This is a genomic window from Burkholderia sp. SRS-W-2-2016, assembly GCF_001931485.1.
Lineage (GTDB): Bacteria > Pseudomonadota > Gammaproteobacteria > Burkholderiales > Burkholderiaceae > Paraburkholderia.
Genome location: NZ_MSDV01000019.1, coordinates 114,326 through 170,701, shown reverse-complemented (window position 1 = coordinate 170,701; position 56,376 = coordinate 114,326). Strand labels below are relative to the sequence as shown.

53 protein-coding genes (2 of these 53 only partly in view) are annotated in these 56,376 nt (G+C 65.7%); 17 read left to right on the top strand and 36 right to left on the bottom strand.

Annotated features, from left to right (window positions below):
- The 4 genes from BTH42_RS07215 to BTH42_RS07200 all read right to left on the bottom strand — a co-directional run.
- Positions 1-43: the beginning of a hypothetical protein gene (locus tag BTH42_RS07215; protein ID WP_075297858.1), read on the bottom strand. The gene continues 215 nt to the left of window position 1, outside the view; only the first 43 of its 258 coding nucleotides appear in the window; it begins with the start codon at positions 41-43; its stop codon lies beyond the left edge, outside the window.
- Positions 44-152: 109 nt separating this feature from the next.
- Positions 153-1,043, bottom strand: a complete 891-nt coding sequence (locus BTH42_RS07210; protein WP_075297332.1) for a transglutaminase family protein — start codon at positions 1,041-1,043, stop codon at positions 153-155.
- Complete coding sequence (locus BTH42_RS07205) at positions 1,040-3,706, bottom strand: circularly permuted type 2 ATP-grasp protein (RefSeq protein ID WP_075297330.1); 2,667 nt, start codon at positions 3,704-3,706, stop codon at positions 1,040-1,042. The genes BTH42_RS07210 and BTH42_RS07205 overlap by 4 nt, the downstream gene beginning before the upstream one ends.
- Positions 3,707-3,735: 29 nt before the next feature.
- Positions 3,736-7,260 carry a DUF2126 domain-containing protein gene (locus BTH42_RS07200; protein ID WP_075297328.1) on the bottom strand — a complete coding sequence of 1,175 codons (3,525 nt, stop codon included), beginning with the start codon at positions 7,258-7,260 and terminating at the stop codon, positions 3,736-3,738.
- Between the two features lie 403 nt (positions 7,261-7,663).
- Here BTH42_RS07200 and BTH42_RS07195 point away from each other — a divergent pair, with 403 nt between their 5' ends.
- The 3 genes from BTH42_RS07195 (at position 7,664) to BTH42_RS07185 (ending at position 9,979) form a co-directional block, all read left to right on the top strand.
- Positions 7,664-8,848, top strand: a complete 1,185-nt coding sequence (locus BTH42_RS07195) for a putative zinc-binding metallopeptidase (RefSeq protein WP_083654687.1) — start codon at positions 7,664-7,666, stop codon at positions 8,846-8,848.
- A gap of 116 nt (positions 8,849-8,964) precedes the next feature.
- The gene (locus tag BTH42_RS07190; RefSeq protein ID WP_075297326.1) at positions 8,965-9,336 is read left to right on the top strand and encodes a BON domain-containing protein; all 372 of its coding nucleotides are present in this window, start codon (positions 8,965-8,967) and stop codon (positions 9,334-9,336) included.
- 169 nt (positions 9,337-9,505) lie between these two features.
- Positions 9,506-9,979, top strand: coding sequence for a bacterioferritin (locus BTH42_RS07185; RefSeq protein WP_075297324.1), 474 nt, complete (start codon positions 9,506-9,508; stop codon positions 9,977-9,979).
- 163 nt (positions 9,980-10,142) lie between these two features.
- Here the strand turns inward: BTH42_RS07185 and BTH42_RS07180 are convergent, their stop codons facing one another.
- Positions 10,143-11,435, bottom strand: a complete 1,293-nt coding sequence (locus BTH42_RS07180; RefSeq protein ID WP_075297322.1) for a DUF3443 domain-containing protein — start codon at positions 11,433-11,435, stop codon at positions 10,143-10,145.
- An 11-nt stretch (positions 11,436-11,446) separates the two neighbouring features.
- Positions 11,447-11,896 carry a DUF2844 domain-containing protein gene (locus BTH42_RS07175; RefSeq protein ID WP_178392136.1) on the bottom strand — a complete coding sequence of 150 codons (450 nt, stop codon included), beginning with the start codon at positions 11,894-11,896 and terminating at the stop codon, positions 11,447-11,449.
- Positions 11,897-12,215: 319 nt separating this feature from the next.
- On the opposite strand from BTH42_RS07175, the gene BTH42_RS34710 reads away from it, so the two are divergent.
- The gene (locus BTH42_RS34710) at positions 12,216-12,431 is read left to right on the top strand and encodes a hypothetical protein (RefSeq protein ID WP_143751989.1); all 216 of its coding nucleotides are present in this window, start codon (positions 12,216-12,218) and stop codon (positions 12,429-12,431) included.
- Between the two features lie 34 nt (positions 12,432-12,465).
- On the opposite strand, the gene phaP is transcribed toward BTH42_RS34710, so the two are convergent.
- On the bottom strand, positions 12,466-12,891 hold the full coding sequence (gene phaP / locus BTH42_RS07170) for a phasin family protein (protein ID WP_075297318.1): 426 nt from the start codon (positions 12,889-12,891) through the stop codon (positions 12,466-12,468).
- A 209-nt stretch (positions 12,892-13,100) separates the two neighbouring features.
- Between phaP and BTH42_RS07165 the strand changes: the two genes are divergently transcribed.
- Together BTH42_RS07165 and BTH42_RS07160 are read left to right on the top strand one after the other, a co-directional pair.
- Positions 13,101-13,565 carry a hypothetical protein gene (locus tag BTH42_RS07165; protein ID WP_075297316.1) on the top strand — a complete coding sequence of 155 codons (465 nt, stop codon included), beginning with the start codon at positions 13,101-13,103 and terminating at the stop codon, positions 13,563-13,565.
- 572 nt (positions 13,566-14,137) lie between these two features.
- The gene (locus BTH42_RS07160) at positions 14,138-14,941 is read left to right on the top strand and encodes a DUF4410 domain-containing protein (protein WP_075297314.1); all 804 of its coding nucleotides are present in this window, start codon (positions 14,138-14,140) and stop codon (positions 14,939-14,941) included.
- A gap of 90 nt (positions 14,942-15,031) precedes the next feature.
- Here the strand turns inward: BTH42_RS07160 and BTH42_RS07155 are convergent, their stop codons facing one another.
- Complete coding sequence (locus BTH42_RS07155) at positions 15,032-15,463, bottom strand: response regulator (RefSeq protein ID WP_178392128.1); 432 nt, start codon at positions 15,461-15,463, stop codon at positions 15,032-15,034.
- 315 nt (positions 15,464-15,778) lie between these two features.
- On the opposite strand from BTH42_RS07155, the gene BTH42_RS07150 reads away from it, so the two are divergent.
- Positions 15,779-17,977, top strand: a complete 2,199-nt coding sequence (locus BTH42_RS07150; RefSeq protein ID WP_075297310.1) for a TonB-dependent siderophore receptor — start codon at positions 15,779-15,781, stop codon at positions 17,975-17,977.
- A 404-nt stretch (positions 17,978-18,381) separates the two neighbouring features.
- Here the strand turns inward: BTH42_RS07150 and BTH42_RS07145 are convergent, their stop codons facing one another.
- The 3 genes from BTH42_RS07145 to BTH42_RS07135 form a co-directional block, all read right to left on the bottom strand.
- Positions 18,382-20,076: a PepSY domain-containing protein gene (locus BTH42_RS07145; RefSeq protein WP_075297309.1), complete on the bottom strand. Its 1,695-nt coding sequence runs from the start codon at positions 20,074-20,076 to the stop codon at positions 18,382-18,384.
- A gap of 106 nt (positions 20,077-20,182) precedes the next feature.
- Positions 20,183-20,500, bottom strand: a complete 318-nt coding sequence (locus BTH42_RS07140; RefSeq protein WP_075297308.1) for a hypothetical protein — start codon at positions 20,498-20,500, stop codon at positions 20,183-20,185.
- Positions 20,497-20,775 (bottom strand): hypothetical protein, encoded by a 279-nt coding sequence (locus BTH42_RS07135; protein WP_075297306.1) that lies wholly within the window; start codon positions 20,773-20,775, stop codon positions 20,497-20,499. Before BTH42_RS07135 ends, BTH42_RS07140 begins: the two co-directional genes overlap by 4 nt.
- A gap of 334 nt (positions 20,776-21,109) precedes the next feature.
- Between BTH42_RS07135 and fabI the strand changes: the two genes are divergently transcribed.
- Entirely contained in the window at positions 21,110-21,901 is a 792-nt protein-coding gene (fabI, locus tag BTH42_RS07130; RefSeq protein ID WP_075297304.1) for an enoyl-ACP reductase FabI, read from the top strand.
- Positions 21,902-22,090: 189 nt separating this feature from the next.
- Here the strand turns inward: fabI and BTH42_RS07125 are convergent, their stop codons facing one another.
- A complete protein-coding gene (locus tag BTH42_RS07125) occupies positions 22,091-22,600 on the bottom strand; it encodes a universal stress protein (protein ID WP_075297302.1) in 510 nt (169 codons plus the stop codon).
- Positions 22,601-22,733: 133 nt separating this feature from the next.
- Complete coding sequence (locus tag BTH42_RS07120) at positions 22,734-24,515, bottom strand: chloride channel protein (protein WP_075297856.1); 1,782 nt, start codon at positions 24,513-24,515, stop codon at positions 22,734-22,736.
- 130 nt (positions 24,516-24,645) lie between these two features.
- On the opposite strand from BTH42_RS07120, the gene BTH42_RS07115 reads away from it, so the two are divergent.
- On the top strand, positions 24,646-24,831 hold the full coding sequence (locus BTH42_RS07115; RefSeq protein ID WP_075297300.1) for a hypothetical protein: 186 nt from the start codon (positions 24,646-24,648) through the stop codon (positions 24,829-24,831).
- Between the two features lie 34 nt (positions 24,832-24,865).
- Here BTH42_RS07115 and BTH42_RS07110 read toward each other — a convergent pair whose 3' ends face one another.
- Both BTH42_RS07110 and BTH42_RS07105 read right to left on the bottom strand, forming a co-directional pair.
- Complete coding sequence (locus BTH42_RS07110) at positions 24,866-25,243, bottom strand: hypothetical protein (RefSeq protein ID WP_075297298.1); 378 nt, start codon at positions 25,241-25,243, stop codon at positions 24,866-24,868.
- Positions 25,244-25,263: 20 nt separating this feature from the next.
- Positions 25,264-25,581, bottom strand: a complete 318-nt coding sequence (locus BTH42_RS07105) for a DUF1840 domain-containing protein (protein WP_075297296.1) — start codon at positions 25,579-25,581, stop codon at positions 25,264-25,266.
- Between the two features lie 326 nt (positions 25,582-25,907).
- Here BTH42_RS07105 and BTH42_RS07100 point away from each other — a divergent pair, with 326 nt between their 5' ends.
- From BTH42_RS07100 to BTH42_RS07090, 3 genes are all read left to right on the top strand, one after another.
- Positions 25,908-27,074, top strand: coding sequence for an HPP family protein (locus tag BTH42_RS07100; RefSeq protein WP_075297294.1), 1,167 nt, complete (start codon positions 25,908-25,910; stop codon positions 27,072-27,074).
- Between the two features lie 115 nt (positions 27,075-27,189).
- Entirely contained in the window at positions 27,190-27,606 is a 417-nt protein-coding gene (locus BTH42_RS07095; protein ID WP_075297292.1) for a MarR family winged helix-turn-helix transcriptional regulator, read from the top strand.
- Positions 27,607-27,608: 2 nt separating this feature from the next.
- Positions 27,609-29,408, top strand: a complete 1,800-nt coding sequence (locus tag BTH42_RS07090) for a chloride channel protein (RefSeq protein WP_075297290.1) — start codon at positions 27,609-27,611, stop codon at positions 29,406-29,408.
- A 105-nt stretch (positions 29,409-29,513) separates the two neighbouring features.
- On the opposite strand, the gene BTH42_RS07085 is transcribed toward BTH42_RS07090, so the two are convergent.
- The gene (locus tag BTH42_RS07085) at positions 29,514-29,912 is read right to left on the bottom strand and encodes a hypothetical protein (protein ID WP_075297288.1); all 399 of its coding nucleotides are present in this window, start codon (positions 29,910-29,912) and stop codon (positions 29,514-29,516) included.
- A 175-nt stretch (positions 29,913-30,087) separates the two neighbouring features.
- On the bottom strand, positions 30,088-30,990 hold the full coding sequence (locus BTH42_RS07080) for a glutamate/aspartate ABC transporter substrate-binding protein (RefSeq protein ID WP_083654686.1): 903 nt from the start codon (positions 30,988-30,990) through the stop codon (positions 30,088-30,090).
- Between the two features lie 262 nt (positions 30,991-31,252).
- Here BTH42_RS07080 and BTH42_RS07075 point away from each other — a divergent pair, with 262 nt between their 5' ends.
- A complete protein-coding gene (locus BTH42_RS07075) occupies positions 31,253-31,876 on the top strand; it encodes a LysE family translocator (RefSeq protein ID WP_075297287.1) in 624 nt (207 codons plus the stop codon).
- Positions 31,877-31,931: 55 nt separating this feature from the next.
- Here the strand turns inward: BTH42_RS07075 and BTH42_RS07070 are convergent, their stop codons facing one another.
- The 3 genes from BTH42_RS07070 to BTH42_RS07060 all read right to left on the bottom strand — a co-directional run bounded on the left by BTH42_RS07070 (position 31,932) and on the right by BTH42_RS07060 (position 35,137).
- Complete coding sequence (locus BTH42_RS07070) at positions 31,932-33,050, bottom strand: TadG family pilus assembly protein (protein ID WP_075297285.1); 1,119 nt, start codon at positions 33,048-33,050, stop codon at positions 31,932-31,934.
- A 9-nt stretch (positions 33,051-33,059) separates the two neighbouring features.
- On the bottom strand, positions 33,060-33,521 hold the full coding sequence (locus tag BTH42_RS07065) for a TadE/TadG family type IV pilus assembly protein (protein ID WP_075297283.1): 462 nt from the start codon (positions 33,519-33,521) through the stop codon (positions 33,060-33,062).
- Positions 33,522-33,712: 191 nt separating this feature from the next.
- A complete protein-coding gene (locus tag BTH42_RS07060; RefSeq protein ID WP_075297281.1) occupies positions 33,713-35,137 on the bottom strand; it encodes a PLP-dependent aminotransferase family protein in 1,425 nt (474 codons plus the stop codon).
- Positions 35,138-35,400: 263 nt separating this feature from the next.
- On the opposite strand from BTH42_RS07060, the gene BTH42_RS07055 reads away from it, so the two are divergent.
- On the top strand, positions 35,401-36,729 hold the full coding sequence (locus BTH42_RS07055; protein WP_075297279.1) for an aspartate aminotransferase family protein: 1,329 nt from the start codon (positions 35,401-35,403) through the stop codon (positions 36,727-36,729).
- Between the two features lie 102 nt (positions 36,730-36,831).
- Here BTH42_RS07055 and BTH42_RS07050 read toward each other — a convergent pair whose 3' ends face one another.
- Positions 36,832-37,356 carry a DUF6496 domain-containing protein gene (locus BTH42_RS07050; RefSeq protein ID WP_075297277.1) on the bottom strand — a complete coding sequence of 175 codons (525 nt, stop codon included), beginning with the start codon at positions 37,354-37,356 and terminating at the stop codon, positions 36,832-36,834.
- A gap of 196 nt (positions 37,357-37,552) precedes the next feature.
- Between BTH42_RS07050 and BTH42_RS07045 the strand changes: the two genes are divergently transcribed.
- Positions 37,553-37,804 (top strand): hypothetical protein, encoded by a 252-nt coding sequence (locus BTH42_RS07045; protein ID WP_075297275.1) that lies wholly within the window; start codon positions 37,553-37,555, stop codon positions 37,802-37,804.
- 65 nt (positions 37,805-37,869) lie between these two features.
- On the opposite strand, the gene BTH42_RS07040 is transcribed toward BTH42_RS07045, so the two are convergent.
- The 11 genes from BTH42_RS07040 to BTH42_RS06990 all read right to left on the bottom strand — a co-directional run bounded on the left by BTH42_RS07040 (position 37,870) and on the right by BTH42_RS06990 (position 52,086).
- A complete protein-coding gene (locus tag BTH42_RS07040; RefSeq protein ID WP_075297273.1) occupies positions 37,870-39,078 on the bottom strand; it encodes an ABC transporter substrate-binding protein in 1,209 nt (402 codons plus the stop codon).
- Between the two features lie 71 nt (positions 39,079-39,149).
- The gene (locus BTH42_RS07035; RefSeq protein WP_075297271.1) at positions 39,150-42,854 is read right to left on the bottom strand and encodes a molybdopterin cofactor-binding domain-containing protein; all 3,705 of its coding nucleotides are present in this window, start codon (positions 42,852-42,854) and stop codon (positions 39,150-39,152) included.
- Positions 42,851-43,363, bottom strand: coding sequence for a (2Fe-2S)-binding protein (locus tag BTH42_RS07030; RefSeq protein WP_143751999.1), 513 nt, complete (start codon positions 43,361-43,363; stop codon positions 42,851-42,853). Before BTH42_RS07030 ends, BTH42_RS07035 begins: the two co-directional genes overlap by 4 nt.
- Before the next feature lie 31 nt (positions 43,364-43,394).
- On the bottom strand, positions 43,395-44,594 hold the full coding sequence (locus BTH42_RS07025) for an amidohydrolase family protein (RefSeq protein ID WP_075297267.1): 1,200 nt from the start codon (positions 44,592-44,594) through the stop codon (positions 43,395-43,397).
- A gap of 37 nt (positions 44,595-44,631) precedes the next feature.
- Positions 44,632-45,345: an ABC transporter ATP-binding protein gene (locus tag BTH42_RS07020; RefSeq protein ID WP_075297265.1), complete on the bottom strand. Its 714-nt coding sequence runs from the start codon at positions 45,343-45,345 to the stop codon at positions 44,632-44,634.
- On the bottom strand, positions 45,342-46,169 hold the full coding sequence (locus BTH42_RS07015) for an ABC transporter ATP-binding protein (RefSeq protein WP_075297263.1): 828 nt from the start codon (positions 46,167-46,169) through the stop codon (positions 45,342-45,344). The genes BTH42_RS07020 and BTH42_RS07015 overlap by 4 nt, the downstream gene beginning before the upstream one ends.
- Positions 46,166-48,115: an ABC transporter permease gene (locus tag BTH42_RS07010; RefSeq protein ID WP_075297852.1), complete on the bottom strand. Its 1,950-nt coding sequence runs from the start codon at positions 48,113-48,115 to the stop codon at positions 46,166-46,168. The genes BTH42_RS07015 and BTH42_RS07010 overlap by 4 nt, the downstream gene beginning before the upstream one ends.
- Positions 48,116-48,288: 173 nt before the next feature.
- Positions 48,289-48,873, bottom strand: a complete 585-nt coding sequence (locus BTH42_RS07005) for an amino acid synthesis family protein (RefSeq protein WP_075297261.1) — start codon at positions 48,871-48,873, stop codon at positions 48,289-48,291.
- A 66-nt stretch (positions 48,874-48,939) separates the two neighbouring features.
- Entirely contained in the window at positions 48,940-49,530 is a 591-nt protein-coding gene (locus tag BTH42_RS07000; RefSeq protein ID WP_075297259.1) for an amino acid synthesis family protein, read from the bottom strand.
- Positions 49,506-50,450 carry a UPF0280 family protein gene (locus tag BTH42_RS06995; protein WP_075297257.1) on the bottom strand — a complete coding sequence of 315 codons (945 nt, stop codon included), beginning with the start codon at positions 50,448-50,450 and terminating at the stop codon, positions 49,506-49,508. The genes BTH42_RS07000 and BTH42_RS06995 overlap by 25 nt, the downstream gene beginning before the upstream one ends.
- Before the next feature lie 43 nt (positions 50,451-50,493).
- Positions 50,494-52,086 carry a 6-hydroxynicotinate reductase gene (locus BTH42_RS06990; RefSeq protein WP_075297255.1) on the bottom strand — a complete coding sequence of 531 codons (1,593 nt, stop codon included), beginning with the start codon at positions 52,084-52,086 and terminating at the stop codon, positions 50,494-50,496.
- Between the two features lie 317 nt (positions 52,087-52,403).
- On the opposite strand from BTH42_RS06990, the gene BTH42_RS06985 reads away from it, so the two are divergent.
- Entirely contained in the window at positions 52,404-53,087 is a 684-nt protein-coding gene (locus BTH42_RS06985; protein ID WP_075297253.1) for a TetR/AcrR family transcriptional regulator, read from the top strand.
- 73 nt (positions 53,088-53,160) lie between these two features.
- Here the strand turns inward: BTH42_RS06985 and pcaC are convergent, their stop codons facing one another.
- The 3 genes from pcaC to BTH42_RS06970 are packed head-to-tail and all read right to left on the bottom strand — an operon-like array spanning position 53,161 to position 55,744.
- Positions 53,161-53,568, bottom strand: coding sequence for a 4-carboxymuconolactone decarboxylase (gene pcaC / locus BTH42_RS06980; protein ID WP_075297251.1), 408 nt, complete (start codon positions 53,566-53,568; stop codon positions 53,161-53,163).
- Positions 53,568-54,359 carry a 3-oxoadipate enol-lactonase gene (gene pcaD, locus BTH42_RS06975; protein ID WP_075297249.1) on the bottom strand — a complete coding sequence of 264 codons (792 nt, stop codon included), beginning with the start codon at positions 54,357-54,359 and terminating at the stop codon, positions 53,568-53,570. Before pcaD ends, pcaC begins: the two co-directional genes overlap by 1 nt.
- Before the next feature lie 5 nt (positions 54,360-54,364).
- The gene (locus tag BTH42_RS06970; protein ID WP_075297247.1) at positions 54,365-55,744 is read right to left on the bottom strand and encodes a 3-carboxy-cis,cis-muconate cycloisomerase; all 1,380 of its coding nucleotides are present in this window, start codon (positions 55,742-55,744) and stop codon (positions 54,365-54,367) included.
- Here BTH42_RS06970 and BTH42_RS06965 point away from each other — a divergent pair.
- Positions 55,743-55,949 carry a hypothetical protein gene (locus BTH42_RS06965; protein ID WP_075297245.1) on the top strand — a complete coding sequence of 69 codons (207 nt, stop codon included), beginning with the start codon at positions 55,743-55,745 and terminating at the stop codon, positions 55,947-55,949. The two genes, BTH42_RS06970 and BTH42_RS06965, sit on opposite strands and share 2 nt — an antisense overlap.
- 101 nt (positions 55,950-56,050) lie before the next feature.
- On the opposite strand, the gene BTH42_RS06960 is transcribed toward BTH42_RS06965, so the two are convergent.
- Positions 56,051-56,376: the final stretch of a 3-oxoacid CoA-transferase subunit B gene (locus tag BTH42_RS06960; RefSeq protein WP_075297243.1), read on the bottom strand. The gene runs 334 nt beyond the window's last position; only the last 326 of its 660 coding nucleotides appear in the window; its start codon lies beyond the right edge, outside the window; its stop codon occupies positions 56,051-56,053.

Sequence of the window (56,376 nt, the reverse complement as noted above, 5' to 3'; positions counted from 1 at the left end):
TAACGAGTACGACGAGTGCTGCTGCGAAGCAAAGAGACTTCATGAGGGTGTGAACTCCGGCAACGTGACTGGCAGCCATTATGGCCGAAGAACGCGAGGTTTCGATACGCGTGTCGCTTACCGCACTGCCACCGCCTTCTCACGGCACGCCCTCACAACGCCAGCACCGTCACCCCCACTTCCATTCGGTGCGCGCCGCCGCCGAGTATTGTCCCGCGCAGCAACGACACATCGCTGTAATCCCGCCCGATCGCGAGCGTCACATGATCGAGATCGGCGAGCACGTCGTTGGTCGGATCGAGGTCGATCCAGCCGCTGCCCGGACAATGCACCGACACCCACGCATGCGACGCATCCGCGCCGATCAGCCGTGGCTGCCCCGGCGGCGGATCGTTGCGCAGATAGCCGCTCACATAGCGCGCGGGCAACCCGAGCGAGCGCAGACAGCCGATCATCACCTGCGCGAAATCCTGGCACACGCCGCTCTTCAGTTCGAACGCGCGCTCGGCCGGCGTATCGAACAGCGTCGCCGACGGCTTGTACGCGAAGTCTTCGTGAATCCTATGCATCAGATCGATCGCGCCGGCGACCAGCGGCCGGCCCGGCGTGAAACTCGGCAACGCATAGTCGCGCAGCGCCGGGCGCAGCGCGATATTCGGCGACGCGAAGCAGAACTGCGTTTCGGCCTGAAACTCGCCGCCCACCCGAAACCGCAGCGTGTCGGCGACCGTCTCCCACGGCGGCGTCGCGTCGGCCGCGAGATCGGTCCAGCGCGGCGTCAACGCGACCGTCGTTTCGCTGACGAGTTGCAGGCGTTCGTGCGGCGTATCGAGCGCGAAGTACAGCACGTCGTTGCCGAACGCATCGATCCGGCTGTGCAGATACGACGGCTCCGGCTCGATCCGCTCGCTGCGCGACACCACCCGCTGCCACGGACACGCGAGCGGCCGGATCGTCGCCAGATGCTGGGCGGTCTCGACATAGGTCGAATAATGGTAAGTGGTCCGATGCGAAACGGACAGCACGGTCGGCGCGTGTTTCATACCCACACCTGCGAGGCGACCGTGGTCGCGTGACTGAAATAGCGCGCGCTGATCTCCTGCGCGGCCGCGTTCGCGAAACCGCCGATCTGATCGCACAGCGCGATCAGTTTGCTGTAGCGGCCATCGGCGTCGAGCGTGCACAGCGCTTCGAGCGACGGCAACAACTCGACCGGCGGCAGCAGTTCCGCAAACGGCCGATGCCGCGCGCCGCTCGCCACCGCCGCGATTTCGTCGAGCTTGCTGCGCAGGCGCTCGTACACGCCGTAGATCCCGCGCGGGTTGTGCGGCTCGATCACCAGCAGATCGAGCAGCGCCGGCACTTCGAAACGTCCCGGATACAGCGAGCGATACGTGAGCGTGCTGTCGAACAGTTGCAGCAGCAGATCGAAGCCGGCCGGCGTCGCCAGTTGACCGTTCGCGGCGACTCCGCGCATGAACGCGGCCATCGTCGCGACACGCTCGATATGGCGGCCGACGAACAGCAGGCGCCACGCTTCGTCGCGAGTCATCCGGTCGCCCTGCGCGCCGCTGATCGCCGATAGCTGCACCGACAACTGCTCCAACGCGTTCGACAGCGTCACGCGGTCGTAGCGCTCGAACGCGCTGCTGCTGCCCGCCGCACTAGCAGTACCCGCAGCACCACTAACTAAACCGGAACCCGCCGCCGGCAACAACGCCTGCAATGCATCCTGGAAGTCGTTGCGCGCCGCGAGAATCACACGCCAGTGATCGTTCGACAGACGCCCGCGCACCTCGCCGTTCGTGCGCGCCTGGCAATTCAGGTTCTGGCTGATGCTGACGCTGCCCGGGCTGTCGGCGAGGTTCGCGACCAGCGCGCGCTCGAAGCTGCGCGACGAGGGCGCCGCATCTGACGCCGGCGCCGCCGCCAGATCGCCCGGCTGTACGAGCCCGCACCACGTCGCCAGTTCGACCAGCGCGGGGAACATCGCATCGGCGTCGTTGCCTTCGAGCGAGCCGAGAATCAGCCGCAGCAGGCGCACGTTGTTTTCCGCGCGCTCGCCGTATCGCCCGGCCCAGAACAGGTTCTCCGCCGCGCGGCTCGACACCGTGCGATGTTTGCGCGTGAGGTCGGCCGGTTGCAGCGGCGACGGCAGCAGCGTAAAGGTCGAACTCGGCTGGCTCGACAGCACCCATGTATCGACGCTGCTGCCGCCGTGCTGCATCGATACCGTCGGTTGCCGTTCGGCGGCCACGCGCGTGAAGCCGCCCGGCATCACGTGCCAGCCGCCGTTGACGTCGGCGATCGCATACACGCGCAGCACCGCCGGCCGGCCGCCGATCGTGCCGCCGTCGTAGCGCGGCGTGCAGGAAAAGCGCTGTTCCTGCTGGATCGTGAACGCGTCCGGCGATGCCTCGATCCGCTCGCGCCACGCGGCGAGCGGCTGGCTGCCCTGCTCGATGCCGGGCGGCGCATCGGCTCCGGTATGCGGCCACGTCGGCACGATGAACGCGGAGTCGAGTTGCTCGAACGCCTGCTCCCGCGCCGCCTGCTCACCGCACCACCAGGTCGGCACCCCGGGCAGCAGCAGCGTTTCGCCGAGCAACGCATCGGCAATGCCCGGCATGAATCCATGCAGCGCCGGCGATTCGATAAAGCCCGACCCCGGCACGTTCGACACGATCACATTGCCCGCGCGCATCACCTGCAACAGCCCGGGCACGCCGATCGTCGAATCGGCGCGCAATTCGACCGGGTCGCAGAACGCGTCGTCGAGACGGCGCAGCACCACGTGCACGCGTTCGAGTCCGGCCAGCGTCTTCAGATAGAGGCGGTCGCCGCGCACGGTCAAATCCTTGCCCTCGACCAGCGTGACGCCGAGATAACGCGCGAGAAAGGTGTGCTCGAAATAGGTTTCGCTGAATGGCCCCGGCGTGAGCAGCGCGATATGCGGCGACGCTTCGGTTGCACCTGCCGCGCGCTCGTCGTCGCGCAGCGTCGCCTGGGCGGCCTGCACCAGCGTCGCGATCAGTTGCGAGTAGATCGGCGCGAGGCGGCGCACGCGCAGCGAGCGGAACGGCTCGGCGAACAGCGACGACACGATCAGCCGGTTTTCGAGCGCATAGCCAAGGCCCGACGGCGCTTCGGTGCGCTGCGCGAGCACGCTCCAGTCGCCGTCCGAAGTGCGTGCGAGATCGAGTGTGACGACCTGCAGGTACTGGCCGCCCGGCGGCGTGAAGCCCTTCACCGAGCGCTGATAGCCGGGATGCCCGAACACCAGCGCGGGCGGCAGTTGGCCCTGCTCGAGCAGCGTCTGCGGCCCGTAGATATCGGCGACGATCGCGTTCAGCAGCCGCGCGCGCTGCGTGATGCCGCGCTCCAGCTGCGCCCACTCGGCCTCGCCGAGCAGAAACGGCAGCAGATCGAGCGCCCACGGCCGCGACTTGCCGTTGTCCGCGTAGACGTTGTAGCTGATGTCGTTGTCGCGCACCTGCCGTGCGATCGACGCGCGATGCTCGGCCAGCCGCGCAATGCCGTCCTCGCCGAGCAGCGCGAAGAACTGCCGCCACGGTTCACGCAGCGCGCCGGCCGCGTCGCGCAATTCGTCCCAATGGCCGTCATGCCCCGGCAGCAGGCGCAGCAGGGACGAAGCGTCCGCCTGCTGCGCGGACGCTTCGAACGGCAAAGTCGATTGAAAGGCCAAGGTCGTGTGGTGTCAGTGCTTCATTGTTTTCAACTGCGGCGCAGATCGAGCGTGAACGGAAACTCGAGACTGCGCTGCGGCGTGCCCACCGCGAGCGGTCCCGGCGTATGCCCCGACGCGAAGAAGCGCGCGCGCCGCCGGCTTTCCGCCTCGTAGGCGTTGACCGGAAAGGTCTGGTAATTGCGCCCGCCCGGATGAGCGACATGATACTGGCATCCGCCGAGCGAACGGCCGCTCCAGCTGTCGAGCAGATCGAACGTGAGCGGCGCGTGCACGCGGATCGTCGGATGCAGCGCGGCCGCCTGCGACCACGCGCGAAAACGCACGCCGGCCACGTACTCGCTGACGCGCCCGGTCGGCTGCAACGGCAGCGGCACACCGTTCACCGCGAGCACATGACGGTTGCTGTTCAAGCCGAGCACACGCACCTCCAGCCGCTCGACCGACGAATCGACATAGCGCACCGTGCCGCCGCTCGCGCCCTCCTCGCCCATTACGTGCCACGGTTCGAGCGCGTTGCGAATCGTCAGTTCGACGCCGCTCAGCGTCAGCTCGCCGACCAGCGGGAAGCGGAATTCGAAATGCGGCGCGAACCACGCGGCGTCGAACGCGAAGCCGGCTTCGTTCAGGTCGGTGAGCACATCGTCGAAATCCATCTTCACGAAGGTGCCGAGCAGGAAGCGGTCGTGCAGTTCGGTGCCCCAGCGCGTGAGCCGCTGCGTGTACGGGGTGCGCCAGAAACGCGCGACCAGCGCGCGCAGCAGCAGTTGCTGCACAAGACTCATGCGCGCGTGCGGCGGCATTTCGAAGCCGCGCAATTCGAGCAGGCCGAGGCGGCCGGTCGGGCCATCGGGCGAATACAGCTTGTCGATGCAGAACTCGGCGCGGTGCGTGTTGCCGGTCACGTCGATCAGGATATTGCGCAGCGCGCGGTCGATCAGCCACGGCGGCAGCGTTGCGCTATCGCGTCCGCCGAGCAGATCGAGCTGGCGTTGCAGTTCGCTAAAGGCAATTTCCAGTTCGTAGACCTGATCGTTGCGCGCTTCGTCGATACGCGGCGCCTGGCTGGTCGGGCCGATGAACAGTCCGGAAAATAGATAGGACAGCGACGGATGATTATGCCAATACGCAATCAGGCTCGCGAGCAGATCGGGACGGCGCAGGAACGGGCTGTCGGCAGGCGTCGCGCCGCCGAGCACGAAGTGATTGCCGCCGCCGGTGCCGGTGTGGCGGCCATCGAGCATGAACTTCTCGCTGCTCAGATAGCTGTGTGAAGCGGACTCATACAGATACTCGGTGTGATCGACCAGTTCGTCCCAGTTCGCGGCCGGATGGATATTGACTTCGATCACGCCGGGGTCGGGCGTCACCTGCAATACCTTCAGGCGCGCGTCGCGCGGCGGCGGATAGCCTTCGAGCACGACCTGCATTTTCAGATCCGCGGCCGTCGCTTCGACCGCGGCGAGCAGGTCAAGATAATCGTCGAGGTCGGGCAGCGGCGGCATGAATACGTGCAGCAGCGTGCGGCCGCTGCCGAACGAAGTGCTCTCCGCCTGCGGGCCGGCCGCGCGTTTCGGGTCGCGCGCCTCGACGCATAGCGCGGTGCGCAACGTGTCTTTCGACGATTGGCCCTTAGCCGGCGGCGCGTCTTCGTGCGGCTGACGCGCATACGCGAGCACGTTGTCGTGCGGCATTCCGCTCAGTAAATCCGCGGCCGAACGCGATAGCGCCGCTGCGTGGCGCGGGTCGGTTTTCAGTGCGCCGTTCGCAGCGCTTGCGCTCGTTGTGTCCGCATCCGGCCCCAGCGCGCCGCCGCCGCGCAGCGCGTCATATTGCACGCGCAATTGCGCGGCGCTGCGCAACGGTTCCTGCGGCGCGAACGGATCGTGCGCGTGCTGATACGGATAGTCGGTCTTCGACACCCATGGCAGCGAATCGAGCGGCAGGCGGTAACCCATCGGCGAATCGCCGGGAATCAGATACATCCGTTCATCGCGGAAGAACCAGCGGCCGGTGATCCATTGCGGCGCGGTGCCTGGCATCCGTTGTTCGCGCCCGATCGGCAGCACATAGCCGGTCGGACTGCCGAGCCCCGCGTCGAACACGCGACGCAGCCGCACCCGTTCCAGTTCGTCGTCGAGCCGCGCGTCGAACGGATCGACATTGACCGGCAGACGGCGCTCGCGCCACAAGTAGTACCAGGTATCTTCGTAGCCGGGCTGGATGCAGCCGGGATCGAGCGACAGCTTCGCGGCCAGATGCGCGACGAAGCGTTGCGCGTCGCCGGCCGTGTAGCGGCCCGGCTCGCGTTCGTCGGCGAATAGCGCCGGGTTGTGCCAGCACGGCTCGCCGTCCGCGCGCCAATACAGCGACATCGCCCAGCGCGGCAACTGCTCGCCCGGATACCACTTGCCCTGGCCGATATGCAGGAAACCGTTCGCGCCGTAGCGCTCGCGCAGCCGGTCCATCAGCGCGACCGCATAACCGCGTTTGGTCGGGCCGAGCGCATCCGTGTTCCATTCGGCGGCATCGCGGTCGCGCACCGACACGAAGGTCGGCTCGCCGCCCATCGTCAGCCGCACGTCCATGTCGGCGAGTTCGCGGTCCACCTGCTCGCCCATGGTCAGCACGTCGCCCCACGCGGCCTCGCTGTACGGTTTGGTCACGCGCGGCGTTTCCAGCACCCGTTCGATCGACATCGTGTGCTCGAACTCGACTTCGCATTCGTCGACCGCGCCCGAGATCGGTGCCGCGCTGCCCGGCTCCGGCGTGCAGGCGACCGGGATATGTCCTTCCCCCGCGAGCAGCCCCGAGGTCGGATCGAGCCCGATCCAGCCCGCGCCCGGCAGATAGACCTCGCACCACGCGTGCAGATCGGTGAAGTCGACTTCGGTGCCGCTCGGGCCATCGATCGATTTCAGGTCCGGCGCGAGTTGCAGCAGATAGCCGGACACGAAGCGCGCGGCAAAGCCGAGCTGGCGCAGCGTCTCGACCAGCAGCCAGCCCGAATCGCGACACGAACCCGACGCGTTGACCAGCGTTTCCTCCGGCGTCTGCACGCCCGGCTCCATCCGGATCAGATAGCGGATTTCCTGTTGCAGCCGCTGGTTCAGCGCGACCAGAAAATTCGCGGTGGCGGCCGGCGCGCGGTCGATGCTCGCGACGAATTCGGCGAAGCGCGGCGTCATCGGCCGCTTTACGCGGTACGGCGCGAGTTCGAGCGCGAGGGCCGGCGCGTAGTCGAACGGAAACTGCTCGGCCGACGGTTCGAGAAAGAAATCGAACGGGTTATAGACCGCCATTTCGGCGACCAGATCGACGGTCACCTTGAACTCGCGGGTCTGCTCGGGGAACACCAGCCGCGCCTGGTAGTTCGCGAACGCGTCCTGCTGCCAGTTGATGAAGTGCTTCAGCGGCTCGACCCGCAGCGAATACGACAGGATCGGCGTCCGGCAATGCGGCGCCGGCCGCAGCCGCACGACCTGGGGCGACAGCGACACCAGCCTGTCGTAGCGGTAATGAGTGACGTGGTGCAGCGCGACGCGTATGGACACTCCGGACTCCTCGACGAAATGGGCAGCCCGCCAAAAAAGCAAGCTCTATGCCGTGCTTCGACTGCGTTGTATGAAGCGCTCGATGCGCTGCGGTGCGTGACCGGCGTGTTGCGACGCCTGATGGTGCTGGCCTTGGCCGGGCTCGCTCCGTTCGCACCCAGCTCGGTGCCGTCCAGTGCCACCGCTGCGCCGCTTCGGATCACTGTGTCCCGCCCGCACCGCGCTCCGTCCGCCCGTGTCCGAAGCCCGCCTCGCTCCATGCACCAACCCGGCGCACCACCGCTGCACGATCATGCACATACTGTGCGTTAAAGCGGTGAGCGCCCGCAACCGCGGCATGAAGATTGCACTCGGATTGCGACCCAGTCTGGTCCGCCACCACCGCCCTCACGAGGCCCGCCCGATGAAAACCTTCCACTGCAACCGCTGCGCGCAGTTGGTGTTCTATGAAAACGTGCGCTGCGAACGCTGCGAATCGCTGCTCGGCTACCTGCCCGACCTGCGCGAACTGAGCGCGTTCGACGACGCCGGCGACGGCCGCTGGCGCAGCCTGCATCCGCGCGCGAACGGCGCGCTGTTTCGCCAGTGCCACAACTACGCGGTCGAAAACGTCTGCAACTGGATGATCCCGGCCGACTCGCCCGACACGCTGTGCCGCGCGTGCCAACTGACCCGCACGATTCCGAATCTGGCCGAGCCGGAGAACCGTCTGTACTGGTATCGGCTCGAAGTCGCGAAGCGGCGCCTGCTGTACACGCTGGCCGAACTCGGCCTCGACGTTCGTTCGCGCGACGCGGACCCCGAGCACGGCCTCGCGTTCGAATTTCTCGCCGACGGCGGCGACGGCGCGCACGTGATGACCGGCCATGACAACGGGCTGATCACGCTGAACATCGCCGAAGCCGACGACGCGCATCGCGAGAAAGTCCGCACCGCGATGGGCGAGCCGTATCGCACGCTGCTCGGTCACTTTCGCCACGAGACCGGCCACTATTTCTTCAGCCGGTTGATCGAGGATGAGCCGCGCTGGCTCGAACCGTTTCGCGCACTGTTCGGCGACGAGCGCGCCGACTATGGCGAAGCGCTGAACGCGTACTACCGCGACGGCGCGCCGCCCGACTGGCAGACGTCGACTATCAGCGCGTACGCGACGATGCATCCGTGGGAGGATTGGGCGGAGACGTGGGCGCACTATCTGCTGATCGTCGACGTGCTCGATACGTCGACGTCCTATGGACTCGCGCTGTTACCCGACGATCCGAGCGAGCCGACGCTGACCGACCGCACGCCGGTCGAGGACGCGAGCTTCGGCAATCTGATCAAGCGCTGGTTTCCGCTGACGTATGCGCTGAACAGTCTGAATCGCAGTCTCGGGATGGCCGACGGCTATCCGTTTACGCTCGCCGCGCCGGTGGTCGACAAGCTGCGGTTCGTGCATCGGGTGATCGCGGCGGCGGGCAATAAAAGCGCGCCCGGCGCCAAGATCGCATCGCTCGCGCCGCTCGCCACCGAGCCCGCTGAGGCCGCTGAGGCCGCCGCCGAAGAGCGCGGCGCACCGCATCGCGAGTTCAACGACGACGCGCCCTGAGCCGGCCCCTTCTCGCACCCGAGCGCATCAAACGGTGTTCGCGACACACCCGCAGATTCGCTCGCACTTACACTAGGGGCTTATCGTCCCGTCGGGAATCACCCGGAACAACCCACATGCGAAACACGCAGTACTTCACAAGCCGCTTGCTGATCGTCGCGGTAGTCGCGTTGCCTGCGCTGATGTCGACCGCCGGCTGCAAATCGACGACGACGCGCGACGCGCCCGCCTCCCCCACCGCGCCGCGCTCCGCTCCGCCGAGAGTCGCCACCACCGATGACGCGACGCTCGCCAGCCGCGTCAAGCAGGCGCTGGCCGCGGACCCGGCGCTGCGTTCGGCGACGATCAGCGTGGCCACGTATCGAGGCGTCGTGCAGTTGCTGGGATACGTCGATTCGCAGGCACAGATTCTCGAAGCGCTCGCCGTCGCCCACGGCGTGGCCGGCGTGCAATCGGTGAGTAACGAGCTGGAAATCAAGCCGCAGTAACGCGCGCGCTGGCGCAACGAGTTCAGGGCCGCCCCTATGCCTTGCGCCTTGCGCCTTGCGCCTTACGCCTTGCGCGATCTCCTGAGCGGACTACATTTAATCAATGTCCGTCCCGAGCGCGATACCGGCCACGCAGCACCGATCGCGCCGACCTCACAGGAGACGTCAAATGGCAGAGATCGACAAGCAGGAAGTGGTTGCGGTACTGAACCGGATTCTCGAATCCGAACTGGCCGGCGTGGTTCGCTACACCCACTATTCGTTTCTGGTGTTCGGCTTCGGCCGCATTCCGATCCAGTCGTGGTTGCGCGCGCAGGCCGATGAATCGCTATTGCACGCGCAGCAGGCCGGCGAATGGATCACGACGCTCGGCGCGTATCCGTCGCTGACGATCGGCCCGCTGCTCGACTCGCATACCTTCGATATCGCGTCGATCCTGCGCGAGTCGTTGCAGGCGGAGAACGTCGCATTGCAGCTGTATCGCGATCTGCTCGCGCTGGTCGCGGACCGCTCGGTCGCGCTGGAAGAGTTCGCGCGCCAGATGATCCACGTCGAAGAAATGCACGCGGGCGAAGTCGACAAGATGCTGCGCCGTCCCGGAGAAATGTCGACGACGGCCGAACGGCAGACCCCTCAGGGTTGAATCTCCGGGGACCACCCGCGCCGGGAATCCGCGAGGTCCATAAAAAAGCCCGCCGCCGACCCAGTCGGCAGCGGGCATCACCCGGAGTTTGTCACTCCTTCTCGCAAAGTTTCCGGCGCGCTCAATGCGTGTTTAACGCACGCTCCGGCTCACGCTCACCCGCTCAATACGCGACGTAAGGCCCGGTCCCACCCGGCGTCGCCTGCTGTTCGATCGCCGCATAAACATTGCGCCCATAGAAGAACGGCAGGCCCCAATCGAATACCGTCGAGGCCACGAACGCCGGTCCCGCGAGCAGCGGCAACGCCGCATCGCCGCGATAGCTCTGCGCGATCGACGTCGCGTTGCCGACGCTGAAGTTCACCGCGCTGGTCGTGCCGTTCAAACCTTCGATCGTCGCGCTCAATTGCTGCGTCGACGATGGGCAGTAGTACGCACTATTCGGACTCGGACACGCGGCCATCGACGAGGTCTGGAAAAACAGCCCGGTCGAGCCGCTATCGAGAATGCTGTGGTTGTACGTCGTACCGTTCTGCACCGTGGTGAAGGTCCCGTTCGACGCGCTCACGCCGATCACCTGCGCATTGCCGAGCGCATTGTTGCTCTGCGTGCCGATGCCGAACACCAGTTGCCCGGTCACCGACGGCGCGCCGCCCGACACGGTCGGCAGACTCAGCATCGAGCCGTTGTTGTCGGTCGTGAAGTACGGCACCGGATTGGCGACCTGGTAGGTTTCGGCGAGCGGGATCGACGTGCAGGTCGAGCCCGCGCAACCGTAGTAGGTCGCGGGCAGCGCCTGCTGCACGCAGGCCGCGCCGCAATCGTGCTTGAACACGCCGATGCCGAGAATGCCGTTGGCCTGCAACGTCGCCGGCGTATTGCGCGCCGCGCCGACCGCCGCGCAATCGGCCGGCACCGATGCGTAGCCCGGGTCGATCACCTGCACCGGCAGCGACGCGGCTTTTTCGCCGGCGATCTGCAGGTCCGCGAGCTTGACCGCGCCCCACGTATAGCCGTCGAAGAACTGCATGCATTCGGCGACCAGGTTGCCGGCGCCGTCCTTCTGCTGCGGCAGGCTCACCGACGCGGGCAATTGCGACGCGAAAATACGCACGCCCCACGAACCGGTATCGACCAGCACGTGATCGATCGTCTGGCAGTTGCCGGTGCCCGGCGCGCAGATCGTGATGCTGACGAACGGCATGTTCGGCACGTTGCTGACGCCCGCGTCGATCGTCACGCGCACCGCGTTCGCGGCCAGCGCCTCGGGCGTCGGCGATGTGTTGGTCACGGTCGAGCCCGACGAACTGGTCGAACTGCTGGTCGTGCCCGCGCCACCGGAGCCGCCACCCCCGCCGCCGCCGCCGCACGCGCCCAGCAACAAGGTCAACGCCACGAGCGGCGCCGCGCCGAGCACGCTCAGCCACGAAGATCTGGATCGCAGTGTGGATCTCATGATGGGCCCCGTTATTGAATGACGCTGACGTCGACGCCGGCGGGCACCGCCCGCGGCAGATACGCGTAACCGCTGAACGCGCGCAGATGGCCGCCCGAGAACACCACCAGCTCGTCGCTCGATACCGCGAGCGGCGCGCCGCGCCGGCTCGCATTGGCGGCGACGTACGCATCGAAGGACGCACCGAGCATCGACTTCAGATCGGGCAGCGTCGGGCCGTCCCACGCGACGCCGAACACGACGCCATTGGCGCCGACGTATTCGCGCACCAGCGTGCCCGACGGCAGCGTCAATTGCTGCACCGAATACGCGCGCTGCGTGGTCGCCACGCGGGCAACCGCATGCTGACGCGACTGATCGCCATCGACGGTGCCGGCGTTCTGGCCGAGCGTCGCGTGCGCGGCGAACGGCAACGCGCAGCTCGCCCCGAGCATTGCGCACGCAATGCGGGTAATAAGCATCGGTTTCAAGAGAGTTCCTTCGAGGTGAAACGCCCGTGCCGGCCGCGAGCCGATCACAAACGCAAAACTAGGGGGCGCACACCTGACCGGCTGAGCCGGGTTGCCTTCACGCCGGTTGGGCTGCGTGAATGCGTCTACGGAACGGCGGGCCGAAACTTTAACGACGAAATCGCGCGCGGCAATCGTTTGCGGGTCGATTTAAACCTACGCGTTTTGCGATGCCGTTTAATCGCGTTTGATTATCGTGAAGGAGTTCTTTTATGGACGGTGGTTTGCCGCGGGTTTCGCGGTTCTTCGATGTTTAAAGCGAACAGGCTGAATGACGCTCGCGGGTGGCGCGTGCATCGCATGGCTGCGAAATACGTTGTTTCGACAATGTAAGCGGATGCTGAACAAATCTGCGAAAAACGGCTATTCATCAGACTACGCGCGGCTAGCAGCACGATTGAAGCGCATCGCCGCGCTGGTCGCTCTCACCCCCCAAACGAAAAATGCCGCGGATGGCACTGTGGCCATCCGCGGCATCGGATCGTAGCGAACGGAACGCGTCGCGCGATTAATTTCGCGGCTTACTTCTTCTGCTGTTGCAGCAGCGACTTCAGTTCCTGCACGTTTTCTTCGACCCGCTTCGCGATCACCGCATACGACTCGGCCTGAGTCTGATACGCGGCCTGCGCGAGTTGCTGCATGTCGGCGAGCGATTTGTGCAGGCTCTGCTGAACCAGCTCGGCGGTATTGGTCGACGGCTTGATGCCCGAGGCCGCCAGTTGAGTGGTCAGCGATTGCAACTCGCCGAGCGTCGCGCGCAGCATGTCGGCCTGTTTCTGCGCGAGCGACTGCATCCCCTGAAAGGCGGTCTGATTCGCCTGCACCAGCGCTTCCATATCCTTGCGGCGCGCTTCCATGATGGCGGGCACGTCGAAGCCGGGGAGCTTGAACTGCTCCAGCATTTTGGTGAGATCGCCAAACGGATTGGCGGCTTCAGGTCGGTCCATGCGAAATCCTCCTTGGTGTGGGGTATGGGCCATCATGCGCTATCCGGCCGCGTTGCGCCAGCGGGCTCACCCTGGCAGAACTTGTGTCGGATGCAAGGCACGGTAAGTTACAGATGCATTTCAGTAACCCGACGAATCGAACGCTCGTCTATCGTTGCCCATGTGCCGGCCCATCGTGGGCCGACGCTGGTTTCGATGGGAGCGACATCATGAAAAAAGCATTGTTTAGCGCGGCGCTGGTCGCGATTCTTGGCATCACCGCAACGGCCGCGCTCGCCGACGACGGCACGCCGCCGCCTCCTCCGTCCGCCGCGCAGCACGGCGGCGGTCCGCGCGGCGACGGCCCGCCGGGGCATGGTCCGATGGGGCCGATGATGGGTCCGCCGAGCCCGTCCTTCGCGGTCATCAACGATCTCGAACAGCTGCGCCGCCTGTATGCGCTGAACGGCCATCAGGGCGAGATCGTCGCCGTTTATCACGACGTGCTGAACAAGACGCAGGACCCGATGCTGCGCCACTACGTGTACGACTCGCTGGCGCGCGAGCAGTTGAAGCCCGCCAATCCCGAACAGGCGATCGCGACGCTGCGTACCAGCCTCGCGGAAGATCTGGTCGCGGCGAATAAGGCGCCGCGCTCGATGCCGCCGGGGCAGCCGCCGGCTCAGGTGCAGTAAGCTGCGCGGGGCTGCTGGAAGCGCTCCCGCGGCCCCGCCCCATACGGCTTTCACGGACTGCGTTGGCTGTCCCACATAGCCGCTTCACTGCCGCTTTTCATCTTCCGTCAGGTGATTAGGATAGGAGCACCGTAACGTCAGGGCAGGGTGAAGGAATGCGCTATCCGCTGGACATCGCCATTGCGGCCGCGCTGCTCGTGTTCGTTCTCGTCTGCATCGTCAAGCTCGCTTTGAACTGATCGTTCGATCTATTTGCGCGGGGCGCCGCCGCGCTTCTTCGCTTCTGTTCTTCTTCCGCTTCTTCTGTTCTTCCGCTTCTTTCTCTTCCCGCGTTTTCCGCGCGCTTGCGCCCCGCCGCCGCTGCGCCATTTCACCGTGACATCGCGCGAAATAATTGTTGAATGGAGTTCGCGAGCCGGCTCGTCGATACTTCGTTCGCTGCCGGTGCGTTACGAAACAAGCGACGCATGAGATCGAAACCGCTCCACGTGCGAATCCCTTCGCCGATGATCGACGATCCCTCGGTTGCCCGATCATCGGCCGCTTACTTCGAACCGGAACCCAGGATCATCATGTCGACCTCAGTGAACAGCATCAAAAAGAACGCCATCCGTTTCAGCTGCATCGCCCTCGTCTGCGGCAGCGCATTGTTCAGCGGTTGCGCGAGCGCGGCCATCAGCAATGTCAGCCCGGCCGCCGCGCCGGCCGCCACCGCGGCAGCAACCACAACCGGCGCGCAGCCGACGCTGCATCCGCAAGTGATCTACGTGGCCGCGTTCGATGCCGATCCGCAGCAGGTCCAGCTCGACAACAGCGGCGTGCTGCACAAACTGAAGACGCAGTTGTCGGGATCGTCGGCCGCGCAGCAGCAGGCCGACGACGCGGCGCAGGTTCGCGAGCAGGTCGCCGATGAAATCGTCCATCGCTTGCAGTCGCTCGGTCTGAACGCGGTGCGCCTCGACGCGCCGCTGCCCGCCGATCAGAACGCGCTCATCGTGCAAGGCAGTTTCGACTCGATCGACGCCGGCAATCGCCGCCGCCGCACGCTGATCGGCCTGGGCGCCGGCAAGAGCGAAGTCAGCAGTTCCGTGCAGATCGTCTATCAGCCGGCGGGCGGCGCGCCGCGCGTGGTGGAAAGCTTCACCGCCAACGCCGACAGCGGCAAGATGCCCGGCGTGGTCGAAACCGCCGGGGTCGGCGCGGCGGCCGGCGGCATCGCGACGGCGGCGGCCGCGGGCGCCGGTTTGCATGGCGTGACGGAAACGAAGCGCGCGGGCGTGTCGGCCGATGCGAAGCGCCTTGGCGATGCGGTCGCGAAACAGATCGCGCAGTTCGGCGCGCAAGCCGGCTTCGTCGCGGCTGCACAGAAGAGCTGAACGCGACACGCCAAAATCGGCGACGCGCGACGGCGGCGGGGAGTTCGGCTCCCCGCCGCCGTTTTTTTGCGCCCGCCCTGATTCGCCCTCTTACTCCCGCCAGAATTCCCGGATCATCGCGAGCAGCGCGCTCGGCGCGGTGCCCTTCTGGCAGTAGCCGTCGAAATTGTGACGCTCGCGGCCGGTTTCCTTCACGTGATCCTCGTCGAGCGACGTGAACGCGACGATGCCCAGGCTATGCGTGGGCAGATAGCGGCGCAGCGCGCTCGCGGTTTCGTAGCCGTCGCGCTCCGGCATCATGATGTCGAGCACCACCACGTCGGGCACCCAGTTGCGCACGCAGCGCAACGCGGCCGCACAACCGTTCGCGCTGCGCGCGTCGACACCCTCGTAGGAAAGATAGGTCGCGAGCGCTTCGGCCGCGTTTTCGTTGTCGTCGACGACCAGCACGCGCGGTAATTCGTGCAATAACTGCACCGCGCGGGCGCTCCATCGCTGACAGGTAGACTGGATTCGGGGCATGCGTGTGAACCTGCGATAAAAATTAACAGGCGTTCTAGCAAGCATCGTTCCGCGTATCGTCATACGAAAAATCTCCCGTCCCGTCACATCAGACCCCATCTAAATTTCTTATTTGTCCATCTGTTTTGTTTATCGTTGCATTTATGCAATAGGAATGATTCCCATTTGCACTATAATCCCGCCCAATCTTTCGTTCGCGTGCTGTCAACTTACATTTAAGCGTAGTTGTCGCGCGCGCAGCCGAGAACAATACCGCCCGGATGGCAGCCATGGTCCCGGGCAAAAAACAACCGACGACACGCCAACTTTTTATTCATGTCCGTTTCCCGCCCGTCTCACCCGCAGGCCGCTCCGGCCAAAGCCACGCTGCATCGCGCCACCATCCTCGCCGCCATCGCCATCGCCTTTAGCGCGCCGGCCGGCGCGTTCGCCCAGGCGGCCGACCCGGCGCCGGGCGCCGACAACACGCTGCCGACCGTCAAGGTGCAGGCCAGCTCGGTGGCCGAACTGCCCGGCGATCTGCAGCCGACCTTCGGCGGCGGTCAGGTCGCGCGCGGCGGCGATTTCGGCGTGTTCGGCCAGCAGAAGAACATCGACATGCCGTTCAGCATGACCACCTACACGGCCAAGCTGATCCAGGACCAGCAGGCCCGCACGCTCGCCGACGTGCTCGCGAACGATCCGTCCGTGCGCACCGCGTACGGCTACGGCAACTTCGCGCAGGTGTTCGTGATCCGCGGCTTCCAGCTGTACGGCGACGACATTTCGCTGAACGGCCTGTACGGCATCACGCCGCGTCAGATGGTGAACACCGAGGCGCTCGAGCGCGTCGACGTGCTCAAGGGCGCGAATGCGTTCCTGGGCGGCGCGTCGCCGGCCAGCTCCGCAATCGGCGGCGGCATCAACGTGCAGTTGAAGCGCGCGGACGACAAGCCGCTCACCAGCGTGACGCTCGAAGCCAGCGGCTCGGGCGAAATCGGCGCGCACGTCGACGTGGGCCGCCGCTTCGGCAGCGAAGGCCAGTTCGGCATCCGCGTGAACCAGGCCAATCGCGACGGCGAAACCTCGGTCAACGACGAGCACCGCCGCGACAACACGACCGCGGTCGCACTCGACTGGCGCGGCGAAAAACTGCGTCTGTACGGTGATTTCCTGTACCAGCGCCAGCGCGTGAACGGCGGCCGCCCGACCGTCTTCGTGACCGCCGACACGATGCCGACCCCGCCGTCGGCCACCCACAACTACGCGCAGGATTGGACCAATACCTCGCTCGAGGACACCGTCGGCATCCTGCGCGCGGAGTACGACTTCGCACCGAACTGGACCGCGTATATCGCGGGCGGCGTGCGCCACACCAACGAGTTCGGCGACTATGCGTCGCCGTATTACGGCAACGCCGGCACCACCGCATCGCGCCTGACCGTGCCGCACCAGGAAGACGCGAGCTCGGCCACGGCCGGCGTGCGCGGCCGCTTCAACACCGGTCCGGTGTCGCACTTCGTGACCGCCGGCGCGTCGATCGTGCGCGTCGATGCGCAGTCGGCCTACACGATGAGCGGCTCGTTCGACACCAGCCTCTACAACACCCCGCAAGTCGCGGTGCCCCCGACGCTGTACGCGGGCGGCAACATGGCCGATCCGCAGACCACGTCGCTCACGCTGATGCGCAGCGTCGCCGTGTCCGATACGTTAGGGTTCCTGCACGATCGCGTGCTGTTTACGGTCGGCGCGCGTCACCAGTCGATTCTGTCGAACAACTACAGCTACACCGGCACGCAGACGGCGAACTACAACGAGTCGGTCACCTCGCCGCTGTTCGGCCTCGTGCTGCGGCCGACGCAGAACATCTCGGTGTTCGCGAACCGCACCGAAGCGCTCGGCGCCGGGCAGATCGCGCCGTCGTACGCGGCCAACTTCGGCGAGGCGTTGCCGCCGCAGCGCTCGAAGCAGTATGAAGTCGGCGCGAAATACGACAACGGCAAATACGGCGCGTCGCTGGCCGCGTTCCAGATCGACAAGCCGCAAACCTTCACGAATAGTGCGAACGTGTTCGTCTCCGACGGCACCGAGCGGCATCGCGGGATCGAGGCATCGGTGTTCGGCGAGCCGTACAAGGGCGTTCGCCTGATCGCGGGCGCGACCTACATCAACGCGACGCAGATGGACACCAGCGACGCGAGCACCGAAGGCAAGCGTCCGATCGGCGTGCCGAGCTTCATTTTCAACGTCGGCGCCGAATACGACGTGCCGATGCTCACCGGCCTGACGGTAACCGCGCGCTGGACGCACACGGGTCCGCAGTATCTGAACACGACCAACACGCTGTCGATCCCGACGTGGGACACGGTCGACCTCGGCGCACGCTACGCGACCGTGCTGTTCGGCAAGCCGACCACGTTCCGCGCGAGCGTGCTGAACGTCGCGAACAAGTCGTACTGGGCGTCGACGTCCGGCGGTTACCTGACGCAAGGCAAGCCGCGCACGTTCCTGATGTCGATGACGACGGATTTCTGACGCGCGGTTAGCGCTGGTTTGTCGTAGCTCGATGCGAAGGCCGCCTTGAAGGCGGCCTTTTTTTCGGCGGCGGCTGGGTGGTAGAGAAACCCATATGTCGTTGCGTTCGCGCTGAACAACTTGCAGGTGTTTGCACGTTGGCAAACCGGGCTTGCGCGTTGGCAGGCCCGTGTTTCGAGTCAGCGGACAAGGCATCGGCCAGCGGAACTGGCAGAACGCGCGGCCTTCACTGTTACTGACTGGCAATAAAAGGCGCCGCGGGGCTGGCGTGGCCCGGCGGCGCTTCTGTCTTCCGCGGTGGCGGTGGCTTGTTGGCGCTGCCGCTGCTTTTGTCTTCGCGCGCACAGCCGGACGGCGCGCCGCGTTGGCGCGGCATTCTTCAGGACTGCGTGCCGATTCGAACTTCAGCGGCCCTGCTGCGTATCGGTTACCGCCTCTTCGGCTTCTGTCGCTGGCTCACTGGCAACGTCCGCCGCCGCGGGTTCCGCCTGAGCGCCGCCTTGCGCGGCCCGCAGCGACCACACGCTATCGCTGCGCCCCGCCGCCACCCGCTGCCGCGTCTTGCGCCACATCCACGCGAAACACAGCGCGCCGAGCGCCGCGCCGAGATCGACGCCGAGCGGCCCCGCATCGGCGGAAAACCACAGGCCGCTCGCCGGCACCAATGCGCCGATCACGCTCGCCAGCGGAATCGCCGCGGTCGACCACGTCGCCAGCGCGAGCAGTTCCACCGACCCGCGCGCGGCGCCGCGCAGCATCGCCCACGCGATTGCGCCGACGAACACCGTGTAATACACCCAGCTATGCCAGTCGTGCAGATTGTCGACGCGCCCGGCCAGCACTTTGCCCGCGAGCAGCGTCAACGAAATGCCGCAGATACTGCCGAGCGCGACCCCGACCGTCAGCGATGCCATCACGAACGTGGAGCGCCGCTGCGTAACCGGGACGCCGTCGCGCCGCAGCGCCTTGCGGCGGCTTTCGATCCACAGCAGGTTGCCCGAATAGAACAGGAACGCACCGGCGAGCCCGAGCAGGAAATAGCCCCAGCGCACCGGCGCGCCGCCGTAGCTGCCGAAATGCAGCGCGTAAAACGCGCTGGTCGACGCGGACCAGTTGTTGCCGTTGCCGTCGCCCGGCAGGAATTGCGCGTTCAGAAACTTGCCGCTGAATGGGTCCATCAAGGCAAAACCGCCGTCGCGCGCGAGGAAACGCGCATCGTCGCCGGCGACGAACACGGTCGCGCCCGGCTGGCCCGCGCGCCGGTAGCGCAATGCGGTCGGCTCGAAACGCGGCGCGCGCTCGCGCACTTTCGCCAGCAGTTGCGCGGGCGGCAGCATCGTCGGCGCGGGTTCGCCGGCCGCCTGCTTCGTGACCGGCGCCTTTGCGAAGTACGGGTTTTGCGCGACGATCATCGCCTGCAACGTGCCGTCGTAGATCAGCCGGTCCTGCGCGTTGAAAATGTAATCGCCGAGACCGAACGCGACCACGGATAAAGCCATCACCAGATGAAACGGCAAACTCAGAATGCCGACCGCGTTGTGCGCGTCGAGCCACATCCGCTTCAGGTTCTTACCGATACGCAGTGCGAACAGATCCTTGACGAGCGTCGGCAGCAGCACGATCACACCCGACACCAGCGCGAGTCCGTACAGCAGCGAGACCACCCCCATCACGCCCACGCCGAACGTGTAGCCGCCCGGCACGCCGCCTGTCATATGCAGCACGTCGATAAAGCGCGCGGCGTCCGAAGGCCGGCTCTGCGCGGTGCGTAACTGGCCCGCGTCGTCGAGCCACGCGTCCCAGCGCTGCCCCGGCGCGGACTGCCACGACAGCCGCACATGGTCGTCGTCGGCCAGCGTCAGCGTGAACAGCTTGCGCGCGGCCGGATGCGCGGCGAGCGTGCGTTCGATCAACGCGTCGGCGCGCTCGAGCGGCACCGTTGGCGACGCGGCCAGCGCGGGCGGCGTGCTCCACTCGCTGAGCGAATCCTTGAACATCGTGACTGCGCCCGCGTAGAACGCGATAAAAAGCAGCAGACCGGCGACGATGCCGGTCCATGTGTGAACGGTTTTATAAACGCGAAGAATGTCGCTGCGCATGCTGAACGGAACGGAAAACGGGCGGCGCGCCGCTCGCGGAATTAACGGCTAAAGCCGGGGCTCGAAAGTGCGAAGCAGTACTCAGAACGGGTAGTCGGAACAGTGCTCAGAAAGGCACGCGCTGACACAGCAGAACCAGCGCGAACGCGGCCACGTTGCTCGCGGCGAGCCAGCCGAATGCGCGCGCGGCGCCGCGAAACATGAACGACGCGGCAGCGATCGCAATCCATAACGGCGGCACCAGCCACATCGTCACGTGAAATTTGCTCGACACGTCGAGGCCGCCCGGCGTGAAGCGCGCGAACAACGCGCTCGCCGCCAGCGCGAGCCCCAAACCGCCGACCACGCCGATGATAAATTTGGCGAGCAGAGCGCGCTCGATCGAACCGGCCGCGCGCCGGCTGCCCGATGCGGCGCGGATCATTGCGCAACCCTCCGCGCGCGGCGTCGTTCTAGCAGCGCGCCGAGAAACGGCCACGCGGTCAGGCTGGCCATCAGCGTCGTCGCGACGACCGCGAGCGACGTGGCCGGCTGCAACGCCCGCACCGCGCAAACCGCCGACAGCGCGACGCAAACAGCCGCCGCAACGCGCGTGGACCGGGCCGGCCACGGCGCGCGCAACCAGCGTTGGCCGGGTGAGCCGAGATAAAACAGCAACGCACCGGCAATAGCCGGCGCGACGATTGGAAGATTCCCCATGATTCGGCGAAAACGGCATGAGACCGCTGCGGCTCATGCTCATTAATGAGAATCATTATCATACCTGCAAGCGTGGGATTCCGGCGCCAAAACCCGCGGTTTTCAAGGCGTTCTGTCGAGTTTTCCGCCCGCTTACAGCGCTGCGTGAAGGCAGCGCCCTGCATTTAGCACGCGAATTCGCACCCCCTAATAGCCGTTTGTCAGCCGCCTGCCGAGCGTCTACACTGCGCAGGTTGATGCAGTGCAGCAGATGCCGTTTCCGCGCGCGTCTAATGTCACGCGATGCGCGCCGCTCTACGTTGTTCGACCCGACGACCCGCCTGGAGAGACCCGCATGGACCAGCTGTCCGCGCAGCCGTTTGCGCAACGCAAGGTGCTGATCATCGGCATCGCTAACGAACATTCGATCGCCTACGGTTGCGCGCGCGCATTCCGCGAACTGGGCGCCGAACTCGCAATCACCTATCTGAACGACAAGGCGAAAACCTATGTCGAGCCGCTCGCGGAAGAACTCGGCGCATCGCTGCTAATGCCGCTCGACGTTTCCAAACCCGGCGAACTCGAAGCGGTATTCGACACGATCCGCGAGCGCTGGGGCCGGCTCGACGTCGCGGTCCATTCGATCGCGTACGCACCGAAAGAGGATCTGCAAGGCGGTTTGCTGAACAGTTCGGCGGCGGGCTTCGCGCAGGCGATGGACATTTCGTGCCACTCGTTCATCCGCATGGCGCGGCTCGCGGCGCCGTTGATGGACGACGGCGGTTCGCTGTTCGCGATGAGCTACCTCGGCGCGAGCCGGGTCGTGCCGAACTACGATCTGATGGGTCCGGTCAAGGCCGCGCTCGAAGCATCGTGCCGCTATCTCGCGCACGAGTTGGGGCCGCAGCGCATCCGCGTGCATCCGATTTCGCCGGGACCGCTGAAGACGCGCGCGGCGTCGGGGCTGAAGGACTTCGATCTGCTGCTCAGCGAAGCGGCCGCGCGCGCGCCGATCGGCGAACTGGTCGACATCATGGACGTCGGCTACACCTGCGCGTTTCTCGCAACCCCGTACGCGCGGCGGATGACCGGCAATACGATCTTCGTCGACGGCGGCGTCAGCATCATGGATGGCGGTGGGAGCTGAACGGCGCGGCTTGAGCGACGCGTCGCCGCGCGTCACCTCTCGTCACTCTTCGGCCGGCGGCTCATGCCTTCGTGCCAACGCAAATCAAACAGCGGCGTGCCGGAACAGTTACGGCACGCCGCGTGACTGAAGCAGTGCTTACGGTCTGTTTGCAAAGCAACGGAGCGCCGCTGCATTCCTTTTGACACGCTACGAATGATGCTCGGCCGCCTGCGCGAGATCATTCGCGCTCCCCGCGCTGGCCGTGGCCTCCGGCACGTCCGCTGCCGCGCCCATCGTCACCAGCACGCTGCAGGTCACGCGATCGAGCAACAGGCCGTCGTGACGGCCGCCCCACCAGCGCGCGAGCCCATGACTGCGGCGATGGCCGACCACCACCAGATCCACGTTCAGATCATTGGCGAAAAACGGAATCTGCTCGAGCGCCTCGCCGATCGCGATATGCCCGGTTGCATGAATGCCGCGCGCGGCGAGTTTGCGCAAGCCCTCGTCGAGCAGCGCCTTGGCCGAGTCGTTGATGAAATCGACCGGCACCGCCGACGTAATGTCCGCGCCCTGCATCCAGGCGGTATTGTTGATCACCGATAGCAGATGCACGTCGGCGCCGAGACTCTGCGCAAGCGCCGCACCGTCCTTCAACGCGTGCTGTCCTTCGCGGGTTCCGTCGTAACAGAGAAGAATGCGTTTGAAGCTCAACATGGCGGGTCTCCCTGCACCGTTTTCGCGGGCTCAATTCATTAATCGAGTATATGTCAAACAATGATATATACCGCGCTGCGCCGATGCCCTGCATGCGCATAAAGAATCGCCGCACAAGAGCCTGAAACACGCACTATTTGCGGTCTTCCGCGCTCACCGACTCGCGCCCATCCAGCCACGAAAAGCGCCGGAAGCGTTCGCGCTCGCGTTCCTCGTTGAAGATCGACAGCGACGGTTTGACCAGATCGTGGCGCGACACGATACCGATCAGCTGGTAGCCGCTTTCGTCCGCGACCACCGGCACGCGATCGAGCGCACGCGCGGCCAGCCGCGCGGCGACGTGGCGGCAGGTTTCGTCCGGCAGCGCGATTTCGGGCGCGGCCTGCGCGCAGATCTCGCCGACCATCGCCGCGCCACGGCCCTGCTCGAACGCGGCCGCCAGCGCGCTACGGTCCGCCATGCCGATCAGGCGCCCCGCTCGCACGACCGGAAACGCGCGATGCATCTGCGTCGCGCCGAAGTGCTGTTGCAGCGCATCGGCGACGCTCAACTCCGCGTCGATCGTCTTCACGATACGCGTCATCACTTCATTCACGTGATGGCGTTCGAGCGGATCGATCCCGTACTCGCGATAGATGTGATAACCGCGCCGCGCGATCTTCTCGGTCAGAATCGAGCGACGCATGAACACCACGGTAAAGCCGTACGACACCGCGGCCGCGGTCAACAGCGGCAGCAACGCATTCGCATCGTGAGTGAGTTCGTACGCGAAGACGACCGCCATGATCGGCGCGCGCATCATCCCGCCGAGCGCGGCCGCCATGAATACCAGCGGCCACACGGCGGGATCGCCGCCCGGCATCGCCGGAGCGAGCACCGCGCCGACGCCGGCGCCCATCATCAGCAACGGCGCGAGCACGCCGCCCGACGTGCCGGATGCGAGCGCGATCACCCAGATCACCGCCTTCACCAGCACGATCGCGAGCACCGCGCTAATGGCCAGATGATTCAGCAGCAGATCGCCGATCACGTCATAGCCGACACCGAGCGCGCGCGGCTGAAAATAGCCGCCGATACCGACCGCGAGACCGCCGAGCGCCGGCCACCACATCCAGTGAATCGGCAATCGTGCGAACGCGTCTTCGACCTTGTAGAGCCACGTCGACAGTCCCCACGACAACGCGCCGGCGATCAGTCCCGCGAGCGCGCACGACGCGAGCCCGAGCGTGCCGAGCGGCAAGGTCTGCAACGGAAACAGCGGACCGCTCGCGAGCAGCAGCGGCCGCGAGAAACCGGCGACCGCGCACGCCACCGCGACCGGCAACAGACTGCGCGGGCGCAACTCGAACAGCAGCAATTCGACCGCCAGCAGCACCGCGGCGACCGGCGTGCCGAACACCGCGGTCATGCCGGCGACCGCGCCCGCGACCAGCAGCGTTTTGCGCTCCCCGCTCGATAGATGAAAGTACTGCGCGATCAGCGAGCCGAGCGCGCCGCCGGTCATGATGATCGGCCCTTCGGCACCGAACGGTCCGCCGCTGCCGATCGCGATCGCGGATGCGAGCGGTTTCAGCACCGCGACTTTCGGCGACATCCTGCTTTTGCCGAACAGGATCGCCTCGATCGCTTCAGGAATGCCGTGCCCGCGAATCTGCTCGGAGCCGAACCGCGCGATCAGTCCGACGATCAGGCCGCCGACCACCGGCACCACGATCACCCACAGGCCGAGCGTATGAGCGGCCGGCGAGCGGTCCGTGATCGACAGCGTTTGAAAGAAGAACAGGTTGGTAAAGAAGTGAATCAGATGCAACAGGAAATCGGCCGCGACCGTGCTGAGCACGCCGACCACCGCCGCGATCAAGGTGATACGCAGAAGCCGGGTATCGGTGGCGAAGTCGCCTTTTGATTCGTGGATATGCACATTCCCCCCAGTCGATATAGATCACGTTGTGATATATAGTAGCCGGGAAGCAAGCACCGTGACAGGTCGCCGAGCCACTTGCGTTCGGTGCTCGTGTGCTACGTAGTGAATACGGGAGGAGACAATGGTCATCAACAACGACTTAGAAATCAGCTATCTGCTGCTCGCGTTTGCGTTGCTCGGCATCATTCTGATCGGCGGGCTGCTCGACCGGATGCACATGCAGAAATGGCATCCGCGGCTGGTGGGCGCGACGGTCGGCATGCTGGTCGGTTTTGCGTTGATCGAAGCGGTGCCGCTATTCACCTGAAGGCGCTCTTCGGTGCCCGGCGGGCACCACGGCGCTACGAATCGGGCCACAGAAAGAACACATGCGCACCGCCGGGCGCGGAATCGCCCGGCATCCTGTCGCGCCGCGAGCGGGCGGTCCAGCGGTCGTGGCGCGAGCCATCCGGCCATTTCACCAGCACCACCCCACCGCTGGACAAGCGATCGAGCACGCTGCCGCGATTGACGCCGATCACGCCGTCCGGCACGGTTTCGCAGCAAGCCGGCGCGGACGCCGGCGGCAACATCGCCAGAGGCGTCGATTGGCGCTGCGCGTGCTGCCATGGTTCGTCACCACCCGCACCCGGCGCGCATGCGTACACCTGGGCGGCCGGTATCACACAGGCCGAAACAAGCAGGATTACGAAACGTCGGCGCGCCGCCAGCCGTTTCATCGTCGACTCCCGAAGACGGGCTACAGCCCCCAGATAATGTCCGCGTCGCTCTTGCGCGCCTCGCGCATCATGTCCAGAAACGGCCACGCGCGTTGCGACAGCCGGTTGCGCGATTCGCGCTGATTGCTGGTCGAACAATGCAACGCTTCGCTCGTCGCTTCGGCGTTCGCGTCTTCGGTAATCGCGGCTTCCAGCCGGTCGATCGCATGCGGCAATTCATCGTGACTGATTACGCCGCGCTCGCCGAGGCGCTTACCGATCAGGCCGAGAAGATATTGCGCGAGATCCCTGAGCATCACGACGTCCGGGGTCGCTGTCGATTGAAAGGTGATCATCATGATGGCTCCTTTTTAGATGGATACGAAAACGGGCCGACGAATCCATTTCAGTTTGTCCGCCTTTATTTTATATCACGACATGATAGAAAAGAACGGACCCTGGCCGGTAGAACTTACCCGGCTGCGATCACCGGGTTACCACTGCCACCCCATGCCAGATGCTGCCGTCCACTGTCACGGATATACGACAGTCGCGCCGCCCGCGAAGCCGCGCGGCGGCGTTTTATATCACATTGAAATATAATCATGACCACACTGTATTCGCGTTGCCAGGGTTTCCCCGGTAATGTCGGGCCCGGCATAATCGACTACTTCCCACTCCTATCTTGTCCCGCTCCCACCTTTCCGGCTGGCTCGCCAGCTTCGTTCCCGCACCTGTCACCGTCAAATGGCACGAGCGTGCGCGTTCGTGTCTCGGCGCGCTGCTCGGCATCGCGTTCACCGGCGGCCTGATGTACCTGCTGCTCGGCCCGTCCACCAGCATTCCACTACTGGTCGCGCCGATGGGCGCGTCCGCGGTGCTGCTGTTCGCGGTGCCCGCGAGTCCGCTCGCGCAGCCGTGGTCGATCATCGGCGGCAACCTGGTGTCGGCGACGGTCGGCGTGACCTGCGCGAAGCTGATCGGCGATCCGACCCTCGCGGCCGCGGTCGCGGTGGCGCTGGCGATCAGCGGAATGTTCGCATTGCGCTGTGTTCACCCGCCGTCGGGCGCGGTCGCGCTGACCGCGGTGCTCGGCGGCCCGGTCATTCATGCGCTCGGCTATCGCTTCGTGCTGGAGCCGATCCTGATCCAGTCGGCCGCGCTGCTGTTCGGCGCGCTCGTCTATCACGCCGCGACCGGCCACCGCTATCCACATGCGGGCCGCCAGGACCGCGCAACCCCGAGCGAAGCCGCCGACGAAGCCGCGCGAGTCGGCTTCACGCGCGACGACGTGACCGCGGTGCTGCAGCGTCGCGACGAAATGCTCACCATCGATCCGGATGATCTGTATTCGCTGCTGCGCGAAACCCAGTTGCAGGCGTTCTCGCGCAGCTTCGACGAACTGCGCTGCGAAGACGTGATGTCGCGCCATGTCGTATCGGTGTCGCCGGGCACGCGCGCCGGCGCCGCGTGGGAGCTGTTCAAGCGGCACAACGTAAAGGCGCTGCCGGTCGTCGACGGCGCACAGAAGCTGCTCGGCATCGTCACGCGCGCGGACTTCGTCGAGCGCAAGAGTTTCGGCGCGCTGACGCCGATCCTCGATTACGTCGACGGCTGGCTGCGCGGCGATGCGCTGCGCACCCGCAACGTCGGGCAGGTGATGACCACCGATGTCTGCACCGTCAACGCGAATTCGCCGATTACCGAACTGGTGCCGATGTTCGCGAACTTCGGCCACCACCACGTGCCGGTGCTCGATCAGGCCGGGCGCGTGGTCGGCATGATCACCCAGGTCGATCTGATTTCCGGGCTGCACCGGCAAACCGTCGCGCAGGCCCGTAACGCCGCGTGAGCGGTAAATAGTTAGACAAACGAAGCAACGCACGCGACTCCGATGCAGGGCCGCAGTCCGCCCAAATACATCATTCTGTGATATATTTTTGCGTTTCTCAGATCGGCGGATACCCATGAAAGTACGGACTCGCAAGCTGCATAAAAACGACTTCGAGCAGTTGTCGGAGTTTCGTTACCAGATGCGGCGCTTCGAGCGGTTCTCCGAGCAGGCCGCGCAGAACGAGGGCATCACGCCGCTGCAATATCTGCTGCTGCTGCATATCAAGGGCTATCCGGACCGCGACTGGGCAACCGTCGGCGAACTCGCGGAGCGCTTGCAGGCGCAGCATCACGGCGTGGTCGCGTTGGTCTCGCGCTGCGAGGCCTTGAATCTGGTGCGCCGCCAGATCAGCGAAACCGACCGGCGCCAGGTTGAAGTACACCTTGAAAAAGCGGGCGAACGAGTACTCGAACGGCTGGCGGAATTGCACCGCGCCGAGTTGAGATCGCTCGAAGGCTCTTTCCGGATTCCACAGATCGATCTCGAGTAAATATGAGCATGGATTCACACAAGCGCGACTTCTCAGCGAACGCGCGACTACCCGGCATTTTCGCGCTGGCCGCCGGCATCGGCCTCGTCAGCACGCTGGCCGCATTCGTACTGCTGAACCTGATTCATCTGTTCACCAATCTGTTTTTCTTCGGCACGCTGTCGTTCGCGGAGCGCTCGCCCGCCACCAATACGCTCGGCCTGTGGGTGATCGGCGTGCCGGTGATCGGCGGCCTGATCGTCGGGATGATGGCGCGCTTCGGCTCGGAAAAGATTCGCGGCCACGGCATTCCGGAAGCGATCGAGGCGATCCTGTTCGGCAAGAGCAGGATGTCGCCGAAAGTGGCGGTGCTCAAGCCGCTGTCGTCGGGCATCGTGATCGGCAGCGGCGGCCCGTTCGGCGCGGAAGGTCCGATCATCATGACCGGCGGCGCGCTCGGCTCGCTGATCGCGCAGTGCGTGAAAGTCACGTCGGCGGAACGCAAGACGCTGCTGGTGGCCGGCGCCGCGGCCGGCATGACCGCGGTGTTCGGCACGCCGGTCGCCGCCGTGCTGCTCGCGGTCGAACTGCTGCTGTTCGAATGGCGTCCGCGCAGTTTCCTGCCGGTCGCGGTGGCCTGCGCGGTCGCCGGCTTCGCACGGGCAATCTTCTTCGGCACCGGTCCGCTGTTCCCGTTGCAAACCGCCGCGCCGGACGGCTGGTCGCTGCTGTCGTGCCTGATCGCGGGCGTGTTGTCGGGCGCGTTGGCGTCGGGGCTGTCGGCCGCGCTGTACAAGGTCGAGGATCTGTTCGGCAAGCTGCCGATTCACTGGATGTGGTGGCCGGCGCTCGGCGGCATCGTCGTCGGTATCGGCGGCTGGCTCGAACCGCGCGCGCTCGGCGTCGGTTATGACGTGATCGGCGATCTGCTGCACCAGAACATCGCGGTGCAGGTCGCGTTGCTGCTGCTCGCCGTAAAAGCGGTGATGTGGGTCGTCGCACTCGGCTCCGGCACCTCGGGCGGCGTGCTCGCGCCGCTGCTGATGCTCGGCGCCGGCCTCGGCACGGTGCTCGCGCACTGGCTGCCGGGCAGCGAACCGGCGCTGTGGCCGCTGGTGTGCATGGCCGCGACGCTCGGCGCCACGCTCGGCGCGCCGCTGACCGCGATCGTGTTCGCATTCGGCCTCACTCACGACGCCAATGCGCTGCTGCCGCTGCTGACGGCGACGCTGGTCGCGCACGGCTTCTCGGCGGTGGTGATGCGCCGCTCGATCATGACCGAGAAGATCGCGCGGCGCGGTTATCACATCTATCGCGAGTACGGCGTCGATCCGCTCGAGCGTCATTACGTGGATGAAGTCATGACGGCGTCGGTCGAAGCGGTCGATAGCAGCACGACGGTCGGCGACACGCTGCACACGCTGTTCGGCGCGAATCAGCTGCGCCGCGCGTATCCGGTACTGCGCGACGGCGCGGTGATCGGCGTGGCCGAGCGCGGTCTGCTCGAACGCTTCTGCGCGGACGACAGCGAACGCAAGCGCGCGCTGACGCTCGCCGATGTGTTCGCGCAGCAGAATCCCGCATTTGCTTTGCCATCCGAAACTTGCCGGCTGGTCGCGACACGCCTCGCGGTGCTCGGCCTCGAACGTCTGCCGGTGGTCGCGGATCGCAATAGCATGCGGCTCGTCGGCATCGTGTCGCGTAGCGACCTGGTGAAGCCGTCGCTCGCGCACTTCGAAGAGGAGCACAAGCGCGAGCGGTTCCGGCGGATCCGGCCGGCGCTCGGCAAGCGGCGCTTTGCACCGGTGCGTAAGACCGGCTAAAGCTTTTCGTCGCTAATGAGAAAAAGCCGACGCCCGCGAGGGCGGCGGCTTTTTCTTTTGCCGCGATGCATGCGTGGGATCGAATGCCCCGCTTCGAATGCCCCGCTATTTCCCCGCGCCGCGCGACTCGACGCAACTGAGCACGAGCGTATCGCCCGAACGCGCGCCAGGACTCAGCGCGGCATCGTGGAAGCTGCCGCCGTCGCAATGCCATTGCGCGAGAAAGTTCGCCGGACACGCACGCGTCGCGTGATCCTTGCGCGCGCCGGGCACTACGTAATCGCAGGTCTGCCGGCCGTTGCAGCGACGCGCGATATCCCGCGTCAGGTTGCCGTGCGGCGCGCCGCAGTTTTCTCCGTAGGTGCCCGAAACGATCGTGATCGAACGCATGTCCGCAGCGGCCGCGCCGGCGAGCATCAGGATGCCGAAAGAAAGCAGCGCGCCACGAATGATTCCGCTGAAGAAACGCCTGTTCTCATCAGCGGGTTCAGTGGGCCTGGTCATTTGCGCCTCCATTCCAGTTACGCCGCGGCGGCGTCGTGAATCGAAACGCGCACCGCGTCTTCTTCAGGTATAGAGGAAGCAACGCAGGACTGCCATACAAATACCGGTATCGTCGAACGCGAGCCGTATGCGCCGCGCGGCGTCGGCCACTATGGGCCGCCGCCATAAACCACCGTTATTCAAACGCCTTATCGTTCGGCGCCGCATAAACCTGCTTCAGCGCATCCGTCATCGGAAAATCGAAGCTGATGTTCTTCGGCGGGACCGGCTTCATGAACCATTTGTCGTACATCGGCTGCAGTTCGGAGCCCTTCATCACCTGCGCGAGCGTGTCGTCGACCAGCTTCTTGAACTCCGGGTCGCTGCGACGCAGCATGAAGCCGTACGCTTCCGACGATTGCGGCGTACCGGTGATGATCCAGTCCGCCGGCTTCGCGGTCAGCGTGCGGGTGCCGGCCAGCAACACGTCGTCCATCATGTACGCGACCGCGCGGCCGCTTTCGAGCGTGAGGCGCCCTTCGCCGTAGTCCTTCGCGCTGATGATCTGCATGTTCATCTTCCTGTCCTCGTTCATCTTGCGCAGGATGCGCTCGGACGTGGTGCCCTGATTCGTCACGACGGTCTTGCCGGCGAGATCGGGAAAGTCCTTGATGCCCGAGTCCTTGCGCGTCAACAAACGGGTCGTCGCGACGAAGAACGTATCGGCGAACGCGACCTGGTTCTGGCGCGACGCGAGATTGGTGGTCACCCCGCATTCGAGATCGATCGTGCCGTTCTGCACCAGCGGAATGCGGTTTTGCGACGTCACCGGGATAAAGCGCACCTTCAGATCGGCGCGTTTGGTCTTCGCCTTGACCGCGTCGATCACCTTGTTGCACAGGTCCTGCGAGAAGCCGATCACCTGGTTGTTCGAATCGACGTACGAAAACGGCACCGAGGTCTCGCGATGGCCGATCGCGATCACGCCGCTTTGCTGGATCTTCGCGAGCGTCGGCGTCGCGTCCTGCGCGAACGCGGCCGGGGCCGCGGCGGTCAGCGCGGTCAACACGGCGATAGCGGGCCAGTTCATCACTTTCATAGGTTTCTCCATTCGTGCGGCAGGTTGCGGATGGTTGCGGGCTTCTACGCGAGCCGTCTACATATGTTGCCATTAAAAAAATAATTGCAACATATGTTAACTACCGAGACTACCGCGACGCGCGCGATCCCACTCTCCCCAGCGGACACTTTCGCCCATTCCGTACCGGACACCATCCCCAAAACCGTACAGGTACTGTACCGGGCCATATCGATAGAATGTGCTGCCATCAAACAATCCCGAGCCGATCCCGGAGCCTTCCATGTTTTCCATCACTCTCAGCGCGCTGCCCGCCGGCATTCTGTTCGCGCTCGTCACGTCGATCACGCCCGGTCCGAACAACACGATGCTGCTGGCCTCGGGCGTGAATTTCGGCTTTCGCCGCACGCTGCCGCACCTGTCCGGAATCAGCGCCGGCATGGTGTTGTTGATGCTGTCGGTCGGGATCGGACTCGGCGAGGCGTTCGTGCATTTCCCGGTGCTGTACACGGTGCTCGAAGTGCTGAGCGTCGCGTATCTGCTGTATCTGGCGTGGAAAATCGGCACTTCGGGCGAGATGAAGCTGCGCAACGGCGAGCGCCGGCCGATGCGCTTTCATGAGGCGATCGCGTTTCAGTGGGTCAATCCGAAGGCGTGGATGATGGTGCTGACGGCCGCGACCACGATCCACCTCAGCGAGAGCTTCGGGATGAACGTGGTCGCGATGGCGATCGTGTTCTACGTGATCGGCTTTCCGTGCATCTGCCTGTGGGCGGGGTTCGGCACCGCGATGCGCGACGTGCTGTCGAATCCGAAGCGGCTGCGCATTTTCAACGTCGCGATGGCGTTGCTGCTGGTCGGGTCGCTGTATCCGATCGTGCTGAAGCTGCTTGGGATGGCTGGTTGAAATTGCCGAGAAAGCGCGGCCACGAGGCCGCGCCGGCGTACTGTACCGGCCGTGCCTACTGCACCAGTCGCGGCGGCGTATAAGCGCCGTAGTTCGTCCCAACGCCGCCCGAAGCCGGCGTTTCGCAGTGACTCATGTCGTTGGACATCTGCACGAGGACGTAGGGCTTGCTGCCGTTCGACGCGCTCAGGATATGAATACAGGCAAACGCGACCACCGGCTGGAACGAACCGGTCGACAGATCGCTCACGACCGCAACCGTCTCCCATGCGCATTGCCCATTGCCCGCGGCACTGCATGTATCGACACTCTTGAAAACCGAATTTTCCTCGCCCGACTGGATCCAGGTGCCCGGTGAAGAGCCGATCGAAAGTGTCGTGGTGTTGCCGCTCGTCAACAGTCCCTTCGTGTAGCTCGCGGACTGATTGCTCGAATCGAACGACGTCCATTGTCCCGCTGTACACGACGAGTACTGATAGGACGAGCCGATCTGAAAATAGTACGGCTGTCCCGCTACCTGAGCGACGCTGGTCCCCGCAAGCGTCCCACTAGTCGGCGACAGCTTCGGCGAACTGGTCGTCGAATTCCAGTAGGTATCGAACAGGCACTTCGACATCGCGAGCGGAAACAGCCCACCCGGCCCGACACTGCCCGGCGACGAGAGCACCGCGGTCGCCACCGCGCTCGCCTTCAGCACCTGCACGCCGAATACCTTGCCGAGAAACGCCGACACCGAACCGTTCGCGTTCGAGCCGTCCTTGCGTATCGTCACCTGCACCGCCGGCATATCGTTAGTGCCCGGCGTGAACGGCAGCGCTTCGAGTCTGTACGGCGAGCCGGTCGCATTCCAGTAACCGGTCGCGACGGTACTCGCCTTCAGATACGCGCCCTGCACTTTGTTAGTCATACTGGAGGTCGAAAACGTCGACGCGGTCGTCGACGCGGTGGTCCAGTCCGGCTGCGTCGCGCTGCTGTTGCTGCACTCGCTGCGCGGCTTCAGACAGCCGGCGCCGGCCATCGCGGCGGCATCGGCGGCGTTCTGCAACTCGTTGCGCGCGACCATCAGATTGCCGATATCGACCGCCAGCGCGCCGATCCCCAACAGCACGATCAGCATCAGCGCGACCATCACGGCCACCGCGCCCTGCTGGCGCTTTTTGCTCCGCGTGCGCATGGCGGCCTCCTACTCGTTGTTCATCACGGTGGTCGCGGACAACGTGACCGGTCCCGTGAAGGCCGACAGCGCCCGGCCCAGGCCAAGACCTGTGTAGCGATAGCTGACCGTCACCGACAGCGGCTGACCGAACGTGCCCTGCGCACCGGTGGTGGTGACGACCGGCGTATTCTGCGTGCCGAACGTGAGCAGATAGCTCGACGTGTAGTTCGTCACGACCGTCTGAACTTCGGTTGAAGTGGGTTTCGGGCTTTTCAGCACCACACCGGCACGCGCGCCTTCGCGGCTCGCGTTGGTGATGACCGCTTTGTCGTAGAGCGCGATGCCGAGCTCGACGATCGCGAACAGAACCAGCAGCAGAATCGGCAGCACGATCGCGAATTCGACCGCGGCCACACCCCGTTGCCCTGACGGGCGCTTGCCGTTGCCGCGCCGAAGCGCGTGCACGGACCGGTATTTTTTGTAGTCCATACTTCCCCCTGACTCACGCATTGTCTTGAGCGACGAAGCTCGCTTCTGCGTTTATGACCGGCGTTTGTGGATTTCACTGCTGAGCCGGTTTGTCTCAAATGTAGGCACGCGAACCCGCCGGCACTGTGGGACAGCGCACGTTGGACGTCATCTGCGTGTGCGGGTATTCGAGGAGTCCCGGGGGTTTGGGGTTAGAGCGCGCCGCGGCCGACCCGCTCGATAAAGCGCCACAACGCATCGTCGTCCGCATACGGCGCGTTGAAGCGGAACCACGCGCTCGGCGCGTCGTCGGGCCGGAAGTAGGAGCCCGGCGCGAGCCAGATGCCGTGCGCGAGCGCGGCGGTCGCGACCTCGCCGGCGCGCTGCGCGTCGATCGGCAACCGCGCCCACGCGAACAGCCCCGCGCGCGGCCGGTGAAACAGTTCGAGCCCGAGCGCGTCGAGGCGCTCTTCGAGCACCGCATGCGCGAGCTTGAGCCGCTCATTGACCGTTTCGACGTGGCGCGCGTAGCGCCCTTCGACCAGCACCTTGTCGACAATCCGCTCGATCGCCTCCGACGACGTCAGCCCGACCGCCATCTTGGTGCGCGCGAGTTCGCGCAGCACCGCCTGCTCGGCGACCACGTAACCGCAGCGCAGCGCCGGCGTCACCGTCTTCGAAAAGCCGCCCACATACACGACCCGCTGCAAGCCCTCCAGCGCCGCGAACAGCGGCGCGCCGGGCGGCGCGAGTTCGCGGCTGACGTCGTCTTCGATCACCCACATCCGCGCGCGCTCGGCGATCTGCAGCAGCCGGAACGCGGCCGCCATGCCGTAGGTCGCGCCGGTCGGATTCTGCAGCGTCGTGTTCACGAAGATCGCCTTCGGCTGGTGCCGCGCGACCAGCGTTTCGAGCACATCGGTATCGACGCCGGTCAGCGTGCGCGGCACCCCATGCACGACGAGGCCGGCGAGCTTGAGAATTTGCAGCAGATTGCCGTAGCCCGGGTCTTCGACGATCACCGCGTCGCCCGCGCGCAGCAGCGTGCGCACGATCAGATCGAGCCCCTGGGTCGCCCCCTGGGTCAGCAGCACATTGCCGACATCGACCGGCAGGCCGAGCCGGTCGAGCTGTTCGGCGACGCGCTCGCGCAGCGGCGCGAAGCCATACGGATGGCCGTAGTCGCCGAGCCGCGCGGCCGGCACCCGGCTCAGCGCGCGCAACGCATGTTGCAGGCCGCTCTCGTTGACCCATTCGCTCGGCAGCCAGCCGCAGCCGGCCTTGATCGGCACCGAATGATCGGCGAACACATCCGACAGCAGCCAGTTCGCGGTCAGGCTCGGCGGCTGCCAGCCGGCGGCGGCCGCGCGCGGCGCGGCGCCCGCTACGGGACGCGCGGCGACGCGATAACCGGAGCCGCGCCGCGCGACCACCAGCCCCATCGAGACCAGCCGGTTGTACGCCTCGGTCACCGTAAAAGTGCTCAGCGCGTGACTGCGCGCGAGCTGCCTCACCGACGGCAGCAGCGCGCCGGCGCGCAGCGACTGCGCATCGATCGCGCGCGCGAAGCCCTGCACGACCTGTTCGACGAGCGTCGAAGCGGCACGGCGGTCGCGATGAAGGTCCAGTTCGATCATGAGGCTGGCTAAATAAACGGGCTAAATGGGCCGCGACGGCGGCCGGGTCGAGTGGGTGCGGGAGCGGATAGCGGATAGCGGGCGGCGGGTGGTGCGGCCCTGAAGCCACTACAGTTCGCGCGAATCCGCCAGCACAGTTAGCACCACACCTGAGCAACTGTGCATGCCGCCATTAAACCGCGAGCGCTAGAGTTTTGGCTATCCAGGACGTCCCCAGGAACAGCCGTGAGCACGTCCGTCCCTACCCACTTCGAGGAGATGCCATGAATTCGCGCGCCGTCATCGACGATCTGTCGTCGTTCTGGATGCCGTTCACCGCCAACCGTCAGTTCAAGGCCGCGCCGCGCCTGCTGGAATCGGCCAAAGGCATGTTCTACCGCAGCACCGACGGGCGCGAGATCCTCGACGGCTGCGCGGGCCTGTGGTGCGTGAACGCCGGTCACGGCCGCGAAGAAATCATCGCGGCGATCACCCAGCAGCTATCGACTCTCGATTTCGCGCCGACCTTCCAGATGGGCCACCCGCTCGCGTTCGAAGCGGCCAGCAAGGTCGCCGAACTGATGCCGGCCGGTCTCGACCGGATCTTCTTCACCAATTCGGGCTCCGAATCGGTCGATACCGCGCTGAAAATCGCGCTCGCCTATCACCGCGCGCGCGGCGAAGGACAGCGCACGCGCCTGATCGGCCGCGAGCGCGGTTATCACGGAGTCGGCTTCGGCGGCATTTCGGTCGGGGGCATCGCGCCGAATCGCAAGACTTTTTCCGGCGCGCTGCTGCCGGCGATCGATCATCTGCCGCATACGCACAACCTCGAACAGAACGCGTTTTCGAAGGGGCAGCCCGCGTGGGGCGAGCAGCTGGCCGACGAGCTGGAACGGATCGTCGCGCTGCACGATGCGTCGACGATTGCCGCGGTGATCGTCGAACCGGTGGCCGGCTCGACCGGCGTGCTGATTCCGCCGCAAGGCTATCTACAGAAGCTGCGCCAAATCTGCACGAAGCACGGCATCCTGCTGATTTTCGACGAGGTCATTACCGGCTTCGGTCGTCTCGGCGCGGCGACCGCGAGCGAACATTTCGGCGTCACGCCGGACCTGATCACGCTCGCGAAGGCGATCAATAACGCGTCGATTCCGATGGGCGCGGTCGCCGCGAGCCGCACGATCCACGACACGGTGGTGAACGCCGGCGCGCAGGGCGCGATCGAGCTGTTCCACGGCTATACGTATTCCGCGCATCCGGCGGCGGCGGCCGCGGCGATCGCGACGCTCGATCTGTATCGCCGCGACAAGCTGTTCGAACGCGCGGCGAATCTCGCGCCGAAGTTCGAAGCGGCCGCGCATGCGCTGCGCGGCGCGAAGCACGTGAAGGACGTGCGCAACCTCGGGATGGTCGCCGGGATCGAGCTCGAATCGCGCGACGGCGCGCCGGGCGCGCGTGCTTACGAGGCCTTCGTCAAATGCTTCGAGGCGGGCGTGCTGATCCGCTTTACCGGCGATATTCTCGCGTTCTCGCCGCCGCTGATCATCGATGAAGAGCAGATCGCGCGGCTCTTTAATACGGTGAGCGAAGTACTGGCGACGGTGCAATAAAAACGCGGGGCACGCGGCAGCCTGCTGCCGGATGCCCCGCGCCTTGACGTGCTCCGTCACAGATAGCGGGCCTGCGTTGTAAAAGAAGCAGGCCCGTTTTCCTTAGTGATGCGCGCGCGACGCCCGCGTCTGCGCGGCCTTCTTCGCGGCCGCCGAGCGACCGGCCGCGCCCTTGGTGGCCGCCGCCTTTTTAGCCGCCGCCGAACGGCTCGCCGCGGGCCGCTTGGCCGCCGCCGACTTCGCCTGCTTCGACATCGCTTCCGGCGACGCGCCCGCCTTGCTCTCGCGCTTCAGCACGCTGGTCGCGACACGCGAGCGCTTCGCGCTCGACTCCTTGCTCGCGGTTTTCTTCGCGGCGCCGTCGTGCTTGCCGGCGGCGCTGTCCTTCTGCGCTTTCTGGCGGGTCGCCTCGCTCGTCGCGCCCTTCTTCCGCGGTTTCACATCGACGCCCGCGCGGCGCGCCTCGGACAGCCCGATCGCAATCGCCTGCTTCGGCGAGCGCACGCCGTGTTTGCCGGCGCGCACCTTGTCGACCTGCTCCTTCACGAACTCTCCCGCTTGAGTACTTGCCGACTTGCCGGCACGCTTATCGGCCGCGGCACGCTTCAGGGTTTTCTGCTCTGGCATGACAGTTCTCCGGTTGTGGCTGTGGACTTTCCATTCAGCAACGGCCGTGCCGGGTTCGCAGTGCGAATCGCACTCGACTTCATGCAGGCGGCGCGGCCGGCGCGACGGGACTCGCGCACAGCCGCGCGACGGCGTATGGTGGAGAACAACGGGCGGCGCAGGGTCCGCCCCGACCGCCCTGCATCGGAGAGAACTCATGAAGATTGCTAACGTTCGCGCGGGAGCGCATATCGAGGGCGTGCACTGGGTCGCCGAATACGCGGAGGACGTGCACGAGATTCGCGTGTTTCGCGAGGGGCAGGAAGTGGACGTGCACAACGCGCCGTCCACGCTGTTCGGCGACGAGGAAAACGCGGGCTCGAAAAGCACCGCCGATCATCGCGCGATGGAAGCCGCCGTGCTCGCTTATCTAAGGCGCTTTGTCACCGAGCACGACGCGGAGGAGTAGAAAGTTTTTACGGGAGTGACAGCGCGCGGGTGTCACCCCGCGCGAGCCCCCAAGCGAACCACGCGTCAATCCGCCGGCCGCAGCTTCTTCACTTCGGCATCCGACGGCTGCACGCTCGCGCCGTCGATATACCGGTACGACGTCATCACGCCCTTGCCGTCCTTCACGCCGGTCACGCCGACATACGCGCCCATCGTCGACTGGTTGTCCTGCGCGCGGTAGGCGATCGGCCCGAACGGCGTCTCGACGTTGAGCCCCTTGAACGCGGCGGCCAGTTTATCCGGATCGGTCGAGCCGGCCTTCCTGATCCCGTCCGCAATCGACATCAACGCCGAATAGCCGACCACCGAACCGAGGCGCGGATAGTCGTGATATTTGGCCTGATACGCCTGGACGAATTTCTTGTTGGCCGGCGTATCGATCGAATACCACGGGTAGCCGGTCACGATCCAGCCGGTCGGCGCTTCGGCGCCGAGCGGATCGAGATAGTCGGGCTCGCCGGTCAGCAGCGAGACCACCGCGCGATCCTTGAACAGGCCCCGCGTATTGCCCTCGCGGACGAACTTGCCGAGGTCCGCGCCGAACAGCACGTTGAAGATCGCATCGGGCTTCGCATCGGCGATCGCCTGGGTGACCGCGCCGGCATCGACGCTGCCGAGCGGCGTCGCCTGTTCGACGACGAACTGCACGTCCGGCTGCGCGGCGGTCAGCAGCTTCTTGAAGGTCGCGACCGCCGATTGCCCGTACTCGTAGTTCGGATACACCAGCGCCCAGCGCTTTTTCTTCAGCTTGGCCGCTTCCGGCACCAGCATTGCGACCTGCATATAGGTGGAAGGCCGCAGACGGTACGTGTATTTGTTGCCATCGGCCCAGACGATCTTGTCGGTCAGCGGCTCGGCGGCGAGGAAGAAAATCTTCTTCTGCTTCGAGAAATCGGCGAGCGCGAGGCCGGTATTCGACAGGAAACCGCCGAACAGCAGCTGCACCTGCTCGCGCGCGATCAGCTCCTGCGCGACGCGAACGGTGTCGCCCGGGTTGCCGTTGTCGTCGCGCGATACGACTTCGAGCTGCTTGCCGAGCACGCCGCCGGATGCGTTGATCTGTTCGAGCGCCAGATTCCAGCCGTTTTTGTAAGGCCCGAGAAAGGCGGGCTGCGCCTTGTAGCTGTTGATCTCGCCGATCTTGATGGTCTGCTGGGCGCTCGCGCCGAGCGCGGCGAACGAGCACACGGTCGACACCATGAGGCGAGAGATCCATCCTGCGCGCGTGGTCATGCGTTTCTCCGTTATCAGAAGGATTGCTGGTTTTTATCGGGCGGGCGTGCGGCCTGCGGCGCGTCAGTGCTTCAGGGTTCGCGCGGCTCGGCGCGGATGCGCGCCACGCTGGCGGCGACGTCCTGCCACGCCGGCTTGCCGCCCGCGAATTGCGTGCGCAGATACGACACCAGCTCGGCAAGCTGCGCGTCGTTGAAACTGTCGCGGTAAGCCGGCATCGTACCGAGTTCGGGCCGCGCAGGCGAGTCGATCCCATCCAGAATCACCCGGATCAGGTTGTCCGGCGTGGCGCCGTGCAGGTTCGTATTGAGCGCCAGCGACGGATGCGCGCCGAACAGCTGCGGTCCGCTGCCGGTGTGATGGCAGGCCGCGCAGGCGCCGTCGAACAGGCGCGCGCCGGCCGTCACCGGCGCACGGGCCGGCGTGCTCGCGCGTTCGAATTCGCGCGCGGTCGCGGCCGGATCGGCGTTCGGCTCCAGCGGATTGAGCGACGCGAGATAGACGGCCATCGCGCGAATATCGCTGTCGGGCAGCGTCGCGAGATCGCCGATCACCGGCGCCATCGGCCCGGCCGCGACGCCGTGCAGCGGCGCGTGACCGGTGCGCAGATAGCTGAACAGTTCGTCCTCGCTCCACGGCACCGGCGCATTCGACAGCGACGACAGCGCCGGCGCTTCCCAGCCCTCCGCGAGGCCGCCGCCCATGAACGCGGCGCCGCTCTTTTCGGCGCCGAACGCGTTGCGCGGCGAGTGGCACGCGCTGCAATGGCCGAGGCCGTTCACCAGGTACGCGCCGCGATTCCATTGCGCGTTTTGCGCGGGATTCGCGCTGAACGCGGTGCGCTGCAAAAACATCCCGTTCCATGCGGCCATCAATGGCCGCACGCTGAAGGGAAACGCCAGCTTCGTTTCCGGCGGCCGGCTGCGCACCGGCGTTTGCGACATCAGATACGCGTACAGCGCATGAAGATCGTCGTCCGAAATATTCTGGAACGACGTGTACGGAAACGCCGGATACAGCCGATGACCGTCGCGGCTAATACCATGCCGCATCGCGCGCAAGAATGCGTCGAGCGACCAGGTGCCGATGCCGGTCAGGCCGTCGGGCGTCAGATTGGTGCTGTAGACGGTGCCGAACGGCGTCGCGAGCGCCTTGCCGCCGGCATTCGGCACGCCGTTCGGCGCGGTATGGCAGACCGCGCAATTGCCGAGCGACGCGAGCAGCTTGCCGCGCGCGACCAGTTCCGGCGCGAATGCGCTCGCGAGCGGCGGCGCGATCGGCGCGAGCGGCGTGGCCGGCACCGACGCGAAAGTCAGGGCGCCTAACCACCCGGCCGCGCCCGCGGCGCCCGCCGCCAGCAGCCCGAAAAACCCGCGTCGGCGGCGTTGTTTGCGGCGCGCGGCAGCCGCGTCCTCGGCCTGCGCATCGGCGAGCGCCGCGCGAATCTTTTCCGGCGTGAACGGCGGACGGCGAAAGCGCACGCCGGTCGCGTCGTACAGTGCGTTCGCAATCGCCGCCGCGCCGGGCAGCGACGCGGATTCGCCGGCGCCCATCGGCGGCTCGCCGTGGCGCGGCATGATCACGACGTCGATCACCGGCACTTCGCGGAACGTCAGGATCGGATACGCGCCCCACTCCTGGCTCGTCACCGCGTTGCCGCCGAAGCTGACCTGCTCCTTCAGCGCGCGGCTGGTGGCCTGAATCACGTTGCCGTGAATCTGGTGGCGTACGCCGTCCGGATTGACCGTGGTGCCGTTGTCCTGGCCGACCACCACGCGCGTGACCGCCAGTTCGCCGCTCTTGCGGTTCACTTCGATATCGGCGACCCATGCGGACCACGCGGCGCCGAAGCCGGGGAATTTGCTGTGTACGTAGCGGGCGTACGCGATGCCGCGGCCGCGGGCGATGTCGGGGTTTTCTTCGCCCGCTTCGTTGCCGCCTTCGTTGCCGCCTTCGTTGCCGCGCGTTTTGAACGCCGGTTCGCGCGCTTCCCAGCCCGCCTTTTCCGCGACCGCTTTAACGAGGTCGATCGCGCGCGGATCGGTCAGATGCTTGAGGCGAAATTCGACCGGATCGACGCCAGCCTGCTCCGCGAGTTCGTCGATAAACGACTCGTGCGCGAACGTGTTCGGCAACGCGGACACACCGCGCAGCCACGCGGCGCGCACGATCGGCGGCGTGTCGTCGCAGACCACCCGCATGCTGCTGTAGTCGTACGGCGGCACCGCGGTGCGGTCGCCCATTTCGAACACCTGCGGCTGCGCGGGCAGCATGCCGGTCAGCAGCAGCGCGAGCGTCGGCGCATCGTTCGACGGGTAGCGGGTCGCGAAATCGTAGGCCGCCAGTTCTCCTTCGGCGGTCAACGCGCCGCGCACGTCCATCAGTTGCGCGGCGCCTTTCGGCTCCCACGCGTGCTCGTCCTCGCGCGACAGTTGCACGCGCACCGGGCTGCCTACCGCACGCGATAGCAGCGCCGCGTCGGCGGCGACATCGTCCGCGCAATTGCGGCCGTAGCAGCCGGCCGCGTCCATTCGCACGATCTCGATGCGCGCTTCGTCGAGCGCCATCAGCAGCGCGAGGTCGGCGCGCAGCGAATGCGGGTTCTGCGTGCCGGACCAGATTTTTAGCGTGGAGCCGGCGCCGTTGTTGTTGTCACCGCTGCCGCGAAAATCCGCCACCGCGCATGACGGCCCAATCGATGCATGCAACTGGAACGGCCATACGTAGGTGCGTTCGAGCGTACGCGCGGGGTCTTGTGCAAGCGCCTTATCGACATCGCCTTCGATCACCAGATCGCGCCGCTTCGCCGGATTCGCACGCAATGCCGCTTCGACCTGCTCGCTGGTATCGAGCGGCGGCAAGCCGTCCACCGTTTTCCAGCGCACGTCGAGCCGCTGCGCCGCCTGCTGCGCGATCTCCTCGCGCTCGGCGACGATGCCGACGAAATCGCGAATCACCACGACCTGGACGACGCCGGGCAGATCGCGAATCGACGCTTCGTTCACTTCAAGCAGGCTATTGCCGATGAACTCGCCCTGCGCGACGCCCGCATACGGCGGCCGCACGACGCGTCCATGCAGCATGCCCGGCACCCGCACGTCATGCACGAAACTCAGCTCACCGGTCGCCTTCGCCGGAATATCGATGCGCGGCGCGCTCTTGCCGACGATCCGGTAATCGTGCGGCGGCTTCAACGGCGCATCGTTCGCGAGCAGCAGTTCGACGCGCCGTCCTTTGATCAGGTCTGCGTAGTGAATCCCTTGCGCCGGGTCACCCTCGCCGGTGCGCGCAAACACGCGGCCGTCCCGCACACCGAGATCTTCAACCTTCACACCCAGCCGCGCGGCCGCTTCCTTCAACAGATACTGCCGCGCCTGCGCGGCCGCCTGCCTTAGAGGCACCGCGCTGATCTGGATCGTCGCGCTGGCGATCGTCGGCCCCTGGTTCGGCGCCTCGCCGGTATGGCCGAGCACGATCGACACGCGGGTAAGCGGCACATCGAGTTCTTCCGCGACGATCTGCGCGAGCGCGGTGCCGATCCCGGTGCCGAGATCGACGTGACCGTTGAACGCGACCACGCTGCCGTCGTCGCGCACGACCAGAAACAGATCGGCATCGGTCGGCACGAACGACGAGCGCGAACCGGGCTGACCGGGCGCGGCTTTGGCCGGCGCCTGCGGCGGCCGCGCGACGATCAGCACGCTGTGCGCGTCGTACAACTGCTTGCGCGACGGCGGCGCACCGCGTCGATCGACGCTGAAGTCCGGGCCCGTCATACGCGCGCTCCGTCGTGCGCATCGGCATCGGCTTGCGCGGCCAGCAATTCGGCCGCGCGCCGCACCGCGCGCACGATCTCGACATGAGTGCCGCAGCGGCACAGATTGCGCGACAGTTCGCGCTGGATCGTCGCGAGATCCGGATGCGGATCGCGTTGCAGCAAAGCGGTCGCCGTCATGATCATGCCGTTCAGGCAGTAACCGCATTGCGCGGCCTGTTCATCGATAAACGCCTGCTGCACCGGATGCAACGCGGTGCGCGTGCCGAGCCCTTCGAGCGTGGTGATTTCGTGGCCGAGCGCGACTTCGGCGGTGGTCACGCACGCGCGCGTCGGCACGCCATCGAGCAGCACCGTGCAGGCGCCGCATTCGCCGAGACCGCAGCCGAACTTCGGGCCATTCAGCGCGAGGTCGTTGCGCAGCAGGTACAGCAGCGGCGTGCGCGCCGACGCACTGACCACGTGCGTCGCGCCGTTCACGTTCAGCACCAGTTGCGCGGGGCGGTTCAGCATGAGCGCGGTATCGCGTGACGTGCCGCGGTCACAGCACCACCGGCACTTCGGTCGCCGGCGGCGTATTACGGCTGCGCCGGCAACGGATGTGGCCGTCGATCATCACCATCCCGACGCCCGGAATATCGCCAAGCTGCACGCTTTCGAGCAGCGTATCGGCGGCCGTATGCTGCGCGCGGTCCATGAATACGAGGTCGGCCGGACGGCCCACTTCGATCAGCCCCTGGCGCAGATTGCGTTGGCGCGCGGTGTTGCCGGTCGCGAAGCAGAATGCGATTTCGGCGGGCACGTCGGCGAGACTCGAAATCAGCGCGATCATCCGCAGAATGCCGAGCGGCTGCACGCCGGAGCCGGCCGGGCTATCGGTGCCGAGAATGATCCGGTGCGGACACTTCAATTCGATCGCATGGCGCGCGGTCAGCAGCGCGATCCGCTCGTTGCCGTTGTGAACGATTTCGAGCGCGCGAGTCGACTGCTCGCACAGATCGCAGACATGCCGGTACGACAGCGACGTATGACCGCCGTTGACGTGGCCGATCACGTCGGCATCCGCCGCGAGCACGACATCGCGATCGATCAGACCGGAGCCCGGAATCGACGGACCGCCCGTATGAATCGTGCTCTGAATCCCATACTTGCGCGCCCACGCGACCATCTGCTGCGCTTCCTCGCCGCCCTTCACGCTGCCGAGACCGACTTCGCCGAGCAGCTTCACGCCCGCTTCCGACAACTCCTTGAAGTCCTGCTCGACCATCCCCTTTTCGATCACCGGCGCGCCGGCCAGCACCTTCACGCCGCCGCCGACGCCCGCCGCGCGCATCCCGTCGAACGAACGCTGCGCGGTAATCGCGAGTGCCTTCACGCCGAGCACGTCTTTCGGACGACCAGGCAAATGCACTTCGCCGGCCGAGATCATCGTCGTCACGCCGCCGTTCAGATTCGACTCGATCCAGCCGAGCTGATTCTGGCGCGGGGTCCAGTCGCCGAACACCGGATGCACGTGCGAATCGATCAGCCCCGGCGCGACCGTCGTGCCCTTGCAATCGACCGTGGTACGCGCGCCTTCGAGATCGCAATCCTTTTCCTTACCGACCGCGACGATGATGCCGTCGTCGATCACCAGCGTGTCCGCGTCCAGAATCGGCCGGTCGATATCGCCCGACAACAGCAGCCCGATGTTGGTTACCGCGACCTTGCCCGACAAGCCTGTCAACGTCTCTGCCGCCATCTGCCTCTCCTTTCGCCACGACTACTACCGGATGGATTTACACGCTCAGATAAGCGCGCCTCACTGTTTCGTTCCGTGCGAGTTCGCCGATCGTGCCGCTGAAACGGATCTGCCCTTTTTCGAGCACATACGCGCGGTCGCTGACCAGCTCGGCGAAGTGCAGATTCTGTTCGGACAACAGAATGGACAGCCCTTCGCGCTTCAGTTCGAGAATCATGTTTGCCATCTGCTCGACGATCACCGGCGCGACGCCTTCCGACGGTTCATCGAGCAGCACCAGATACGGATTGCCCATCAGCGTGCGCGACACGGTCAGCATCTGCTGCTCGCCGCCGCTCATCTGGCCGCCGGGGCGCCTGGGCATTTCGCCGAGATTCGGAAAGAGGCGAAACAGTTTTTCCGGGGTCCATTGCGGCGCGCCTTCGCGCGGCGGCTGGCGGCCGGTGTCGAGGTTCTCCATCACCGTCAGGTCCGCGAACACGCGGCGGTCCTCGGGCACGAAGCCGATGCCCATCCGCGCGATCTTGTACGGCGCAAGAGTGCCGATGTTCTGGCCGCGAAACATGACCTCGCCGTGGCGGCGCGGCAGCAGGCCCATTAGCGCTTTCATCGTGGTCGATTTGCCGGCGCCGTTGCGGCCCATCAGCGCGACCACTTCGCCGCGGCCGACTTCGAGGCCGACGTCGAACAGAATATGCGCGCGGCCATAGAACGCGTTGAGGCCGGAGACTTTCAGCATCGGCTCGTTCATTGCACGCTCCCCCGCGCCGCATCGTGCGACGAATCTTGCGCGCCGCCCGCCGTGTCGTGCAGCGGCGCGTGCGGCTTGAATGTCTTGCCGGTGCCGAAATAGACTTCCTGCACGCGCGCGTCGTTGCGGATCGTGTCCGCGTCGCCCTCGGCGATCAGCTTGCCGCGCGCGAGCACGATCATCCGGTCCGCGTAGGCGAACACCACGTCCATGCTGTGTTCGGTGAACAGCACGCCGATCTTGTGCCCGGTCACCAGACGTTTGGTCAACGCCATCAATTCGTTGCGCTCCTTCGGCGCCATGCCGGCGGTCGGTTCATCCATCAGCAGCAGCTTCGGGCGGTTCGCGAGTGCAATTGCGAGTTCGACGCGCTTTACGTCGCCATAGGCGAGCACCCCGCACGCGCGGTTCGCGTGCGCGCCCATGCCGACCTGTTCGAGCAGCGCGAACGCTTCGTCCGCATAGCGCGAGCCGGCCGGCTTCCATAGCCCGAAGGTCTTTTTCTCGCGCGATACCAGCGCCATCTGCACGTTTTCGAGCACCGTCATCGAGTTGAACGTCGCGGCGATCTGGAACGTGCGGCCGACGCCGCGCCGCCAGATATCGCGCGGCTTCATTCCGACCAGCTCATCACCGTCGAGCCGGATCGAACCCGACGACGGCGCCAACTGCCCGTTCACCATGTTGAAACAGGTGGACTTGCCGGCGCCGTTCGGCCCGAGCAAGGCCAGCAATTGACCGGCTTCGAGATCGAACGAAACGTCGTCGACCGCCTTCAGTCCTCCGAACGATCGCGACAGACCGCTTACGCGCAGCAGGCTCATAGTCCCTCCTTGACCGCGCCGGCCGGTTGCGACGACGCGGCGCCGCCATTGGTTTTATCGGCCTGATCGGCGTTCGCGTCGCCGAAGCGCTCGCGGACAAAGCCGACGATGCCCTGCGGAAACGCGATCACCAGCAGCAGGATCGCGAAGCCGAGCAGCGCCTGCCAGTAATCGGTCTGACGCGCGACCGTATCCTGCAACCAGGTGAACACCGCCGCGCCGACAATCGGTCCACTGAGCGTCTGGATGCCGCCGAGCAGCACCATCACGAGACCGTCGACCGAACGGCTGACGCTGATCACTTCCGGCGAGATATTGCCCTTCGAGAACGCGTACAACGAGCCGGCGAGTCCGCAGAACACCGCCGCGATCACGAACGACGCCCACTGCACGCGCTTTACATCGATACCGATTGCTTCGGCGCGCAATGCGGAATCGCGCGACGCCCGCATCGCGTAGCCGAGCGGCGAGAACAACATGCGCCGCAGCAGCCACACGCCGAGCACCGCACACACGAGCGTCAGGTAATAGAACGCGACCGGCGACGACAGCCAGTTCGACGGCCATAAGCCAAGCACGCCATTGCTGCCGCCGGTCACGTCGTCCCACTGGAATACGACCGACCAGACGATCTGCGCGAACGCGAGCGTCAGCATCGCGAGATAGACGCCGGATAGCCGCACGCAGAACCAGCCGAACACCAGCGCGCCAAGCACCGCGAGCAATGGGCCGAGCACGAGCGCCGCTTCCATCGGCAAATTCAGCACCTTCAGGAACAGCGCCGCGCCGTATGCGCCGAGTCCGAAGTACGCGGCATGGCCGAACGAGTGCATCCCGCCCGGGCCCATGATGAAATGCAGGCTCGCCGCGAACAGCACCGCGATCAGGATTTCGACCAGCAGCACCGGCATATACGGGAACGCATTGGCCGCGAGCGGCGCGAGCAGCAGCACCAGCAGCACGAACGCGGCAAGCCATTTGAGCCGCTTGCCTGCCGGCCGCAACGGCGCTTCCGGCGCACCCATCGCACGCACCGCGGCGCTCGCGCGGCCGAGCAGCCCCCACGGTCGCACCACCAGCACGATCGCCATCACGACGAATTCCGCGACCAGCGTAAAGCGGCTCAACGACAAACCGATGCCGAAAATCGTCACGTGTCCGATGCCGATACACAGCGCCTTGATCTCCGCGATCAGCAGCGCGGCGACGAACGCGCCCGGAATCGAGCCCATTCCGCCGACCACGACGACGACGAACGCATTGCCGATCGTCTCCAGATCGAGCGACAGATTGGCCGACATGCGCGGCCCTTGCAGCGCGCCGCCGAGTCCGGCGAGAAACGCGCCGACGAAAAACACCCCGGTAAACAGCCACGCCTGGTTGATGCCGAGCGCGCCGAGCATCTCGCGATCCTGGGTCGCCGCGCGCACCAGCGTGCCCCAGCGGGTGCGCGTCAGCGCGTACCACAGCAGCAGCAACACCAGCGGGCCGATCACGATCAGCGCGATATCGTAGGTCGGCAGCGGATGGCCGAGGAACTGGACCGCGCCGGCCAGATGCGGCGCGCGCGGGCCGAACAGATCGTCGGGCCCCCACAGCCATAGCGCGGCGTCGCGAAAGATCAGCACCAGCGCGAAGGTGGCGAGCAGATGAAATAGTTCGGGTGCCTGATAGATTCGCCGCAACACGACGATCTCGACCAGCGCGCCGAGCACCGCGACCGCCAGCGCGGCGGCCAGCACCGACAGCCAGAAGCCGCCCGTGGTCTGCCCATAGCGGCTCGCGATGCTGTACGCGACGTAGATCCCGAACATATAGAACGAGCCGTGCGCAAAGTTGACGATACGCGTGACGCCGAAGATCAACGACAAACCGGCGGCGACCAGAAACAGCGTCGACGCGTCGGCGAGTCCATTGACCAGTTGTACCAGCAGATTCGAAAGCATCGTGATCCTCGGCGGCTTGCTGAACGGCGCGTCCTGTACGACACGCCGCGCGTATTTCGGCCCGCTCGGCAGACGTTGCGACGCAGCCGGCACCATGCGCGCCCGCGGCAACGGCAGGACACTACCAGCGAAACATCCCGTGCAACAAGCGGTGCAAAAAGCGCGGGCCCGCTTTACCGCAAGCCGTCCTCGCCTTTGATCTCGCCGACCTGCAAACCGCCGATACGCGGCAGCGGCCGGCCCGACGCGGTCACCGCGACCGCGACGACGATTTCGTTGGCGCGCGGCGCATCGGCGACGCGCGCTTCGATCGCGTCGAAATGGCTGCGCACGAACGCGGCGTCCTTGTGGCCGAGCGGCACGTCGATCGCGGTGCCGAGCGTGCCCATCTTCTTCGCCGACGGCACCAGCGCCGCGCCCTTCTCGACCGCCGCGCGCAGCGGCGCGCCGAGCTTCGGATGCAGGATCGCGGCCGCGTGTTCGAGTTCGCCCGCCTCGCCGACGATCGCGGCCTTGCCGTAACTCTGCGCTTCGCCCGGCGCGATGCCGAGCGCTTCGACGCAGCGCTTGCCGAGCAGCGCGCCCAACTCCTCACCCGCTTCGATCAGCGCGTCGAGCTTCGCTTCGTAGCGGCCCGCATACGGATTGTCGATCACCGCGATCGCCACCGCGCGGCGCGCGGGCGGCTCGATCGTCTGGCCCATTTCTATACGCGTTTCGTCGACCTGTACGACCAGCTTGCGAAGCCTGATTGCCATTTGCGCTCTCCGAGTTCGATGTTGTGCTGTTGTGCTGCTGTGCTTTGCTGTTGGCCCGGGTGGGTTTCAGCGCAATCCGTCCTTGCCGGCGATCGCTTCTTTCGCGAGCCCGCCGACCCGCGCATGCACGCGCTGCCCGGTGCTCATCACGAGGATGTAGACGATCTCGTCGGCGGCCGGCGCGCCCGGCACGCGCACTTCGAGCGCGTCGAAATGGCTGCGCACGTAGCTCGCGTTCACATGCGTGAGCGGCACGTCGAGCGCGGTGGACGGCGCGCCGACTTTTTTCGTCGACGGCACGATCGCGTTGGTCGGCACACCATGCTTTTCCAGCAGCTCGCGCATCGCGTAGCCGCCGGGCACGTGCCACAGCGCGCCATGTTCGAGTTCGCCGTGCGCGCCGACGATCGCGCCTTTGCCATAGCTTTCGATCGATGCGTGCGGGACCGCCATCGCGCTAAGCAGCCGCTGCGCCATGTCGAAGCCGATCGGCTTCAGCGCTTCCATCGCGGGCGCGATGTCCGCTTCGTAGCGCCCCGCGAACGGATTGGTCATCACCGCGGCAATCGCGCCGCGTCGCAATGGCTGCGCGGGCGCGGGGCCGAACTCGTGGAAGATATCTTCGACGTGCGTCAGCACGCGGCGTATTTCGAACACGGAGCCTCCGTTGTCAGTGAAGCGCGGACCGTGTCGGGTCGCGCTTCGGTTTCGTCGATGCCGGTTACGCGCACCTGTCCTTGCAGAAACAGCGCGGCGCCTTCGATCAAACCCTGCTCGCGCAGCCGTCGCGCGCGCTCGACGCCGCGTGCCAGCGCGAAATCGATTAGCGGCAGCGGCAGCGCGGGGACGTCGACGGTCACCAGCAGGTCGCCGAGATCGCTATCGTCTTTCAGCGACGATGCCGGCCGCCGCACGATCCCCGCATGGTCGAGATCGACTGCGTTCGCGATCATCGTCGCGGCGGCGTCGGCGCTCGCGGCATCGCGTGCGAGTACGGTCACGCTATCGGCGATGCCGAGGCTGAAGCTGCGGCCGCGCCAGCCGCTTGTCGCGATGCCGCGAACTGGTTGGCTTGCGTCTAACGTCAGGTGAGCGTCGAGCGCCGGGTCTTGCGCGAAACGCGAACCCGGCTGGTATTGCGCGAGGTCCGCGAATACGCCGACCTTGTAGCGCGGCCCGTCGCTCAGATACAGCGCGATATCGCCGCCGTTGTTGATGAACGCGCGCTCGATACCGTCCCGCGCGAATGCGCCGATCAGTTCGTCGGCGACGCTGCCCGCGACCGCCGCCATCGGCGTGATAAAACGCGCGCGATGCGGATAACACGCGTGCCACATCCGCCGCGCAACCGTCCCTTGCAGCGGACAGTCGTGCAACGCAGCCGCTGTTTGCACCGGCTGCCGCAGCACTTTTAATTCACCGACCAGTTCCTGCAACACATCCCCGAAGCGCTCCCAGGCCGCCTCATACGCAGCTTGCAGCGCGCGCAGCTCGCCCTGCGCGCCGACGATCAGATCGATCGGCCCGTGCTGCCAATGCCAGCGATGTTCGTCGAGCCGGTTGCGGGTGGGGGTCATCGGGTTCGCGTGTTTGTGGGTTCACAACATTTAGTCAGGATGCTTAAGCAGGCAACACCGCCGGCCACGGATTGTCCGGATCGCGCGCCAGCGTGCGGCGCGCGAGCGGCGCGCCATCCGCATGGGTCGGCCCGTTCGCGAGCACGCTCTGCAACGAGCGCACCGCATCGACGTGGCCGCCGAGATCGCAATAGGTGTCGTACGCCATCGTGAATTCGATCGGCGCGACGATCGCGGGCGTCGGCACCGTGCCGAACGAACGATCGGGCATTCGCGTCACGTCGACCATCACGGTGATGCCGCCGCCCGGCCACACATAGGCCGGCGCGCCGCCGCAGGTGACGTTCACGAGTTTGCGCTTGATCGCGCGCGTGAGCAGCACCGGATTTTCGGTCGCGCCCGCGCGCAGACTGCCGCCCGCACCGCCGAGAAACAGCACGGTGGCCAGCGACGGCTCGCAGTTCTCGCCGATCCGCTCGACCGTGCGGCGCACCGCGTCCGGCATCTCTGCGATCCGCGGCACGAGTTGCTCGTCGAGTTCATACCATTGCGCATGCTCGCCGGTTGTCGACACCATCAGCACGCGCATTCCCGGTTTCGCGACGGCCGGATCGAAGCCTTCGACAATGGCTAGCGGGTCCTGAATATCGGTGCCGCCCCAGCCGGTGCCCGGGTTCGCCACCTGAAAATAGCGGCCCGGCGTCGATTTGCGGCCGCGAATTTTCAGGCCCGAGCGCGTCATGCCGAGACAGCGCCCCGCCTGATGCTCGGTCAGCACGCCGGTGATGTGATCGTCGACCACCACCACTTCGTCCACGTGCCCGAACCATTGCTTCGCGAAGATGCCGATCGTCGCCGATCCGCAACCGACCCGCATCCGCTGCTCCTCGACGCCATCGACAATCGGCGCCGCGCCCGCGCGAATCACCAGCCCCGCGCCGCCGTCGATGCTCAATTCCACCGCTTCCTTGTTGCCGAGCGCGAGCATCATGTCGCACGTCACGCGGCCTTCTTTCTTGCTGCCGCCGGTCAGATGATGGACGCCGCCGAGGCTCAGCATTTGCGAGCCGTATTCGGCGGTGGTCACGTGGCCGACAATCTCGCCGTTGCAGCGCACGTTCGCCTGTTCGGGGCCGAGAAAGCGATCGGTGTCGATCTTCACCTTGAAACTGCAATAGCTGAAGATGCCTTCGGTGACGACGGTGACCATATCGACGTCGTCGAGTTTCGACGCGACGATAAATGGCGCGGGTTTGTAGTCGGGATAGGTGGACGACGCGCCGACGCCGGTGACGAATAGCGCGGGTTCTTCGGCGTTGTCGGGGGTGGCGCTTGCTGCGCCGAACGCGATAGCCGCATCATCACCGCCCGCATCCGGCAGCGCCGCCGCACGCGACAGAAACACGACCGGATCGACGCGAATCAGCCTTCCATCCGCATTCGCATAGCGGTCGCACGCGCCGGTGCGCCCGTCGGAAATCTGGCACAGCACCGGACATGCATTGCATTCGATCTTGTTCGACGCCATCCGCTCGCTGCGCGGCGCCGACTTTTCGAGCACGGTCGGCCCCGGCGTCGACGCGGTATCGCGATCGACGCTGTCGGCACCGAAATCGACCTTCGTATGTTCTGTCATCGTGGGGTTCCGTACGACATCACAAGCAATGGCGGGTGCTACCCGGTCCGCGAAACGCCGCTGTTTCAGGGCCTTTTCGCGCGGGCCGCACATTTTCATGTTGCGGCCACTAACCGTTCATGTAGTATCTTCTACACCAAACGTGAGTGAAATCTACTCGATCAAAAACGACTGCGCAACGGCTTTTCCATCGGCCGGCGCGATGCTGCAACGCGGCATCGGCCCGCGCGATTCATCCGCAAGCCGCCGTGGTCAAGCGTTGAAGCCAGCCCGAGCAACGCAGAAAAAAACTTCGTGACCGGAGATCCGACACCGCCATGAGTCCTACCGCCGTCCGCAAACCGGGCGCCCCCGGCATCCGCGCGAAACAGGCGCAGGACACCCGCGCGAAACTGCTGAAAGCGGCTATCAAGGTATTCGCGAAGCAGGGTTATGCGAGCGGCCGTATCGAAAGCATTTCGAAGGCCGCGCGCTCGCACGACCGGATGATCTACTACTACTTCGGCAGCAAGGAGCAGTTGTTTATCGAAGTACTGGAGACGATCTATACGCAGTTCAACGAGGCGGAAAGCAAACTCGATCTCGACCTCGCCGATCCGGTGCACGGGCTCGAACAGATGGTCGAATTCGTCTGGCAGTACTACCTCGATCACCCGGAATTCGTCACGCTGCTGTCGAGCGAAAACCTGCATCAGGGCAAGCATGCGAAGAAGTCGGTGAAGCTGAAGGAGATTTCCGGCTACGCGATTTCGGTGGTGCAGAAGCTGCTCGAAGCGGGCCGCGCGCAGCAGGTGTTTCGCGACGATATCGCGGCGCGCGACGTGTATCTGATGATCGCGTCGCTCGGCTATTTCTATAACGCCAATCAGTACACGCTCGGCGCGTTTCTCGGCGAACCGATGATGGACAAGGCGGCGCTCGCGCATTGGCGCGAGGTGATCAAGGAGACCGTGCGGCGCGCGGTGTGTGTGCAGGTGCCGGTCAGCGAGGCGACCGCATAAAAAAACGCGCGACGGAAATTTTCCGTCGCGCGTTTTTCGAATGCAGCAGCAGTAAAACTACCGCAACCAGCCCTTACGGCTTCTCAGCAGCAGCGGCAGCCGCCGCATCGTCCTCACGGAACAGCTTGTCGGCCAGGTGGAACGCCGAGTTCGCCGCCGGCACGCCGCAATAGATCGCGGTCTGCATCAGCACTTCCTTGATCTGATCGCGCGTCACGCCGTTGTTCTTCGCGGCGCGCAGGTGCAGCGCGAGTTCCTCGCTGCGATTGAGCGCGACCATCATCGCAATGGTCAGCAGGCTGCGCGTATGACGCGGCAGACCTTCGCGGGTCCAGATTTCGCCCCATGCATAGCGGCTGATCAGGTTCTGGAATTCCGTGGTCAGCTCGGTGCGGTTCGCGAGCGAACGGTCGACGTGCGCGCTGCCCAGCACCGCGCGGCGCACCGCGATCCCGGCTTCGTAACGGTCTTCGTCGTTCATTATTTCGTCTCCGTCAGGAAGTCGATCACGGTCTTCGTGAATTCGTCGACCTTTTCGATGTTCGAGATATGCGACGCGTCGAGTTCGACGTAGCGCGCGCCCGGAATCGACTGCGCGAGTTCGCGGCCTTGCGCCGGCGTCGCGGCCAGATCGTGAGTACCGCTGATCACCAGCGCCGGCAGCTTGATGCCCGGCGTTTCGGGGCGCAGGTCGGCCGCGTCGATCGCGTCGCAGTTCGATGCGTAGCCATCCTTATCGGTATGCACGAACACGTCGCGGATCATTGCCAGCACGACCGGCTCGCGTTCGATGAACTCGGCCGTGAACCAGCGCGGCAGCACCGCGTCGGCGAGCGACAGCATCCCTTCGTTGCGGGCCTTCGCGGCGCGCGGCACCCACACTTCCGGCGAACCGATACGCGCCGCGGTGTTGCACAGCACGACACGGTCGAAGCGGTCGCTATGACGCGCGGCCAGTGCGATGCCGGTCAGGCCGCCCATCGACAGCCCGCAGAAATGCGCGCGCGAAATCTTCAGCGTGTCCATCAGGCCGAGCACGTCGCCGGTCAGCTGCTCGATCGTGTACGGACCCTTCGGCGCTTCCGAATGGCCGTGGCCACGGGTGTCGTAGCGCAGCACGCGGAAGTGCTTCGAGAGCGCCGCGACCTGCGGCGTCCACATGGACATATCGCTGCCGAGCGAATTCGACAGCACGAGCCACGGCGCGTGGCCATGACGATCGCCGTCGATACGATAGTGAAGCTCGGTGCCGTTGACTGCGGCGTAGGGCATGCCGGTTACTCCTTGGAATGGGCGCGCTGCGCGCGCGAGGTGTGAAGCGCCAGCGCGGCGTCGACATATGCGTGCGCCTGGCCGACGTATTGAGCGGGATCGAGCAGTTGCTTCAGACGCTCAGACGAAAGATGCTGGGTCACCGCGGGATCGGCGGCAAGCACGTCATACAGCGTCTTGCCTTCGGCGATCGCCGCCTTCGAGGCGCGCTCGACCAGATGATGCGCGTCGAGCCGGCCGATGCTGTCGCCGAGCGCGAGCATCACCGCTTCGCCGAGAATCAGCCCGCGCGTGACGTCGAGATTCTTCGCGAGGCGCGCGACGTTCACGTTCAGGCCCGCGGCGATCTGTTCGATATTCGCGAGCGCGCCGCCGGCCAGACGCGCGAGGTCCGGCAGCGCGTCCCATTCGGCCTGCCAGCCGCCGAGCGCGCGCTCGTGTTCCTGCACCATGCCGGCGAACACGGTGGCGACCAGCCCCGGCGCCCGCGTCGCGGCGGTCAGCACGGCCGCGCAGCCGACCGGGTTGCGCTTGTGCGGCATCGTCGACGAACCGCCCTTGCCGGCCGCGGCGGGCTCGGCGAGTTCGTCGATTTCGGTTTGCATTTGCAGCGACACGTCGCGCGCGATCTTGCCGAGCGTACCGATCAGCATGCCGAACAAAGACGCGGTTTCGGCGATGCGGTCGCGCTGCGTGTGCCACGGCAGCGTCGGCAGCGCGAGGCCGAGTTCTTTGGCGAGCGATTGAGTGACCTGCGGAGCCGCGTCGCGCAGACTCGCGAGCGTGCCGGCGGCGCCGCCGAATTGCAGCACCAGCACGCGCGCGCGCAGTTCTTCGAGGCGCTCGCGATGACGCAGCAGCGCGTCGAGCCATTGCGCGAACTTCAGGCCGAGCGTGATAGGCAGCGCCTGTTGCAGCCACGTGCGGCCGATCATCGGCGTCGCGCGATGGGCGGCCGCGAGTTTCGCGACCGCATCGCAGGTGGCTTGCAGGTTAGTGTCGAGCAGATCGAAGGTGTCGCGCAGTTGCAGCACCGTCGCGGTATCGATGATGTCCTGGCTGGTGGCGCCCCAGTGCACGTATTTGCCGGCTTCGGCATCGGCTGCCTTCACGCGCGCGGTCAGTTGCTTGACCAGCGGAATCGCGAGGTTGCCGCCGAGCGCGGCGTCGCGCGCGAGCGCGTCGGCATCGAGCTGGTCGGCCTGGCAGGCCGCTTCGATCGCGGGCACCGCGGCGGCGGGAATCACCTGGTGGGCAGCCGAAGCGCGCGCGAGCGCGGCTTCGACGTCGAGCATCCGCTGCAGCGTGGCATGCGGCGACCAGATATCGTTCATCGGCTGTGTGCCGCAGAGAAGGCCGGTCAGACGGGCGCTGGAGTCGAGCATGGTGACGATCTTCGAGGAATCGGGGAAAGCGGAAGTGAAGGAGCGGCGCGGCGGATCACGCTGCGCGGCTTCGCGCTATCGCGGCGTGAAGCTGCATCGCGCGCTCGCTCGTTACAGCACGGCGGCGCCGGTGCCGCGTTCATGGCTGCATATTGTGCGCCAAAACACGTCCGGCACGTCGCCGAAGTTACCAGGCCAGCGCTGACGAGACCGTAGTCTCATCGGCGCTGGCCTGGACGCGACGCGCTGCGCGTCGCGTGGGTACAGCGGAAATACAGCGGGAATACAGCAGCAATACCGCGGCTATCAGGCCGCGTTTGCCGCCTGCGAGCCGTCGGTCATCGGCACGCCGGTCAGCTTCTGCAGTTCGTCGAAGCCGATATCCGTGAAGATCTCGCGCACGACGAGGCCCTGCTTCGTCACGTCGATCATCGCGAGGTCCGTATAGATACGGGTCACGCAGCCGATCCCGGTGACCGGGTACGAGCATTCGGCGGTGATCTTGCTTTCGCCCTGCTTGGTCAGGTGTTCCATCATCACGTACACCTGCTTCGCGCCGATCGCGAGGTCCATCGCGCCGCCGACCGCCGGAATCGCATCCGGTGCGCCGGTGTGCCAGTTCGCGAGGTCGC

Excerpts from the sequence above, each read along its gene's own strand:
- BTH42_RS07185 (WP_075297324.1), top strand. The coding sequence starts at position 9,506 with ATGGCAGAGATCGACAAGCAGGAAGTGGTTGCGGTACTGAACCGGATT.
- BTH42_RS07065 (WP_075297283.1), bottom strand. The coding sequence starts at position 33,521 with ATGGACTACAAAAAATACCGGTCCGTGCACGCGCTTCGGCGCGGCAAC.
- BTH42_RS07115 (WP_075297300.1), top strand. The coding sequence starts at position 24,646 with ATGGTCATCAACAACGACTTAGAAATCAGCTATCTGCTGCTCGCGTTT.
- BTH42_RS07145 (WP_075297309.1), bottom strand. The coding sequence starts at position 20,076 with ATGCGCAGCGACATTCTTCGCGTTTATAAAACCGTTCACACATGGACC.
- phaP (WP_075297318.1), bottom strand. The coding sequence starts at position 12,891 with ATGGACCGACCTGAAGCCGCCAATCCGTTTGGCGATCTCACCAAAATG.
- BTH42_RS07095 (WP_075297292.1), top strand. The coding sequence starts at position 27,190 with ATGAAAGTACGGACTCGCAAGCTGCATAAAAACGACTTCGAGCAGTTG.
- pcaD (WP_075297249.1), bottom strand. The coding sequence starts at position 54,359 with ATGCCCTACGCCGCAGTCAACGGCACCGAGCTTCACTATCGTATCGAC.
- BTH42_RS07010 (WP_075297852.1), bottom strand. The coding sequence starts at position 48,115 with ATGCTTTCGAATCTGCTGGTACAACTGGTCAATGGACTCGCCGACGCG.
- BTH42_RS07045 (WP_075297275.1), top strand. The coding sequence starts at position 37,553 with ATGAAGATTGCTAACGTTCGCGCGGGAGCGCATATCGAGGGCGTGCAC.
- BTH42_RS34710 (WP_143751989.1), top strand. The coding sequence starts at position 12,216 with ATGACGCTCGCGGGTGGCGCGTGCATCGCATGGCTGCGAAATACGTTG.
- BTH42_RS07180 (WP_075297322.1), bottom strand. The coding sequence starts at position 11,435 with ATGAGATCCACACTGCGATCCAGATCTTCGTGGCTGAGCGTGCTCGGC.
- BTH42_RS07050 (WP_075297277.1), bottom strand. The coding sequence starts at position 37,356 with ATGCCAGAGCAGAAAACCCTGAAGCGTGCCGCGGCCGATAAGCGTGCC.
- BTH42_RS07105 (WP_075297296.1), bottom strand. The coding sequence starts at position 25,581 with ATGATGATCACCTTTCAATCGACAGCGACCCCGGACGTCGTGATGCTC.
- BTH42_RS07020 (WP_075297265.1), bottom strand. The coding sequence starts at position 45,345 with ATGAACGAGCCGATGCTGAAAGTCTCCGGCCTCAACGCGTTCTATGGC.
- BTH42_RS07125 (WP_075297302.1), bottom strand. The coding sequence starts at position 22,600 with ATGTTGAGCTTCAAACGCATTCTTCTCTGTTACGACGGAACCCGCGAA.
- BTH42_RS07165 (WP_075297316.1), top strand. The coding sequence starts at position 13,101 with ATGAAAAAAGCATTGTTTAGCGCGGCGCTGGTCGCGATTCTTGGCATC.
- BTH42_RS07060 (WP_075297281.1), bottom strand. The coding sequence starts at position 35,137 with ATGATCGAACTGGACCTTCATCGCGACCGCCGTGCCGCTTCGACGCTC.
- BTH42_RS07015 (WP_075297263.1), bottom strand. The coding sequence starts at position 46,169 with ATGAGCCTGCTGCGCGTAAGCGGTCTGTCGCGATCGTTCGGAGGACTG.
- BTH42_RS07035 (WP_075297271.1), bottom strand. The coding sequence starts at position 42,854 with ATGACGGGCCCGGACTTCAGCGTCGATCGACGCGGTGCGCCGCCGTCG.
- BTH42_RS07140 (WP_075297308.1), bottom strand. The coding sequence starts at position 20,500 with ATGATCCGCGCCGCATCGGGCAGCCGGCGCGCGGCCGGTTCGATCGAG.
- pcaC (WP_075297251.1), bottom strand. The coding sequence starts at position 53,568 with ATGAACGACGAAGACCGTTACGAAGCCGGGATCGCGGTGCGCCGCGCG.
- BTH42_RS07085 (WP_075297288.1), bottom strand. The coding sequence starts at position 29,912 with ATGACCAGGCCCACTGAACCCGCTGATGAGAACAGGCGTTTCTTCAGC.
- BTH42_RS07055 (WP_075297279.1), top strand. The coding sequence starts at position 35,401 with ATGAATTCGCGCGCCGTCATCGACGATCTGTCGTCGTTCTGGATGCCG.
- BTH42_RS07110 (WP_075297298.1), bottom strand. The coding sequence starts at position 25,243 with ATGAAACGGCTGGCGGCGCGCCGACGTTTCGTAATCCTGCTTGTTTCG.
- BTH42_RS07070 (WP_075297285.1), bottom strand. The coding sequence starts at position 33,050 with ATGCGCACGCGGAGCAAAAAGCGCCAGCAGGGCGCGGTGGCCGTGATG.
- BTH42_RS06995 (WP_075297257.1), bottom strand. The coding sequence starts at position 50,450 with ATGACCCCCACCCGCAACCGGCTCGACGAACATCGCTGGCATTGGCAG.
- BTH42_RS07210 (WP_075297332.1), bottom strand. The coding sequence starts at position 1,043 with ATGAAACACGCGCCGACCGTGCTGTCCGTTTCGCATCGGACCACTTAC.
- BTH42_RS07005 (WP_075297261.1), bottom strand. The coding sequence starts at position 48,873 with ATGGCAATCAGGCTTCGCAAGCTGGTCGTACAGGTCGACGAAACGCGT.
- BTH42_RS07150 (WP_075297310.1), top strand. The coding sequence starts at position 15,779 with ATGTCCGTTTCCCGCCCGTCTCACCCGCAGGCCGCTCCGGCCAAAGCC.
- BTH42_RS07090 (WP_075297290.1), top strand. The coding sequence starts at position 27,609 with ATGAGCATGGATTCACACAAGCGCGACTTCTCAGCGAACGCGCGACTA.
- BTH42_RS07175 (WP_178392136.1), bottom strand. The coding sequence starts at position 11,896 with ATGCTTATTACCCGCATTGCGTGCGCAATGCTCGGGGCGAGCTGCGCG.
- BTH42_RS07160 (WP_075297314.1), top strand. The coding sequence starts at position 14,138 with ATGTCGACCTCAGTGAACAGCATCAAAAAGAACGCCATCCGTTTCAGC.
- BTH42_RS07155 (WP_178392128.1), bottom strand. The coding sequence starts at position 15,463 with ATGCCCCGAATCCAGTCTACCTGTCAGCGATGGAGCGCCCGCGCGGTG.
- BTH42_RS06990 (WP_075297255.1), bottom strand. The coding sequence starts at position 52,086 with ATGACAGAACATACGAAGGTCGATTTCGGTGCCGACAGCGTCGATCGC.
- BTH42_RS06970 (WP_075297247.1), bottom strand. The coding sequence starts at position 55,744 with ATGCTCGACTCCAGCGCCCGTCTGACCGGCCTTCTCTGCGGCACACAG.
- fabI (WP_075297304.1), top strand. The coding sequence starts at position 21,110 with ATGGACCAGCTGTCCGCGCAGCCGTTTGCGCAACGCAAGGTGCTGATC.
- BTH42_RS07195 (WP_083654687.1), top strand. The coding sequence starts at position 7,664 with ATGAAAACCTTCCACTGCAACCGCTGCGCGCAGTTGGTGTTCTATGAA.
- BTH42_RS07135 (WP_075297306.1), bottom strand. The coding sequence starts at position 20,775 with ATGGGGAATCTTCCAATCGTCGCGCCGGCTATTGCCGGTGCGTTGCTG.
- BTH42_RS07080 (WP_083654686.1), bottom strand. The coding sequence starts at position 30,990 with ATGAAAGTGATGAACTGGCCCGCTATCGCCGTGTTGACCGCGCTGACC.
- BTH42_RS07075 (WP_075297287.1), top strand. The coding sequence starts at position 31,253 with ATGTTTTCCATCACTCTCAGCGCGCTGCCCGCCGGCATTCTGTTCGCG.
- BTH42_RS06985 (WP_075297253.1), top strand. The coding sequence starts at position 52,404 with ATGAGTCCTACCGCCGTCCGCAAACCGGGCGCCCCCGGCATCCGCGCG.
- BTH42_RS07040 (WP_075297273.1), bottom strand. The coding sequence starts at position 39,078 with ATGACCACGCGCGCAGGATGGATCTCTCGCCTCATGGTGTCGACCGTG.
- BTH42_RS07025 (WP_075297267.1), bottom strand. The coding sequence starts at position 44,594 with ATGGCGGCAGAGACGTTGACAGGCTTGTCGGGCAAGGTCGCGGTAACC.
- BTH42_RS07190 (WP_075297326.1), top strand. The coding sequence starts at position 8,965 with ATGCGAAACACGCAGTACTTCACAAGCCGCTTGCTGATCGTCGCGGTA.
- BTH42_RS06965 (WP_075297245.1), top strand. The coding sequence starts at position 55,743 with ATGGTGACGATCTTCGAGGAATCGGGGAAAGCGGAAGTGAAGGAGCGG.